The sequence below is a fragment of the Vibrio sp. YQ_11 genome, assembly GCF_043103065.1.
Taxonomy (GTDB): domain Bacteria; phylum Pseudomonadota; class Gammaproteobacteria; order Enterobacterales; family Vibrionaceae; genus Vibrio; species Vibrio parahaemolyticus.
Genome location: NZ_JBICJM010000026.1, coordinates 1 through 51,429, shown reverse-complemented (window position 1 = coordinate 51,429; position 51,429 = coordinate 1). Strand labels below are relative to the sequence as shown.

At 45.7% G+C, this 51,429-nt stretch carries 47 protein-coding genes and 1 pseudogene; 11 read left to right on the top strand and 37 right to left on the bottom strand.

Annotated features, from left to right (window positions below):
• Positions 1–456: 456 nt before the first annotated feature.
• From ACF8EG_RS11625 to dusA, 7 genes are all read right to left on the bottom strand, one after another.
• Positions 457–1,236 carry a phosphoadenylyl-sulfate reductase gene (locus ACF8EG_RS11625; protein WP_053805508.1) on the bottom strand — a complete coding sequence of 260 codons (780 nt, stop codon included), beginning with the start codon at positions 1,234–1,236 and terminating at the stop codon, positions 457–459.
• Positions 1,229–2,965, bottom strand: a complete 1,737-nt coding sequence (cysI, locus tag ACF8EG_RS11620; protein WP_069507334.1) for an assimilatory sulfite reductase (NADPH) hemoprotein subunit — start codon at positions 2,963–2,965, stop codon at positions 1,229–1,231. The genes ACF8EG_RS11625 and cysI overlap by 8 nt, the downstream gene beginning before the upstream one ends.
• The gene (locus ACF8EG_RS11615; protein WP_069507333.1) at positions 2,965–4,836 is read right to left on the bottom strand and encodes an assimilatory sulfite reductase (NADPH) flavoprotein subunit; all 1,872 of its coding nucleotides are present in this window, start codon (positions 4,834–4,836) and stop codon (positions 2,965–2,967) included. Before ACF8EG_RS11615 ends, cysI begins: the two co-directional genes overlap by 1 nt.
• Positions 4,837–4,953: 117 nt before the next feature.
• Positions 4,954–5,184: a hypothetical protein gene (locus ACF8EG_RS11610; RefSeq protein WP_005455817.1), complete on the bottom strand. Its 231-nt coding sequence runs from the start codon at positions 5,182–5,184 to the stop codon at positions 4,954–4,956.
• Between the two features lie 151 nt (positions 5,185–5,335).
• Entirely contained in the window at positions 5,336–5,995 is a 660-nt protein-coding gene (locus ACF8EG_RS11605) for a TIGR04219 family outer membrane beta-barrel protein (RefSeq protein ID WP_005455819.1), read from the bottom strand.
• A 101-nt stretch (positions 5,996–6,096) separates the two neighbouring features.
• Positions 6,097–6,312 (bottom strand): envelope stress response protein PspG, encoded by a 216-nt coding sequence (pspG, locus tag ACF8EG_RS11600; protein WP_005496590.1) that lies wholly within the window; start codon positions 6,310–6,312, stop codon positions 6,097–6,099.
• A gap of 163 nt (positions 6,313–6,475) precedes the next feature.
• Positions 6,476–7,456, bottom strand: a complete 981-nt coding sequence (gene dusA / locus ACF8EG_RS11595) for a tRNA dihydrouridine(20/20a) synthase DusA (protein ID WP_017449471.1) — start codon at positions 7,454–7,456, stop codon at positions 6,476–6,478.
• A 293-nt stretch (positions 7,457–7,749) separates the two neighbouring features.
• Between dusA and zur the strand changes: the two genes are divergently transcribed.
• Positions 7,750–8,214 carry a zinc uptake transcriptional repressor Zur gene (zur, locus tag ACF8EG_RS11590; RefSeq protein WP_005381268.1) on the top strand — a complete coding sequence of 155 codons (465 nt, stop codon included), beginning with the start codon at positions 7,750–7,752 and terminating at the stop codon, positions 8,212–8,214.
• Between the two features lie 9 nt (positions 8,215–8,223).
• A complete protein-coding gene (locus tag ACF8EG_RS11585) occupies positions 8,224–8,685 on the top strand; it encodes a chemotaxis protein CheX (RefSeq protein WP_005381269.1) in 462 nt (153 codons plus the stop codon).
• Positions 8,686–8,788: 103 nt separating this feature from the next.
• Here the strand turns inward: ACF8EG_RS11585 and pgi are convergent, their stop codons facing one another.
• On the bottom strand, positions 8,789–10,441 hold the full coding sequence (gene pgi / locus ACF8EG_RS11580; RefSeq protein ID WP_069507332.1) for a glucose-6-phosphate isomerase: 1,653 nt from the start codon (positions 10,439–10,441) through the stop codon (positions 8,789–8,791).
• Positions 10,442–10,747: 306 nt separating this feature from the next.
• On the opposite strand from pgi, the gene ACF8EG_RS11575 reads away from it, so the two are divergent.
• Positions 10,748–11,167 carry a secondary thiamine-phosphate synthase enzyme YjbQ gene (locus ACF8EG_RS11575; RefSeq protein ID WP_005496585.1) on the top strand — a complete coding sequence of 140 codons (420 nt, stop codon included), beginning with the start codon at positions 10,748–10,750 and terminating at the stop codon, positions 11,165–11,167.
• Between the two features lie 53 nt (positions 11,168–11,220).
• On the opposite strand, the gene ACF8EG_RS11570 is transcribed toward ACF8EG_RS11575, so the two are convergent.
• From ACF8EG_RS11570 to ACF8EG_RS11560, 3 genes are read right to left on the bottom strand one after another with little or no spacing between them, the layout of a single operon-like run.
• Positions 11,221–12,417: a BamA/TamA family outer membrane protein gene (locus tag ACF8EG_RS11570; RefSeq protein ID WP_069507331.1), complete on the bottom strand. Its 1,197-nt coding sequence runs from the start codon at positions 12,415–12,417 to the stop codon at positions 11,221–11,223.
• Between the two features lie 3 nt (positions 12,418–12,420).
• Positions 12,421–13,497, bottom strand: a complete 1,077-nt coding sequence (gene alr / locus ACF8EG_RS11565; RefSeq protein ID WP_005496583.1) for an alanine racemase — start codon at positions 13,495–13,497, stop codon at positions 12,421–12,423.
• A 13-nt stretch (positions 13,498–13,510) separates the two neighbouring features.
• Positions 13,511–14,911 (bottom strand): replicative DNA helicase, encoded by a 1,401-nt coding sequence (locus tag ACF8EG_RS11560; protein ID WP_005455859.1) that lies wholly within the window; start codon positions 14,909–14,911, stop codon positions 13,511–13,513.
• A gap of 311 nt (positions 14,912–15,222) precedes the next feature.
• On the opposite strand from ACF8EG_RS11560, the gene ACF8EG_RS11555 reads away from it, so the two are divergent.
• On the top strand, positions 15,223–15,987 hold the full coding sequence (locus ACF8EG_RS11555; RefSeq protein ID WP_005455861.1) for a DUF481 domain-containing protein: 765 nt from the start codon (positions 15,223–15,225) through the stop codon (positions 15,985–15,987).
• Between the two features lie 83 nt (positions 15,988–16,070).
• Here the strand turns inward: ACF8EG_RS11555 and rplI are convergent, their stop codons facing one another.
• The 14 genes from rplI to pilM all read right to left on the bottom strand — a co-directional run bounded on the left by rplI (position 16,071) and on the right by pilM (position 27,285).
• The gene (gene rplI, locus ACF8EG_RS11550) at positions 16,071–16,523 is read right to left on the bottom strand and encodes a 50S ribosomal protein L9 (RefSeq protein ID WP_005480442.1); all 453 of its coding nucleotides are present in this window, start codon (positions 16,521–16,523) and stop codon (positions 16,071–16,073) included.
• Positions 16,524–16,556: 33 nt separating this feature from the next.
• Positions 16,557–16,784, bottom strand: coding sequence for a 30S ribosomal protein S18 (gene rpsR / locus ACF8EG_RS11545; protein ID WP_000090472.1), 228 nt, complete (start codon positions 16,782–16,784; stop codon positions 16,557–16,559).
• Positions 16,785–16,800: 16 nt separating this feature from the next.
• Positions 16,801–17,103 carry a primosomal replication protein N gene (priB, locus tag ACF8EG_RS11540; RefSeq protein WP_005467185.1) on the bottom strand — a complete coding sequence of 101 codons (303 nt, stop codon included), beginning with the start codon at positions 17,101–17,103 and terminating at the stop codon, positions 16,801–16,803.
• A gap of 8 nt (positions 17,104–17,111) precedes the next feature.
• Positions 17,112–17,501 (bottom strand): 30S ribosomal protein S6, encoded by a 390-nt coding sequence (gene rpsF / locus ACF8EG_RS11535; protein ID WP_005381299.1) that lies wholly within the window; start codon positions 17,499–17,501, stop codon positions 17,112–17,114.
• A gap of 243 nt (positions 17,502–17,744) precedes the next feature.
• Complete coding sequence (gene rpe, locus ACF8EG_RS11530; RefSeq protein ID WP_005496581.1) at positions 17,745–18,416, bottom strand: ribulose-phosphate 3-epimerase; 672 nt, start codon at positions 18,414–18,416, stop codon at positions 17,745–17,747.
• A 101-nt stretch (positions 18,417–18,517) separates the two neighbouring features.
• Positions 18,518–19,357 (bottom strand): Dam family site-specific DNA-(adenine-N6)-methyltransferase, encoded by an 840-nt coding sequence (locus ACF8EG_RS11525; RefSeq protein ID WP_005486862.1) that lies wholly within the window; start codon positions 19,355–19,357, stop codon positions 18,518–18,520.
• A 69-nt stretch (positions 19,358–19,426) separates the two neighbouring features.
• Positions 19,427–20,944: an SPOR domain-containing protein gene (locus tag ACF8EG_RS11520; RefSeq protein WP_069507330.1), complete on the bottom strand. Its 1,518-nt coding sequence runs from the start codon at positions 20,942–20,944 to the stop codon at positions 19,427–19,429.
• Positions 20,945–20,996: 52 nt separating this feature from the next.
• The gene (gene aroB / locus ACF8EG_RS11515; protein WP_069507329.1) at positions 20,997–22,097 is read right to left on the bottom strand and encodes a 3-dehydroquinate synthase; all 1,101 of its coding nucleotides are present in this window, start codon (positions 22,095–22,097) and stop codon (positions 20,997–20,999) included.
• A gap of 31 nt (positions 22,098–22,128) precedes the next feature.
• A complete protein-coding gene (aroK, locus tag ACF8EG_RS11510; RefSeq protein WP_005381319.1) occupies positions 22,129–22,647 on the bottom strand; it encodes a shikimate kinase AroK in 519 nt (172 codons plus the stop codon).
• Positions 22,648–22,835: 188 nt separating this feature from the next.
• Positions 22,836–24,584, bottom strand: a complete 1,749-nt coding sequence (locus ACF8EG_RS11505) for a type IV pilus secretin PilQ (RefSeq protein ID WP_005488227.1) — start codon at positions 24,582–24,584, stop codon at positions 22,836–22,838.
• 31 nt (positions 24,585–24,615) lie between these two features.
• Positions 24,616–25,131, bottom strand: a complete 516-nt coding sequence (locus ACF8EG_RS11500; protein ID WP_029864056.1) for a pilus assembly protein PilP — start codon at positions 25,129–25,131, stop codon at positions 24,616–24,618.
• Complete coding sequence (locus ACF8EG_RS11495) at positions 25,121–25,714, bottom strand: type 4a pilus biogenesis protein PilO (RefSeq protein ID WP_045607680.1); 594 nt, start codon at positions 25,712–25,714, stop codon at positions 25,121–25,123. Before ACF8EG_RS11495 ends, ACF8EG_RS11500 begins: the two co-directional genes overlap by 11 nt.
• The gene (locus ACF8EG_RS11490) at positions 25,707–26,285 is read right to left on the bottom strand and encodes a PilN domain-containing protein (protein ID WP_015297396.1); all 579 of its coding nucleotides are present in this window, start codon (positions 26,283–26,285) and stop codon (positions 25,707–25,709) included. Before ACF8EG_RS11490 ends, ACF8EG_RS11495 begins: the two co-directional genes overlap by 8 nt.
• Complete coding sequence (gene pilM, locus ACF8EG_RS11485; RefSeq protein WP_021449761.1) at positions 26,269–27,285, bottom strand: type IV pilus biogenesis protein PilM; 1,017 nt, start codon at positions 27,283–27,285, stop codon at positions 26,269–26,271. Before pilM ends, ACF8EG_RS11490 begins: the two co-directional genes overlap by 17 nt.
• Before the next feature lie 141 nt (positions 27,286–27,426).
• On the opposite strand from pilM, the gene ACF8EG_RS11480 reads away from it, so the two are divergent.
• On the top strand, positions 27,427–29,997 hold the full coding sequence (locus ACF8EG_RS11480; RefSeq protein WP_069507328.1) for a penicillin-binding protein 1A: 2,571 nt from the start codon (positions 27,427–27,429) through the stop codon (positions 29,995–29,997).
• A 55-nt stretch (positions 29,998–30,052) separates the two neighbouring features.
• Here ACF8EG_RS11480 and oxyR read toward each other — a convergent pair whose 3' ends face one another.
• Positions 30,053–30,961: a DNA-binding transcriptional regulator OxyR gene (gene oxyR / locus ACF8EG_RS11475; protein WP_005465160.1), complete on the bottom strand. Its 909-nt coding sequence runs from the start codon at positions 30,959–30,961 to the stop codon at positions 30,053–30,055.
• Between the two features lie 170 nt (positions 30,962–31,131).
• Between oxyR and ACF8EG_RS11470 the strand changes: the two genes are divergently transcribed.
• Entirely contained in the window at positions 31,132–31,860 is a 729-nt protein-coding gene (locus tag ACF8EG_RS11470; RefSeq protein ID WP_015297397.1) for a redoxin family protein, read from the top strand.
• Between the two features lie 494 nt (positions 31,861–32,354).
• Complete coding sequence (locus ACF8EG_RS11465; RefSeq protein WP_031778296.1) at positions 32,355–32,627, top strand: DUF3624 domain-containing protein; 273 nt, start codon at positions 32,355–32,357, stop codon at positions 32,625–32,627.
• Between the two features lie 192 nt (positions 32,628–32,819).
• Here the strand turns inward: ACF8EG_RS11465 and argH are convergent, their stop codons facing one another.
• The 4 genes from argH to argC all read right to left on the bottom strand — a co-directional run bounded on the left by argH (position 32,820) and on the right by argC (position 38,055).
• Complete coding sequence (argH, locus tag ACF8EG_RS11460) at positions 32,820–34,694, bottom strand: argininosuccinate lyase (RefSeq protein WP_005465154.1); 1,875 nt, start codon at positions 34,692–34,694, stop codon at positions 32,820–32,822.
• A gap of 239 nt (positions 34,695–34,933) precedes the next feature.
• Entirely contained in the window at positions 34,934–36,148 is a 1,215-nt protein-coding gene (locus ACF8EG_RS11455) for an argininosuccinate synthase (RefSeq protein ID WP_005465152.1), read from the bottom strand.
• Between the two features lie 89 nt (positions 36,149–36,237).
• Positions 36,238–37,029: an acetylglutamate kinase gene (gene argB / locus ACF8EG_RS11450; protein ID WP_005496562.1), complete on the bottom strand. Its 792-nt coding sequence runs from the start codon at positions 37,027–37,029 to the stop codon at positions 36,238–36,240.
• 21 nt (positions 37,030–37,050) lie between these two features.
• Complete coding sequence (argC, locus tag ACF8EG_RS11445; protein ID WP_025787234.1) at positions 37,051–38,055, bottom strand: N-acetyl-gamma-glutamyl-phosphate reductase; 1,005 nt, start codon at positions 38,053–38,055, stop codon at positions 37,051–37,053.
• Between the two features lie 144 nt (positions 38,056–38,199).
• Between argC and argE the strand changes: the two genes are divergently transcribed.
• The 3 genes from argE (at position 38,200) to ACF8EG_RS11430 (ending at position 43,224) form a co-directional block, all read left to right on the top strand.
• Positions 38,200–39,336, top strand: a complete 1,137-nt coding sequence (gene argE / locus ACF8EG_RS11440; protein ID WP_069507326.1) for an acetylornithine deacetylase — start codon at positions 38,200–38,202, stop codon at positions 39,334–39,336.
• A gap of 277 nt (positions 39,337–39,613) precedes the next feature.
• On the top strand, positions 39,614–42,247 hold the full coding sequence (ppc, locus tag ACF8EG_RS11435; RefSeq protein WP_005465143.1) for a phosphoenolpyruvate carboxylase: 2,634 nt from the start codon (positions 39,614–39,616) through the stop codon (positions 42,245–42,247).
• 437 nt (positions 42,248–42,684) lie between these two features.
• Entirely contained in the window at positions 42,685–43,224 is a 540-nt protein-coding gene (locus ACF8EG_RS11430; protein WP_005395734.1) for a PadR family transcriptional regulator, read from the top strand.
• A gap of 68 nt (positions 43,225–43,292) precedes the next feature.
• Here ACF8EG_RS11430 and metF read toward each other — a convergent pair whose 3' ends face one another.
• The 3 genes from metF to ACF8EG_RS11415 all read right to left on the bottom strand — a co-directional run bounded on the left by metF (position 43,293) and on the right by ACF8EG_RS11415 (position 48,054).
• On the bottom strand, positions 43,293–44,195 hold the full coding sequence (gene metF / locus ACF8EG_RS11425) for a methylenetetrahydrofolate reductase (protein ID WP_005465139.1): 903 nt from the start codon (positions 44,193–44,195) through the stop codon (positions 43,293–43,295).
• A gap of 275 nt (positions 44,196–44,470) precedes the next feature.
• Complete coding sequence (locus tag ACF8EG_RS11420) at positions 44,471–46,879, bottom strand: bifunctional aspartate kinase/homoserine dehydrogenase II (RefSeq protein WP_069507324.1); 2,409 nt, start codon at positions 46,877–46,879, stop codon at positions 44,471–44,473.
• A gap of 14 nt (positions 46,880–46,893) precedes the next feature.
• On the bottom strand, positions 46,894–48,054 hold the full coding sequence (locus ACF8EG_RS11415; protein WP_020839768.1) for an O-succinylhomoserine (thiol)-lyase: 1,161 nt from the start codon (positions 48,052–48,054) through the stop codon (positions 46,894–46,896).
• Positions 48,055–48,331: 277 nt separating this feature from the next.
• Between ACF8EG_RS11415 and metJ the strand changes: the two genes are divergently transcribed.
• The gene (gene metJ, locus ACF8EG_RS11410; RefSeq protein WP_005432736.1) at positions 48,332–48,652 is read left to right on the top strand and encodes a met regulon transcriptional regulator MetJ; all 321 of its coding nucleotides are present in this window, start codon (positions 48,332–48,334) and stop codon (positions 48,650–48,652) included.
• Between the two features lie 109 nt (positions 48,653–48,761).
• Here the strand turns inward: metJ and ACF8EG_RS11405 are convergent, their stop codons facing one another.
• From ACF8EG_RS11405 to ACF8EG_RS11390, 4 genes and pseudogenes are all read right to left on the bottom strand, one after another.
• On the bottom strand, positions 48,762–50,039 hold the full coding sequence (locus tag ACF8EG_RS11405) for a malic enzyme-like NAD(P)-binding protein (protein ID WP_005465132.1): 1,278 nt from the start codon (positions 50,037–50,039) through the stop codon (positions 48,762–48,764).
• A 208-nt stretch (positions 50,040–50,247) separates the two neighbouring features.
• Entirely contained in the window at positions 50,248–50,724 is a 477-nt protein-coding gene (gene bfr / locus ACF8EG_RS11400; RefSeq protein WP_005395745.1) for a bacterioferritin, read from the bottom strand.
• 92 nt (positions 50,725–50,816) lie between these two features.
• Positions 50,817–51,005 carry a (2Fe-2S)-binding protein gene (locus ACF8EG_RS11395; RefSeq protein ID WP_005496545.1) on the bottom strand — a complete coding sequence of 63 codons (189 nt, stop codon included), beginning with the start codon at positions 51,003–51,005 and terminating at the stop codon, positions 50,817–50,819.
• Between the two features lie 331 nt (positions 51,006–51,336).
• A pseudogene (locus ACF8EG_RS11390) lies at positions 51,337–51,429 on the bottom strand (elongation factor Tu); the annotation flags it as partial.

Here is a 51,429-nt window from a genome sequence, read left to right as displayed (position 1 = left end):
GTATCGAATTGGATTATCATCAACGAGTGCCCACACAGATTGATAGGTCTATATTGTTAAAGAGCAACTCTTCTTTGTGATTGACATCACTTCGGAAGAGGCGGCCATTCTAGCGAGATAATTTATTGTGTCAAACACTTTCTTCAAATTATTTCGTTTTTCTTTTCAGCCTTATCAACTTCGCTTAAACCCTTGTGAGGCCTTGCCCTGTCGACGAGGAGGCATTATAGAGATCGCGCTCACATTGGCAAGTGTTATTTTTCAAAAGTTGCAAAAATAATGGTTAAACGATGAGTTTTCGATCAAACCTTTATTTATTCAACTTTACCCAAAACTATCAAACAACTTATCCACAGAGTTATCCTAAAATGTGTATTTTTAATACCATTACGCATGCCTATAAATAAAGAAAGCTGCGTGATCGCAGCTTTCTTCTATAGATAGATATATCTGTACCTAGATACCTGAACCATCTTGTTCATTACCATCATCTTCATGAAGTCCACATTCACGCTTTAAACCAAAGAAGCGAGTTTCTTCCTCTGACATTCCTGGCTCCCATTTACGTGTCGTATGTGTATCCCCAACAGACAAGTAACCTTCTTCCCAAAGTGGGTGATAGGTAAGACCATGTTGCTCGAGGTAGTAGTGAACATCTTTATTAGTCCAATCGATTACGGGCAGAAACTTAAACACGCCATTTTGAATCGACAGTATCGGTAAACCCGCTCGTGATTTACTTTGCTCTCTACGTAAACCTGAAAACCATGTTCCAACATTAAGTTCTTTCAATGCCCGACGCATTGGTTCGACTTTATTTATTTTGTTGTACTTCTCGATCCCCTCAACGCCCTGCTCCCATAATTTGCCATAACGTGCTTCTTGCCATTGAGCACTTTGCTCCGCTCGATAAACTTTTAGATTAAGGTTGAGTTTTTCTGTCAACTCATCAATAAAGCGATACGTTTCCGCAAACAGATATCCGGTATCCGTAAGAATAATTGGGATGTCAGGTTTTTCTTGAGTCACAAGATGAAGCATGACAGCGGCTTGGATACCAAAGCTTGAGGATACCGCAAACTCTCCATCCAGATTTTCCAAAGCCCACGTTACTCGCTCTTGTGCCGACAGCTGTTCAAGTTCGACATTGATTTGTGCAAGACGGAGTATTTGCTCCGTCTTTGTTAATGTCAGTAACTCCGCCAGCTCCGGTTTGGAAGCCACAGAATCAAGCATAGAAGTCCCTCTTTGATACGAACACTTCTTGAATGATGCCTGCACGAATGGTGAAATCGCCAAAGGCTTCGCCTTCCTCACGCTCTTTCGACCATCGAGCCACCAGCAGATCAATCTCTTCTAGGATTTGTTTATCCGTGATGTTCTCTTTATACATTTTAGGTACACGTGTACCAGCACGATTCCCCCCCAAATGTAAGTTGTAACGACCCGGCGCTTTACCTACCAGACCAATTTCAGCCAACATCGCACGGCCACAACCATTTGGGCACCCCGTCACGCGTAGAATGATATTGTCATTTTCTGGCAATCCGTGTTTTTCCAGAATGCCTTCAACATCCGTGACAAACTGAGGGAGGAAGCGTTCAGCTTCTGCCATCGCTAGAGGACAAGTTGGGAATGCCACGCACGCCATTGAGTTTTTACGTTGATCGCTGACGTTGTCATCCATTAAGCCATGTTCACGAGCGATCTTTTCAATCTTCGCTTTTTCGCTTTTAGGTACACCCGCAACAATTAGGTTTTGGTTGGCGGTCATACGGAAGTCGCCTTTGTGGATCTTCGCGATTTCAGCGACGCCCGTTTTCAGCGGCTTCCCCGGATAATCCAGCAATCGACCATTCTCGATAAATAACGCCAAGTGGAATTTACCATCGATACCTTCTACCCAACCAATACGGTCACCACGTTCAGTGAACTCATACGGGCGGCTAGCTTCAAACTGAATGCCCGCACGTTTTTCTACTTCTGCTTTAAAGACATCTGTACCGACGCGGTCGAGTGTGTATTTGGTTTTGGCGTTTTTACGGTTTGAACGGTTACCCCAGTCACGCTGAGTTGTCACAACTGCAGCCGCGACATCTAAGGTTTTTTCTAGAGGAATGAAACCAAAGTCATCAGCTCGACGTGGGTAAGTCGACGTATCGCCATGTGTCATCGCCAAACCACCACCCACTAGCACATTAAAGCCAACCAATTTGCCGTTATCGGCAATCGCAACGAAGTTCAAATCGTTCGCGTGGACATCCACATCATTTTGTGGAGGAATGACTACGGTTGTTTTGAACTTACGTGGTAAGTAAGTTTTGCCCAGAATCGGCTCATCTTCTTCGGTCGATTCGACTTTTTCTCCGTCTAACCAAATTTCAGCATACGCGCGAGTTTTAGGTAGAAGGTGTTCACTGATCTTCTTCGCCCACTCGTAAGCTTCTTGATGCAATTCAGACTCTACCGGGTTAGTGGTACACAGTACGTTACGGTTAACGTCTCCTGCTGTCGCGATTGAATCAATACCGATGCTGTTTAGCGTTTGGTGCATCAACTTGATATTTGGTTTTAGTACGCCGTGGAACTGAAACGTTTGACGCGTCGTCAGGCGAATACTTCCATATAACGAGTGTTCTGTAGCAAACTTGTCGATCGCCAGCCATTGTGTTGGCGTAATAATACCGCCAGGCATACGAGCACGAAGCATCACGTTATGAAGAGGCTCAAGCTTTTGCTTGGTGCGCTCGTTACGGATATCGCGATCGTCTTGCTGATACATACCGTGGAAACGAATAAGCTGGAAGTTATCCGCTGTAAAGCCGCCTGTGATTCGGTCTTGCAAGTCTTCGGCGATGGTTCCACGTAATAGATTGCTTTGTTTTTTTAGGCGTTCGTTATCAGATAGTGGCCCTAGCTCTTCGCCTAATACAATCTGCTTGTTATTTTCAGTAGAAAAAGTCATTAGTACACATCCCTCTGATAACGTTTCGCTTTACGTAAATCATTAATAAATTGTTCTGCATCGTCACGCGGCATCTTGCCTTCTTGCTCCGCAACAATGACCAATGCGTCATGTACGTCTTTCGCCATACGAGTCGCATCACCACATACATAGATGTAAGCGCCATCTTGAATCCACTGCCATACTTGCGCGGCGTTTTCTAAAATGCGGTGCTGTACATAAACCTTTTCTACTTGGTCACGACTGAAAGCAACATCTAAGCGGCTTAACACTCCCGACTTAAGGTATTTTTGCCATTCAACTTGGTACAAGAAATCTTGTGTGAACGTGCGATCACCAAAGAACAACCAGTTTTTACCTTCAGCATCGCGGTTTTCACGCTCTTGAATAAAGCTGCGGAATGGCGCAATACCAGTGCCCGGCCCAACCATGATGATCGGTGTAGTATCATCTTCTGGCAGTTTGAAGTTATTGTTGTTCTCAACAAATACTTTTACGTCACCGCCTTCTTCTAGACGTTGAGCCAAGAAGCTCGATGCGCCACCGTAACGTTTTTCATCATTGTGGTCATATTCAACCAATCCGACGGTAAGGTGCACTTCTTCATCCACTTCGGCTTGGCTAGAAGCAATAGAGTAAAGACGAGGCGTCAAACGGCGCAATAAACCAACCAACTCATCCGCGGTCAGTTTGGTTTTCTTCTCTGCGAATACATCAACAATTTGAGTGTTGGCTGAGTACTCACGAAGCTTGTCTTTATCTTCCACCAGTTTTTGTAGTTTCTTGCTACCAGATAACTCGGCAAACTTAGCCACTAGCTGTGGGTTAGATGTCGTGATCTCGAACTTACTCACCAAAGCACTATGAATCGATAAGCTTTCGCCATCAACATCAACTGTTTCAACACCAGACAAACCAACTTTACCTAGAATTTCATTAGCAAGCTCAGAGCTGTTTTCGTACCACACACCCAAAGCATCACCAGGTTGGTATGTCAGACCCGAACCATCTAGATCGATTTCGATATGGCGGACATCTTTACCCGAGTCTCGACCCGTGATCTTTTGGCTGGTGAGTAACGTCGCTGTGTATGGATTTTGTTTATTGTACTGAGAATGTGAAGCTGCCGCTTGTCCTACAGGAAGTTGAACAATTTCCGCTTCATTGCCAGAAGATAGTGCCTCTTTAACTTTACCTATCGCATTCTTGCGCCATTCTTCCGCTGCCGCTTCGTAATCAACATCGCAGTCAATACGGTCAATAAAAGACGTCGCGCCCAGTTTTGCTAAGTACGTGTCAAAGTCTTTACCTGTTTGGCAGAAGAACTCATAACTAGAATCACCCAATGCAATCACACCATATTGAAGGTTTGATAGCTTAGGTGCTTTCTTAGATTGTAAGAACTCGTGCAGCTCAATGGCATTGTCTGGCGCTTCACCTTCACCGTTGGTAGAAGCAACAATGATGACGTGCGTTTCTTTGGCTAAGTTTTTGCCTTTGTAGTCGCTTGCGTCAAACAGCTCTACTGCAATTCCTTCTGCTTTTGCTTCTTGTTCCAACGCTTCGGCAACACCTTTTGCGTTACCGGTTTGAGAAGCAAAAATGATGGTCAACTTACCGGCAGACTTTGCTGATACTGCGGCAGCAGCTTGGGCGATTGGTGTTGCCGCCGCACTTGGTTGATGTTGAGCTAAACCCCAAAAGTACCCACTGACCCAAGCAAGTTGCTGCGAAGACAACTCAGAGACAGTTTGTTGGAGTGAATTAAATTGTTGGTCATTCAGAGGGCTTGCGATCGGAGGATTTCCGCCTTGCCCATTATTATCTTCAGACACATTCTTGTGAGAATACTCATTCTTTTGAAAAGACATTATCACGACATCCCTATTCATTGCGTGACGATAGAGTACCCACTCTCCTTAATAACAAGAAAGAATAGAAGTGAATGTTTTATAACTTTTTGGAAGTAAGAACGGCTTACTTTTTGCTCAGCGATCTTCGATGCGGACTTGTTGAAAGCCCACCGCCATGGCTGATTTTGAGGCCGCATCTAAATCTTCATACAAACATTCTTCACCGTGACTGTCGGTCAGAAACACGAAACCACCTCGCGCGTGCCTAAACTCAACAACCCATCCACCTTCTTGGATTGCTGGCTCAATAATGGCTTCAACAAGCTGGTTTTCACGAAATAGATGTCTTAGTTCATTTATTGTCATCGCTATCCCTGCTCTAACTTTCCCATTGCTCCTAAATAAGCATGGTCTACCTGAACAAAATAGGGAGAGAAATTCGAATAGATATAATGAAGTGGTATAAAAAAACGCCACTTATATCGTGGCGTTTTTAAAACTGAAGAAAGGCGTCGAATTAAAATGAGTATTCCGCACTAACAAAGAAGCCATTTGCGAAGATAAACTCTTTACCTAAGCTTGAGAGAAACACTTCCGACTCTAAATCGATCACGCGGTATCCACCACGGAAAGCCAACTGAGCGTCTTGTAGTGGCACATGGTATTGAATGCCAGCCATTAAGTCCGTGCTCTTGATGCCTTTGTTGTCACCAAAGTTCATCTCACCAATCACATCAAAGTTCGTATTAGGCACTTGGATCTCTGCGTAGCCGTACCAAGCCCAGATAAGCTCATCAAACTCTTCAGTACGCTTATTTGTACCAGCATCAATGTATTTCGTATCGCTTAGATTGCTGAATGTAACACCCGCATCAAAATGCAATAGATCATGGTCTAGCACTTGGTAGTACATGGTTAAATCGAGTTTATCAAAGCCCATGTAATCAGCATCAACACTTGAGTAACGTAGACGTGCATTCGGTACGTATTTCACATCGTGCTCAATGGCAGCGTAAAAAGTACCCGTTGTACTGCTATCTCTTCTTACTTCATTAACTTTTGTATCTGCACCCCATACTTCTGCCCCCACTTTTGCGGAAAAAGAAGATTCTGCGAATGTAGGAAGAGATGCGGCTAATGATAATGCTGTTAAAGCGATGGTCGCTTTATTTGTCATGGAATGTGTACTCCGAGATAGCTGATATTCAACAATGAGGGCGTGAGGGGAAATATACCATACTCTCACGCCTCGCTATCAACTAAATCGTCTATACCCAACTATTTATAACGCGGTTGGGCAACGAAGTTTTTAAAGAACCAAATACCCAATGCGATGACTATCAGCCATGGTAATAGTTTGAGTACCGCGCCGATCATGCCAAGTAAAAACATCACAACCAACGCAATACCTGTTGCTGCGAACACTGTCATCATCGTGATGCCTGTTACTAATAAGGTCGCGGCAAATACTAAAATAAAGATCAGCTCCAACATAATCACTTCTCCATTTGTTTTAAACGACTAGAGCAGTTTCCATACCAACTTATCCAAAACAAATTAAGATTATGATTTTTAAATAAAAATAAAGCCAGAGACATTTCTGCGTTCTGGCTTCGCTGTCCGTAAGTTGGTATTTTTAGCCAACCACTGGTGAATTTTACACATTCAGCTCTTTTGGAATCTTCGCTAACGCATCCTGCAGCACTTCTAGGCCAGAACCTGGCTTGTGCGCATTTTCACTGATGTGACGACGCCATTGGCGAGCACCCGGCATATTTTGGAACAAACCCAACATATGACGCGTGATATGACCAAGATACGCACCTTTCGCAAGCTGCGCTTCAATGTATGGGTACATCTCTTCAACAATTTCACTGCGCTTCTTCACCGGAGCATTAGAACCAAACAGTTCTTGGTCTACCGAGGCAAGCAAGTAAGGGCTTTGGTAAGCTTCACGGCCAATCATCACACCATCTAGGTGCTGGAGGTGCACTTTTGCTTCTTCCAGAGATTTCACACCACCATTAATAGCAATAGTTAAGTGAGCAAAATCTTGCTTCAATTGGTAAGCACGTGGGTAGTCCAGCGGCGGAATCTCGCGGTTTTCTTTCGGGCTCAGACCACTTAGCCACGCTTTACGCGCGTGAATAGTGAACTGCTCACAGCCGCCTTTCTCAGAGACGATCGATACGAAGTCCGTTAGGAACTCATAAGAATCTTGATCGTCAATGCCAATACGTGTTTTAACCGTAACAGGAACATCAACCACCTCTTTCATTGCAGCGACACACTCCGCGACCAATTGCGGCTCCGCCATCAGGCAAGCACCAAAGCGACCGTTTTGCACACGATCAGATGGACAACCCACATTTAGGTTGATCTCATCATAGCCACGTTCTTGCGCCAACTTGGCACACTTGGCCAAATCTTCTGGGTTTGAACCACCCAACTGAAGGGCTAACGGATGTTCCTCTTCGTTGTAAGCGAGGAAATCTCCTTTTCCATGAATGATCGCACCTGTCGTCACCATTTCAGTGTACAGCAGGGTTTCTTTGGTCATTAAGCGATGGAAGTAGCGACAATGACGATCGGTCCAATCTAACATTGGTGCTACGGAGAGCCTGCAAGAATGAGTCATGATTTAAACACCCGTTTTTATGTTGCTAAGGTCGAGCGCAGCAGTACGCTCAAAAAATAAGTCGGGTATTGTATACCCAGTGTCCAGCGGATGCGAGCGTTGCCCATCAATCAAAGAAAAGTGAACAAGGGACGATTCCGGCACGGTTATCTCGTTCTGTGATGGCTATTCCGGCTTCAGACCCTGTGCGACTTGCTTTAATTCATGATTTTCGTTCTGATAGTGGGTAAAATGAAGCATTTCTAAACGAACTTCGTATAGAAATGATTTATCATAGAGCACGTCCGATAGTTATGGTGAAAGGTTTGAACCCAACAATCATTGAACAAATTGAAAGTATCTGCGCAGAGCGTGGAGTAAGATTGACTCCGCAACGCCGACGCGTGTTTGAACTCATTTGTTCTAATCGCCGCGCCTCAAGTGCGTATGAGCTATTGGAGCAACTAAAAGAGAGTGAGCCTCAGGCCAAGCCTCCAACTGTTTATCGAGCGTTAGATTTTCTCTTAGAGCAAGGTTTTATCCACCGAGTGGAATCGACAAATAGCTTTATTACTTGTTGTTCTTTCAATACTCAACAGCACTTTTTCCAATTACTAATTTGCGATAAATGTGGTGATGTCGTTGAACTCGAAGATGAGACACTGATATCCTTGTTAGCTGAAAACGCCGAGAAGCATGGATTCAAACTGACCAACCAAGTTATTGAAACTCATGGTGAATGCCAGGCCTGTTCCTCCGAGACGAAAGAAAAAGTATAGAAGAACGTTATGCGCGCTGAATTTGTAAACCCGTTTTTAGCTTCTTTAATGAACGTGCTAAAAACCATGGCTTCTCTTGAGCTGAAGCCACAAAAACCGCGAATCAAGAAGGATGAGATCGCACGAGGTGACGTTTCTGGTTTGATTGGCATGGTTGGCCCACAAACACGTGGTTCAATGTCAATTACCTTTGATGAAGCGTTAGCGCTAGAAATCATGCAGAACATGCTTGGTGAGCGTCCAAACGGACTCAACGAAGAAGTGACCGATATGGTGGGTGAGATCACCAACATGGTTACTGGTGGTGCGAAGCGCATTTTGGCTGAAAGCGGTTTTGATTTTGATATGGCGACACCCGTTGTGGTATCTGGCCGAGGCCATACGATTCGCCACAAGTGTGAAGGTTCAATCATCATCATGCCTTTCTCTTCCCAGTGGGGAAATGCCTTTATCGAAATCTGCTTCGAATAAAAGAGAAAAAATAGGTTGGCCAGTGCCAACCTATTTTGTTTCTGCCTCAGGCAATAAAAAGGTCAGCATTTGCTGACCTTTTCTTTTTCTATTCAAACATTCACTAAGCTTTGAACGCTTTAAATGCGTTGATTAGACCGTTTGTTGAGCTGTCGTGCGAGTTGATTTGAGACGCATCTGCAAGCTCAGGTAGGATTTGGTTAGCCAGTTGTTTACCTAGCTCTACGCCCCATTGGTCAAAGCTGAAGATGTTCCAGATAACACCTTGTACGAAGATTTTGTGTTCGTACATCGCAATCAAGTTACCTAGCGTACGAGGCGTGATTTGCTTCACTAGGATAGAGTTTGTTGGACGGTTACCTTCAAACACTTTGAATGGCGCAATCGCTGCCACTTCTTCAGCGTTCTTACCTGCTTTCACCAACTCTTCTTTCACGGTTTCTTCACTCTTACCAAACGCTAGTGCTTCAGTTTGCGCAAAGAAATTCGACATCAGTTTTTGGTGGTGGTCACCCGCAGGATTGTGGCTGATTGCAGGTGCAATGAAGTCACATGGGATCAGCTTCGTGCCTTGGTGAATGAGCTGATAGAAAGCGTGCTGACCGTTAGTACCTGGTTCACCCCAAATGATTGGGCCTGTTTGGTAAGTCACTGTATTGCCTTCACGGTCAACATATTTACCGTTTGACTCCATGTTACCTTGCTGGAAGTACGCCGCGAAACGGTGCATGTACTGATCGTAAGGTAGAATAGCTTCTGATTCCGCACCGTGGAAGTTGTTGTACCAAATACCGATAAGCGCAAGGATCACAGGGATGTTGCTTTCTAGATCTGTTGATACAAAGTGCTTGTCCATCTCGTGAGCGCCATCAAGCAGCTCAACGAAGTTGTCGTAGCCTACCGCTAATGCGATAGACAGACCGATCGCAGACCATAGTGAGTAACGACCACCAACCCAGTCCCAGAATTCGAACATGTTCGCTGTATCGATACCAAATTCAGACACGGCTGTCGCATTCGTTGAAAGCGCAGCAAAGTGCTTAGCCACGTGAGCTTGATCGCCTGCTGACTCTAAGAACCAATCACGTGCTGTGTGCGCGTTAGTCATGGTTTCTTGCGTTGTGAACGTCTTAGACGCGATCAAGAATAACGTCGTTTCTGGGTTAACTTTCTTCAACGTTTCAACGATGTGAGTACCATCAACGTTAGATACGAAGTGAAGATTTAGATGATTTTTGTACGGTGCTAGTGCTTCCGTCACCATGTAAGGGCCAAGGTCAGAACCACCGATACCGATGTTCACAATATCTGTAATTGCTTTACCAGTGTAACCTTTCCACTCACCGCCGATAACGCGGTCAGTGAATGATTTCATTTTTTCTAGAACCGCGTTCACTGCTGGCATTACGTCTTCGCCGTCTACCATTACTGGAGTGTTCATGCGGTTACGTAGTGCAGTGTGAAGAACAGCGCGACCTTCTGTTTGGTTGATCGCTTCGCCACTGAACATCGCTTCAATTGCAGATTTCAGCTCAGTCTCGTTCGCAAGAGCGAACAGGTGCTTCAGAGTTTCCTCATTGATGAGGTTCTTTGAGTAATCGACTAGGATGTCTGAGCCGAAACGTGCAGAGTATTTGTCGAAACGCGCTGCGTCTTGAGCAAATAACTCTTTAAGATCCATATCTTGTGCAGATTCGAAATGCGCCGTTAGCGCTTTCCAAGCTTGTGTTTGCGTTGGATTGATATTTTTCAACATGGTCTTTATCCCGATGTTACAGTAGGTTCCATTCCTTACAGTCTAGCGAAAACTGTGGAATCCCCGATTTAGCAAATAGAATATTAATTAGATGTTTGGGCGAATTGCCACAAAACAAGTCTTTGTAATTTTTTTTCAGGCGCCAATTATGACCGAGTGCTTTTACACTCACATTGAGTTAGGTCACGTTCCCTGCCCTGAATTTGAACAATTCATTTATGGTGGCAAGAATCATATCATTTACTTATGACAGGCTCTAATTGGAATAGGATAGACGCCAATTTATAAATTTCCAAAGGAACACGTATGTGGGCACAAAAAACACTGCAATTAAAAGCGAGAAGTCGCGGTTTTCATCTAATTACTGATGAAATTGAACAACAATTACCGCAAATACACGAGCTTTCAGTAGGTTTGTTACATCTATTTATTCAGCATACCTCCGCCAGTCTGACCTTAAATGAGAATGCAGACCCAACTGTGCGCATGGACATGGAAGCGCATTTCAACAAGTTCGTGCCGGAGAGAGCTCCTTATTATCAGCACACCTATGAAGGTGATGACGACATGCCAGCACACATTAAAGCATCGCTGCTTGGCAGTAGTGTGACGATACCAATCCAAAATGGTCGATTAGCATTAGGAACATGGCAAGGTATTTACTTGGGAGAGCACCGAGACTTTGGCGGAAGCCGACGCATCATTGCAACCATCAATGGCGAGTAAGAGAGGTAAAAAAAGGCTAACCGTAAGATTAGCCTTTGTTTTTGTCATCTTGCTTAGAAGGGTTGATTAATCATCACTCGGAACGTCCCTTCGTCTGCGCCCTTGGCAACTTCAGCGCGAACCACAACACCTTCAACTTGGAAACGAACCGCGCCACCGACGCTCCATTTCATGTCTTCATGGAGTGTTTTTAAATCGTATTCGTCAGCAACTCGCCCCACCTCAACAAACGCTACCCATTGCCACCAAGGCATATCGTAGTAATTGATAATGGGAATATCGTCCAGAGGCTGCCAGTCTGGTAATACCCGATATTCGGCAGAATAGTGAATTGCAGAGCGTCCATGGTAACGACCCGCGGTATAGCCTCTCAAACGGTACAACCCACCCAAGCGAACTTGTTCCTGTTCTGGCGGACGACTACAAACAACACCATCACATTGATTCCAAGTTGGTGTGTCGGCTGTATAAAAATCCAAGGCAAGTACTTGTTGATCAAACCAATCCCCAAGAGGCCCCAGCGAGTAATATTGGCTATTTTGGAATTCCCACTTGAGCCACAGATCCTCTGATTGCCAACTTTCTGCGCCCGTAGTCAAATTCAAAGAGGTATGCGAGCCTCGGGTCGTGTTACGTGCGCTATCGCGGTTGTCCCAATCAAAACCCAATGTAAAACCGTAAGCTTGCTCTTTCCTATCATTGTATACATCCAACGCTCGTGATGAATAAAAAGGCGTCAGCAGGATAGAGCTAACGCCCGACGCCAAAGGCGATGCATAGCGAACGTCGCGGCTGGGTAGAAACGCGCCTTTCAAACCATGATCTTTCACCGCACCCCACGGCAACAGGTATTTGAATTCGAACTTATACTTTTGCTCATCACTGTTTGTGATCGTCTGAGATTCAAACGACGAGTTGTTATCGCCTTGCTCACCTAAGTAATAGGGACTGTCATTAAAACGAGCTTGGTACATCTGAGTACTGAACAGCACATTGGGGGAGAGCGCATAATTAAATGCAGAGAGGAAACCAATATAGCTGTCTTTCTCTGAATACAGCCCCATACCAAATAGTGCTGCTTGAGGCTGACCAACCCCTTTAGCAACCCCTGCGACTCCAACGGTACTGCCCAACGTATCGGTACTGAAATAGAACGGGACGAAAGCTGAGTCTTTCTCTGAACTTAGCACCGGAGAAGACAAAAAAATGCTGGCAGAAAGTGCCAGCATTGAGGTGATTCGTTTATTCATGGATTACTTGGTATATTCCATTTCGACACGAGGCGTCAATTTGGTCACCAACTCATAAGCTATCGTACCAATGTGATTCGCAACCTCTTCGACAGGTAATTCTTTACCCCAAAGAATCGCTTCGTCACTGACCTTATCTGTGGCATCAGGACCTAAATCTACCGTCAGCATATCCATTGATACTCGACCCGCAATCGGTACTGTACGCCCATTCACCCACACCGGTGTACCATTGGGTGCACTTCTTGGGTAGCCGTCGCCATAGCCCACTGCAATAACGCCGACTTTTGTGTCGCGTTCACTTGTCCAGATACCACCGTACCCCACGCTTTCACCTTTCTTGACTTCACGAACCGCAATAAGATGAGACTTCAACGTCATCACTGGTTGGTAACCCAAATCTTGAGCCGTTTTGTCGCTAAATGGTGATACGCCGTACATAATAATGCCCGGACGAACCCACTCTAATTGGCTTTGAGGCCATGCTAATAAACCCGCAGATGCCGCTAGCGAGCGCTCGCCCTGACAGCCCGAGGTTAATGACATAAACAGCTCAATTTGTTGCGGCGTGATGCTGCTATCAAGCTCATCCGCACAACCAAAATGACTCATGTATCGCAATGGCTTCGCCACATTCGGGCACGTTTTTAAGCGAGAAATGAACTCATCATACTGCTCCGGGCGAACGCCCAAACGATGCATACCACTGTCGATCTTCAACCAAACGACCACTGGCGTTTCTAAATCCGCCTGTTCCAACGCGATAAGTTGCTCTTCACAGTGCACCACGGTTTGGATGTTGTTCGTCACTAACACAGGCAGATCGCCCGGCGAATAAAAACCTTCGAGTAAGAGAATTGGCTTTACCACGCCACAAGCGCGCAGTTGCAACGCTTCTTCAATGCGAGCCACACCAAAGGCATCGGCATGGTTAGCATGTTTCGCCACATGACGTAGACCATGGCCATAACCGTTGGCTTTCACTACCGCCATCACTTTACTTTCTGGTGCTTGCGCTTTCACACGCTGCAAGTTGTGCTGCAACGCAGACAAGTCAATGCATGCTTTTGCGGCTTTCATGTAGCTCATAGCATTACTCATCATCAATATCGAATGCTGGACCCGCGTAATTATCAAAGCGCGAGTGTTGTCCTTGGAATGTTAAACGCACCGAGCCAATAGGACCGTTACGTTGTTTACCGATAATTATTTCCGCCGTGCCTTTGTATGGGCTATCTGGGTGATAGACCTCATCACGGTAGATGAACATGATCAAGTCGGCATCCTGCTCGATGGAACCCGATTCACGCAAGTCCGAGTTAACAGGTCGTTTATCCGCTCGTTGCTCTAGGGAACGGTTTAGCTGCGATAGTGCAACGACAGGCACGTTCAACTCTTTCGCCAGTGCTTTAAGCGAGCGAGAAATCTCGGCAATCTCAAGAGTACGGTTATCGGTTAGCGAAGGTACGCGCATCAACTGAAGGTAGTCGACCATGATCATTGACAGACCTCCGTGCTCACGAGCAACACGACGGGCACGTGAACGCACTTCGGTTGGCGTTAAGCCTGAACTGTCATCGATGTACATATTTTTCTTCTGCATCAGGATACCCATGGTAGAAGAAATTCGTGCCCAGTCTTCATCATCCAACTGACCCGTACGGATCTTGGTTTGATCTACGCGAGACAAGGATGCCAACATACGCATCATCAACTGTTCCGCCGGCATCTCTAACGAGAAGATCAAAACGGGTTTGTCTTGCTGCATTGCCGCGTTTTCACACAAGTTCATCGCAAAGGTGGTTTTACCCATCGATGGACGCGCGGCCACGATAACTAAGTCAGAACCTTGGAGACCCGCGGTCTTTTTGTTGAGGTCAGTAAAACCAGTATCGACACCTGTCACGCCATCTTGCGGCGTTTTGTACAGCAGTTCGATACGTTCTAGCGTCTTTTCTAGGATGTTGTCGACGTTTTGCGGACCTTCATTTTCACTGGTGCGAGACTCGGCGATAGCAAAAACTTTACTCTCCGCCATGTCTATCAAATCTTCAGAACTGCGACCTTGAGGATCGTAACCCGCGTCCGCAATTTCGTTCGCAACACCAATCAAACCACGGACGATCGCACGTTCAGCCACGATATCTGCGTAGGCATTAATGTTGGCAGCACTGGGCGTGTTTTTCGCTAAGTCAGCAAGGTAAGCAAAACCACCCACATCTTCTAGTTGCTCGTGTCGCTCTAGGTGCTCAGACAGAGTGATAAGGTCAAGCGGTTTGCCCGACTCAAGAATGGTTTTCACACCTTCAAAAATAAGACGGTGCGGACGGCTATAGAAATCACTGGCGACAACTCGCTCAGCAACGGTATCCCAACGTTCATTGTCCAGTAAGAGACCACCAATCACTGATTGCTCTGCTTCTAGTGAGTGAGGTGGCACTTTGATTGCGTCGACCTGACTATCTGAAGGTTTGCGATTTCTGTTTTCCGCCATGACTTTGCTCGATAACTACTAATGACCCACGATTATAACCTTAAAGTTAACTAAGATGCTTCCCCGAAGCGACAATTACTTGTTAAGAAATCAACATGCCGATAGCTAGCCTAAACGTTTTAAATTCACCCCTCTCATCAAAACATATAACCCTTAGATAAAACGATTGAAGCGGAAGATTTGATGCAGGTGTCGCCTTAGCAATAAGTGGGAATTCCATTCAGCTCTAATAAAATTTAACCTACCATTGACCCAACAAAATATCTGTATCAGTATCATGCCCCTCCTTTTTAATTACGTTCGAGGTTGATGTGTCCCGATACTGGTTACTTGGCTTGAGCTTACTGTGCACGACTGCATCGTACGCTGAAGAATCAGTACAGCCAGAGCAAAATATTGATGTGCCCAACCCTCTACAAACTGAGGTCGAGTTTGGCTATCAAGCTCACACAGGTAACACGGACTCTCGTTCCCTGAATGCTCGTTTGAGTGCTGAATATACGTCTGGCAGGCACCGTTCAAACGGTGAATGGAAGTACTACAACCTGTACAAAGACGGCGAAGAAGACAAACGTTCATCGACATATTCTGTTCAAAGTGACTACAAGTTAGGACCAAAAACCTACTTGTATGGAAGCTTTAAAGGCGTTGATTCGCGCTATAGCGCCTATTTCAAAGATTACACCTTATCAGGCGGTCTGGGTTATCAGTTTTCCTACACCGAAAACTTTATCTTAGAAGCTGAGATTGGCCCTGGTTTTCGTTATCAGGAACCGAATTTGGATGAGATTGATGATGACGATATCGTCTTTCCTAACATCGTTCGTGAAGGCATTTTCCGTGGCAACCTCAATACCACGTGGCATGCTCTGGATAACTTGAGCTTTGCCGCTGATATCACGCTTGTTACGGGTAAAAGTAATACGCGAGTGGATAGCGAACTCAGTGTCACTAATGACATTACCGAAGACATTGCCCTGAAACTGGCTCACTCGCGTCAATACCACGATAAAGTGCCAGAGGGATTAAGCAAAGCCGACAGTGTGTTCTCCGTCAATCTGCTTTTCGCGTTTTAATCTCCAATTTTTATCACTCAATTTCAGACCAAAAAAAAGCACCTCCGAAGAGGTGCTTTTTAGTATTTCGTCTTGATACTGAATTACTCAGCAGCAACAACCTGTACTTTCGCAGTAGCGAAAACTTCAGAGTGAAGTTGAACGCTGATCTCGAACTCACCAGTTGTACGTAGAGCACCTTCAGGAAGGCGAACTTCGCTCTTAGCAACTTCAACGCCTGCAGCTGTGATAGCTTCAGCGATGTCACGAGTACCGATTGAACCGAATAGTTTGCCTTCGTCACCAGCTTTAGAAGCGATAACAACTGCTTCTAGAGCGTTAACTTTCTCAGCGCGAGCTTCTGCAGCAGCTAGTTGCTCAGCAACTTTAGCTTCTAGTTCAGCACGACGTGCTTCGAACATTTCAACGTTGCCTTTAGTAGCCATAACTGCTTTACCCTGAGGGATAAGGAAGTTACGAGCGTAGCCAGATTTAACGTTTACTGTATCGCCAAGACCACCTAGGTTACCGATTTTATCAAGTAGAATAACTTGCATTGCTTAATCCTCTTTCTTAATAAACGGAACCGATTACTGATGCTTGTCAGTGTACGGTAGTAGAGCTAGGTAGCGTGAACGCTTGATAGCACGTGCTAGTTGACGCTGGTACTTAGCGCTTGTACCAGTGATACGGCTAGGTACGATTTTACCAGCTTCAGTGATGTAGTTTTTAAGAGTTGCTACGTCTTTGTAATCAATCTCTTGTACGCCTTCTGCAGTGAAACGGCAGAATTTACGACGACGGAAGAAACGAGCCATGGGCTATCTCCTGATCTTAAATTTGAGTAATATTGTCAGCATGTAACACTAATTTCCCAACGCCATTTCGGCCGGTCTGATAAGCGACAAAACCACTTACCTTAATGTTACTGCCTTGTACTAAATTCTGAGTAATTGCTTGTGACCTAAGCCCGCTGACGACTACCGGCATACGACAATAAACTTGTCTCGGTAAATCAGCTTCGATAACAGTAGAGCGATGCTCTAACCAAAACCGACAGTGTTCAATGCCACCAGGGCTTTTACTACGAATGGGCGGTTTGGCAATGGTGCCGCTCAGCTCCATTCGGTTGGTCATAACAAAACTTACTCAGCAGCTTCTGATTTAGCTTCAGGCTTAGCTTCAGAACGCTCTTCACGACGTGGAGCACGCTCTTCTTTTTGCTTAAGCATGATAGATTGCTCAGTGATCGCTGCTTTAGTACGCATGATCATGTTACGTAGAACTGCATCGTTGAAACGGAAAGCAGTTTCTAGCTCATCGATTACAGCTTGGTCAGCTTCAACGTTCATTAGAACGTAGTGAGCTTTGTGAAGCTTGTTGATTGGGTAAGCCAGTTGACGGCGGCCCCAGTCTTCTAGACGGTGGATTTTACCGCCAGCTTCAGTGATAGAACCAGTGTAACGCTCGATCATGCCAGCAACTTGCTCGCTTTGATCTGGGTGCACCATGAATACGATTTCGTAATGACGCATGGGTTGCTCCTTACGGATTATTCAGCTTCCACAAATGGCTCAGTCGTCCAGAGGAAGCAAGGAACTAAAGAAAATTGACTGAGTTTAAGGAGCACGAATAGTACAGAAAGGCCGCAAAATAGGCAAGTGATTATTTGCGCAGCGCGCGGGATATTTTTGTTTGGCTCGTGCCAGAAACGACAAAGGCTGCCAGCAAAGTGGCAGCCTTTAAAATCAGAGCGTTATAACGCTTATTTTTAGCACTTATTCTACTTGAGCAAGCTCAGTGCGCATTTGGTCGATCACTTGTTTGTAATCTGGCTGACTAAAAATCGCAGAACCCGCCACAAACATGTCCGCACCTGCTTCAGCAATTTCACGAATGTTGTCGACTTTCACACCACCATCAATTTCCAGACGGATATCGCGACCAGACTCATCGATCATCTTACGAACAGCGCGAAGTTTATCTAGCGTGTGAGGAATGAATGACTGGCCACCAAAGCCTGGGTTTACCGACATCAGTAGAATCAGGTCAACTTTGTCCATGATGAACTCAAGATGCGCAAGCGGTGTTGCTGGGTTTAATACCACACCCGCTTTACAGCCGTGTTCTTTGATAAGCTGAAGAGTACGGTCTACGTGATCAGAGGCCTCAACGTGAAAAGTGATCATTGATGCGCCAGCTTTCGCAAAATCAGGGATGATGCGATCTACCGGTTTTACCATTAGATGAACGTCGATTGGCGCAGTGATACCGTAATCGCGTAGCGCTTTACACACAGGAGCACCAAAAGTCAGGTTTGGTACATAGTGGTTATCCATAACATCGAAATGCACCACATCCGCACCCGCTGCGAGTACTTTTTCTACGTCTTCACCTAGACGTGCAAAATCAGCCGATAAAATGGATGGAGCAATAAGAAAATCTTTCATACCTGACCTCAGTAGTGACGAGCAAAACAGCAAACCAATTTGCGCGCAATTCTACCGAAGCCAGTGGGGAGATCCACTATTTAGAGAAAATAGTGTCAGAACTATGAAGCAGCGCTATCTGATTCCGGCGCTTTGAACAAGGCGAGCAGTTCGTCAACTTTGTTACGACCACTACCGTTTCGGCTAATGGTGCGTTTCACTTTCACCACACTTAAATCCGCACCGTGGTAAAGGCGGCGCGTTAGTGTTGTGTCGTGATTTGAAATCAACACCGGAATCCCACGCTCAGTAGCCGTTCTTTCTGCCATGTCGGCTAGTGCCGCTTGGTCGTCCAACGTAAAACCATTACCTGCGTATGAAGTGAAGTTTGCCGTGTTTGAAAGTGGCGCATAAGGTGGATCGCAATACACAACGCTGCCCTTGCGCGCACGACGAAATGTTTCAGGATAACCTTCGCACACAAACGTGGCTTTTTTGGCTTTCTCAGCAAAAAACTCCAATTCCGCCTCTGGGAAATAAGGTTTTTTGTAAGAGCCAAACGGCACGTTGAAGCCACCTTTTTTGTTGTAGCGGCATAAACCATTAAAACCAAAGCGGTTCATGTAAAGGAATGCAAGTGAGCGATACATTACGTCATCGGTTTTATTAAACTCAGCACGAATGCTTAAGTACGCTTCTTTGCGATTGTTTTCGGCGACAAACCAGCGCTTCGCTTCTGAGATATACTCCTCAGGACGCTCTTTAAGCAGGTTGTAGAGATTAATCAGGTCGGGATTGATGTCCGCCAACAGATAGTGGTCATAGTCGGTATTAAGAAAAACCGAGCCAGCACCAACAAAAGGTTCAACTAGCTTTCGAGCCGGTGGCAAATGACGTTGGATGTCTTCAACCAGTCCGTATTTTCCTCCTGCCCATTTAAGAAAGGCTCGTTGCTTTTTCATCTACTGCTCTATCTATCGACCAAAAATTAAGGCTGCGGAATGTAACATATTTTTCAGCGAAGCTCAGGATTATTTCACGCGATCAATTTCTCGATGAACCTGGCCTAGCGATTTTGCCCACGGGCTCACCGACTTAAGTGAATCTGGCAGCTTCTCTACCGCGTCTCGAGCCATTTGAATTGTCGGATAATCTTGGTAAGTCACGATGTACCATTCCGTTCCACTACGAACCGTCGGATAAATGCGTACCTTGTTATTCAGCTGATGCTCATCAAGAAAAGCTTGTACGTCTTCCATTGATGTCATGGCTGCTAACTGCAAGGTGTACGCTCTTGGGGATAACGCTTTTAGCTCTTCACGTGCAAACGAGAATTTGACGATAGGTTTACTTGAGGTCGTCTCTGTTTTCGCAACCTCTTCTGATGCGGCATCGCTTGGCTTCACCACTTTAATCAAAGAAGAGTTTGTCTCTGACTGGGTTTTCGCTTGAGGTTCAGCCCCTTCTACTAACGCTTTAATATTGTCTGTATTCGCTTGCTCAGGCTTACCTTCTAACAGAGCATCAACCACGTCAGATTCAATCACAACACGCTGCTGGCTGTCATCATTCCCGACGCTTGCTACTTCTTCTGTCACCGTTGGTGGCAATGAGTTGGAATCGTCAGTCGCATCTGATAAATCGCCATCATTTGGCAAGTCGTCAGTCGCTGAGGTTAAATTAGATTCTGATGGCGAAAGAGTCGGCTCAGTGAGTGTCGGAATGGCAGTTTGCTCGATGCTTCCCGTGATCTGCTGCGCTTTGTCATCTGGGCTTGGCTGATTAAACATCCACCAATAGCCTCCAGCGGCCAGCAACAGTAGCACCAAAACCACTAATGCGATGTTGAGTGGCGATCCGACAATTGAACGGATAATGATCCTTTTTTCCACTTTCATCTCTCCTAATGCCATGATGTCACCCGGAATCGGGTCGACTTTCTTAAATGCATCTCGAACACGTTTCTCCGCATCGTCATCGACATACCTAACCACTAGTGATTCGAAGAAACGACGCGCTTCCACTTCGGATAGCATATCGATATCAAGTTCAACTGGCTTAAGTTCTTGCCCATAACTCAATCGAGACAAGACCGACTCCAAACGCCCAGACTGAGTAAAAAGCAACACGTTGATCGTCCAGTTCGGCTTTTCATGCGCCTCTAAGACTAACGTCCATAACTCCGAAACGAGCGTTTCACTAAGTAAATGAGCGTCATCAATAACAATCGCAATATCGCAAGGCTCACCTTCGAGAATACGCTCTAGACTGTTGAGTAAAGGCTCTTGTTGATTAAACAATGCATCGGAAACCAGCTGACTCAAGATGAGGACGCGACGCTGCACGTCATCTTGGGTCGCATGGCAAAGTAACAAACATTGATTTTTGTTACTTGCACCCAGTTCAAGGTATCGTTGCGCCAGCCAAGATTTTCCATACCCATCAGGGCCATTGATCGCAATAAGGTTGGATCCAAAGTTGGTCAACAACTCCAATCTATCCAATAACTCGGTTTGAGAATCTAATTCCAGAACGTGAGCAAAACTCATCTAATAACCTTCTTAAACAACAAGAATGACGCCAGATGGCGTCATTACAAGGTTAAATATTGCGACCGAAATCAATAGCCTGCTGAATCACTTCTTGTGAAGTATCGGCTATCACTTCCGCACAGCCAATTCCGGTTGGTAGAACTAAGCGCAATTGACCTGACAGCACTTTTTTATCACGCATCATATGCTTGATAAAGTCATCAAAACTCATGCTGTCGGGTGTGTGGACTGGCAATTTCGCTCTGCGCAACAATGCCACAATACGCTCAAACTGCTTTTCAGAAATCAGTCCACGCAGAAGTGACGTTTTGGCCGCCATCACCGTACCAGAAGACACCGCCTCACCATGTAACCAATTGCCGTAGCCTAATTCAGCTTCTATCGCATGACCGAAAGTGTGACCCAAATTGAGCAACGCTCGAATTCCAGACTCTTTTTCGTCTTGTGCAACCACTTCAGCTTTAATTTGGCAGCAACGTGCAATGGCATAGGTAAGCGCGTCTTCATCCAACGTGTATAAACGGTCTAAATTTTCTTCCAGCCAATCAAAGAATGCACCATCATAAATAATGCCGTATTTGATCACTTCAGCTATACCAGCAGCAAATTCACGCTCAGGTAGCGTCGATAAACAGTTGGTATCGATGATCACTGCTTTCGGTTGGTAAAATGCGCCAATCATGTTTTTACCTAGCGGATGATTGACTGCCGTTTTGCCGCCAACGGAAGAATCCACTTGGGACAACAACGTCGTTGGAATTTGGATAAAGTCCACACCTCGCTGATAGCAGGCTGAAGCAAAACCGACGAGATCTCCGATTACACCACCACCGAGGGCAATAATGACCACATCACGAGCATAACTTCCCTCTAGAAGGAAATTCATGACTTGGTTAAACACATCCAAGTTTTTGTACTGCTCGCCATCAGGTAACTCAAGTAACGAAGCATCACAACCAAGTTGTTTTAGTTGATGAAGGATTTTATCGGCATACAAAGGTGCCACTGTGACATTACTGATCACAACGACTTTTTGATTGGTATTTTTGTTTGAGAGAACTTGAGAAAGGTACGCCGGGTCCTCAAACAACCCGGCGCCTATAGAGATTGGGTAGCTACGCTCTGCTAGATTGACCGTAATCCGTTCCATCGGTGTGCTCCAATTAAAAGAAGATAAGTACTTATCTCTCTTCTAGCATTTTTACGATCTGGTTGGCTACCACTTTTGCACTTTGATCGTCAGTGCGAACAGTGTAATCCGCTACTTCTTCGTATAACGGGTTACGTTCTTCAGCTAATTGCTCCAATACTTCACGAGGGTTGTCCGTTTGAAGTAGAGGACGCTTCTTGTCACGGTTAGTACGTGCAAGTTGCTTTTCAATTGTCGTTTCTAGGTAAACAACTACACCGCGAGCAGAAAGACGGTTACGGTTCTCTTTGCTTTTCACAGAGCCGCCGCCAGTTGCCAGCACGATGCCTTGTTCTTGAGTCAGATCTTCAAGTACCGCTTCTTCACGCTTACGGAAGCCTTCTTCACCTTCTACATCAAAAACCCAAGAGATGTCTGCACCAGTGCGTTCTTCAATCACTGTATCGGAGTCAACAAACTCCATATGCAGTTGCTGTGCTAGATGTCTACCAATTGTACTTTTGCCGGCGCCCATTGGGCCAACAAGGAAAATATTACGTTTCTCAGCCATGTTTAGCAGTAATTTACAACATTGATTCAATAAGATCGCCACAAGAAAACACAGCTAAACCGCTGTTCTACAAGGCTTGTGGCACCAGTTCCTCACAGATAATTCGTGATAAGACCCGAAATTATCCAAGCATGGTGCCACTAATGCAACTTTATTTTTGATCTAATCGCCTATTTACTTGATAGCCACTACTGAATAACGACCTTAGGCGTAACGAAAATTAGCAACTCACTTTTACCAACGTTTTCGTAACTTCGGCGGAAAAGTGCGCCTAATAGCGGAAGATCGCCCAACAATGGCACTTTATCGACTGAGTTAGTAATGCTGTGCTGGAAAATACCACCGAGCACAACCGTCTCACCATTATTCACCAGAACTTGGGTGCCAATGCGCTGCGTATCAATTGCCATTGCCTCTCCTGTGCCCGTTTTCACTACCTTACCAGGTCGGTCTTGGGTCACACTCAGATCTAACACTAAACGATTGTCAGGTGTGATCTGCGGTGTCACCTTCAAGCTCAACACCGCTTTTTTAAAGGTCACTGACGTTGCACCACTCGATGAAGATTCTAGATAAGGAATTTCGGTACCTTGTTCAATGTACGCGGGCTTCTTATTGGTCGTGATCAATCGTGGACTCGAGATGATTTCTGCTTTTGATTCTTGCTGCAATGCAGACAGCTCTAAGTCCAATAATGTATCAGAACCTAACTTTGCCACTTGGAACGCAATACTCGCCGCATTCGGGTTGGTCGCTGCTAAATTCACATTAAGGAAATCATCGATACCAACACCATCACCACCCTCTTCACCTTCGCCATCACCACCACCTTCGTACAAACCAATTGTCGCTAGGTTGTTCTCAATAGAGCCACCAACGGTGTTGTTACCATTAATAGAAGTAAAGCCCCAACGAATACCTAACTCATCCATGTTACCTTCACTGATGGTCACAATTCGGGCTTCAATTTGTACTTGTTTTACTGGGATATCGAGCGATTCAATGATTTCGCGAATAACGGCGATGTTCTCTGGCAATTCTCTGATTAATAGCGAATTGGTTCGCTCATCAATGGTCATACTGCCACGCTCTGACAACATGCTAATGTTGCCTTCACCATTGATCATCTCTGCAATATCCGAAGCTTTAGCAAAATTGACTTTGATGATTTCTGATGAAAGTTCCCCCATTTCTTCCGTCAGTTTTTGTTTTTCTAACTGCTGCTTCTCGCGCAAATCCAGCTCATCGGTCGGGGCGACCAAAATCACGTTGCCATCAACACGCTTATCTAACCCTTTCACTTGCAAGATGATGTCGAGCACTTGCTGCCACGGCACACCATCAAGACGCAATGTAAGGTTGCCTTCGACAGAGTCCGAAACCACCAAGTTAAACTGGTTGTAATCTGCAATCAGCTGCAAAACGTTACGCACAGGAATGTCTTGGAAGTTAATCGAGATCAGCTTGCCTTCTTTTTCTAAGATGCTCTTGTCTGGCACTTTTTCATTTGGTTTAAGCTTGCTGACAGTGATTTCAAGATAACGCCCCGTCAAACGATAGTCATGCGTGTATTCTTCATCGATATACGCAACTAATCGTGTGGTGGAGGTATCGCGGAACACTTCCACACTTTCCACCACCGTCGCGAAATCTTTCACGTCGAGAAGGTAAAGCTGCTCGTCTTTTACCGACGTGTTCATTAAATCAATGCTTAATCCTTCTTGAACACGTTTAACATCAACAATAGCCGCCGGGGATGCAAGCTCCACCACAATCACGGCATCTTTGCTTTTGTTAGTGCGAAAGTCGATGCTCTTGAGCGCATTAGACTGTACATCTTCTGCTGCTGCTAAAGGGGCCAGAAGTAAAAACAACCATAAGGAGAAGAGCCCAGTAAGCATCCTTGGTGTACGTGTTAATCCTTGTCTCATTTTCATTACTCAATATCAAAAATAAATGCAGCTATATCTATCTCAAAGCCAACTTAACTTTACGTTTTTGCCAGCACCCCAAACCATCGGGCAAGGTTTCATTAATCAACAAATAGGAGTGGGTAACATGGGTGACCTTACCGTTATTACGCCCGAGGTATTGACCTGGTTTCACTTTGTAAACCGTGCCATTCGGGGCTTGAACTAAACCAGAAACGGTGTTCCCCATACCCATCACTCCTTTTAAACGAAGTTGGCTGAGTGGGAATTTTTCTAACTTGCCAGATCTCGCTCGGTTCGGCGGTTGCCAACAATCTTTTCTCGCCACAGGTTGAGTCGCGATGGTCGCCTCTTTGGGCAATTCGAAAGGAGCACGCATCACTTCTGGGGCATACGCCACTGCGATGTATTTGTCAGCAGGTTTGAGCTTCTCCACATCTCGCCGCGCCTGACTCTCAATACCACGAATAAAATCCGTTAATGATTCATCATTCGCCTGGCAGCCGACCAATAGAGCGCTTACCAATACCGTCAGCAAAGATTTATTTCTCATCTTTCTTTTCCTCAGGCTTGAACTGGTAAGTGTTTGCTCTCACTCGGAAGTGCAAAGTTTCACTCTCTTGGCTGACACGCTGCCAAGTCACGTCTTTAAAGGTGATGATGCGTGGCAGTGTGGCAATGGCCTGTGAAAAACGACCGATATCGTGGAAATCACCTGTTAGCTCGATATTTAGTGGCAATCGATACAGGAAGTTTTCTGATTGCTTTTCTCCCCAATCGATGCGAGTAAACGTTAACTTGTTGTCGATACCAAGTTCGTTTACCGACGCCAACATTGTGGCCAACTCTTTTTGTGCCGGTAGTTGTTGCAACAGCAACTCATAACGCGTAGTGAGCTCGTCCAGTTGAGATTGCAACTGAGGCAATGCAGCCACCTTATTGGCTTTTATGCGCAATGCCACTTTTAATGTTTGCTCCTCTTGAATCAAAGTGTTCAAACGAGCGTCTTCTGGCTTTAAGTAAAACCAATAACCAAACCCTTGGATAAGAAGAACAAGCAGGCAGATCACTACAAGCTGAGGCAGTAATGGCCATTCAGCAATCTCATCCATTTCTAGATCTTGCCAATTAACCATGTTGTTTTCCCTCTTTTTTCTCTTCTACCGTGTTGAACATGAAGGACACTTTAAAGGTCTGAAACTCTTTACCGAAACGGGCTTTTCCGTGCACGATAGAGTGCATTTCAACGTCCAGTAGCTTGGCAGAACGTTCCATGTTATCGAGCATGGTTGCTAGCCGAGGTGTACTGTCTGAAATACCTGAGATTTCAATTTCTAGATCGTTCATTTTGATCTTGTCGACATACACGCCTTCTGGAATAACAGCAGGCATGAGGTTCATAAAATCAGTGGTTTTATTCCGACCATTTTGCAACGCTTCCACAACTTTCAAGCGTTCCAAGATTTTGCTGTGTTCAAGCTCCGCGATCTTCATCGCTTCTATCCGCTTATCTAGATCAGAAATGTACGTTGTTAGATAGTCGAGTCGCTCTTGTTGAAGATCTTGTTGATACTCATAATATTTGCCAACGCCCCACTGAATCCCCAACGCCACCATGACGCCCAATACCACTAAACCGACAAATCGACGACGATGCTCTTCCCTTTGATTTTCGCGCCAAGGCAATAAGTTAATGCGATACAGCACGCACACCTCCTAACCAATGAATGCCACGGACCGCCAGCCCTGCAGCTGTCGAAAAATGTTGCCAATCAGCCGCTCGTCGCTTGCGTTTCGACACTTTCATTTCAAACAGTCCGAGTGGGTTTAGCAACTCGCACTCCAATGCCAACTGATGCGAGAGCTCTTCTGCCAACATTGGCGTCGATGCCCCCTCGCCCGATAACCAAATGCCTTTAATGTTTTGCGAACCGTTGATCGACGTATAGAGCTGCATTTGACGTTTTACGCGCTCAACCACTTGACGATTGAACTGTTCCGTTTTGGCTTGAGCATCATCAGAGAGTAAGTCTTCTTGTGACGTCCCCATTGAAATACGAGTACCGCACGCAAACTCCTTATGAAACAGTTCGCCTTGCTCGGTAAACATGGTGAATGAACTCGCTAACGAGCCGATGTCTAACAAACAGTATTTGTTTTTATCAGGAAAACGCTCTGCGGCAAGCTTCCAGATATGACCTAGACTTTGAGAGTGCACGTCAACCAACACAGGCTTTAAACCAGACTGTTGTAACGCCTCAACTCGGCTTTCAACCACATCTTTCCGCGTAGCGAATACTTGATAACTGTCCGTTCCACGCATCCCTTCTTCCGCACGAAGGCGTACGAAATCCAAACTCAGTTCTTCCACAGGAAAAGGAGATTGATGAGAAAAAGCTTGTACCACCGCAAACTCGATTTCGCTCTCATCAAGGCTTTGTTCGATTTGCAGTTTCTTGCTAATAACTGAGTTGTCTGGAACAGAAATTGCCACTCGCTTGGCCCCAAAAGGCAGCTCTTTTTTCATCTGCTTTAGGGTCTTTACAATTTCTTGATGATTTATAGTGTTATTTTCAGCGACAATACCTTCCTTAAGTAATATTTCTTTGTAACCCAATAAGGCGTATTGATCGCCAATGGGTTTAAGTACTACGGCTTTGAGGCTGTTATGGCCAATATCTATGCCGGTAACGATTAGCTTATCCATCTCTACTCTCGCTCCGAAATTTCTTCGCGCAAAGGTTGTTATTAGCACCCAAATAAGAGTTAATATCCTATGTGCTAAATTTTTGACCTAAGAGTACAAGGGTTTGCCGTTACACAGCCTCAACCAATCAGGGATTCTCCGGTGAAGTTCATAAAGCGTTTATTATTTTTAACATTGATTTGCATAATTCTTGGAGTCACCACAATTTTTGGCTTCTATCAGTACGTGAAGCCTGAATTGCCAGACGTTGCAACTCTAAAAGACGTTGAATTACAAACACCTATGCAGGTATTTAGTCAAGACGGGAAGCTGATCGCACAGTTTGGTGAAAAGCGTCGTATTCCTGTTACTTACGATGAAATTCCTCAAGATCTAATTCACGCACTGATCGCCACCGAAGACAGCCGTTTTTACGAGCACCCTGGTATCGATCCAATCGGTATTACTCGTGCAGCTGTCGTGGTCGCTCTTTCCGGCTCAGCAAAGCAAGGTGCGAGTACCATCACTCAGCAGCTAGCGCGTAACTTCTTCTTATCCAACGAGAAGAAACTAATGCGTAAGATCAAAGAGATCTTCATTGCCATTCACATTGAGCAACTGCTGAGCAAACAAGAGATCATGGAGCTTTACGTTAACAAGATCTTCCTTGGCTATCGCTCATACGGTTTTGGTGCAGCAGCTCAGGTGTATTTTGGTAAGAGCTTAAATGAGCTCTCGCTTAGTGAAATTGCGACACTGGCGGGGATGCCAAAAGCACCTTCAACCATGAACCCAATATACTCGCTAGAACGTGCAACAAAACGTCGTAACGTTGTGCTAATGCGTATGCTCGATGAAAAGTACATTACGCAAGAACAATTCGATGAAGCACGTAACGAACCAATCATTGCTCGTTACCACAGTGCAGAAATTGAAGTGTCTGCGCCTTACGTTGCCGAACTTGCACGTGCATGGGCAGTAAAAGAGTACGGTGAAGAGAAAGCCTATACGTCGGGTTTGAATATCTACATGACGGTTGACTCTAAACTGCAAGACGCTGCCAATAAGGCTGCGGTAAACAACCTAATGGCTTATGACGAGCGTCATGGCTACCGCGGCGCAGAAAAAGTGTTGTGGAAAGAAGGGGAAGCCGCTTGGGATGCAGAACAAATTGAGAAGCATCTAAAAGGCCAGCCAACTTACGGCGATCTTTACCCTGCTGTCGTGACAAAAGTGGAAGGCAAAACGGCGCAAGTTGTTGTGAAAAATAACGATGCACAAACCATCCCTTGGACTGGCATGAACTGGGCACGCAAATTCCTCACCGATAACCGTCAAGGTTCAACACCAAAATCTGCACAAGAGGTTTTAGCTGCAGGTGAACAAATTTGGGTTCGCGAGCTAACGACCACCGATGAAGATGGCAACACTCAAAGCAGCTGGAAGCTAAGCCAAGTGCCTAGCGCGAACACCGCATTTGTCGCGATGAATCCTGAAAATGGCGGCATTTTGTCACTAGTAGGTGGTTTTAACTTTGTTCACAGCAAGTTTAACCGCGCAACCATGTCCGTGCGTCAGGTTGGTTCTAGTATCAAACCATTTATTTACTCAGCCGCTATCGATAAAGGCCTAACGTTAGCAACTCTGATCAACGATGCGCCAATCAACAAATGGGACGCAGGTTCAGGCTCAGCATGGCGACCAAAGAACTCACCTCCAACTTACGGTGGTCCAACTCGCCTTCGCATTGGCTTAGCACAATCGAAAAACGTAATGGCGGTTCGTACCTTACGTGAAGTGGGTCTGGATGAAACTCGTCAGTACCTAACTCGCTTTGGATTCGATATCAACGAAGTGCCTCGCTCAGAAACTATCGCCTTGGGTGCGGGTAGCTTAACACCAATGAAAGTGGCGCAAGGTTACTCGGTTTTTGCAAACGGCGGTTACTATGTTGAGCCGTTTTACGTAGAACGCGTTGAAGATGCATTTGGCGAAGTTTTGTTTAAAGCCAACCCTAAGAGCGTTTGTCATCAAGATTGCCCACAAATGAGCCCACAACCAGAAATGGATCGCTTTGCCAGTGAGTTCGGTGAGCAAGACGTTGCCGTTGATGGCCAAGCTCCAGAGAACGCACTAGAAAATGATGAACCAAAATACGCACCACAAGTTATCTCTGAACAAAACGCATTCTTGATGCGTGAAATGATGTACAGCAACATCTGGGGTGGCGGCAACTGGCGTGAAGGAACTGGCTGGAACGGTACCGGCTGGCGTGCGCAAAAACTTGAGCGTCGTGATATTGGTGGTAAAACTGGTACGACTAACGATTCAAAAGACGCATGGTACAACGGTTATGGTCCGGGCGTGGTTGCTATTGCATGGGTGGGCTTCGATGATCACTCACGCGCGTTAGGCCGCACGACGGTGAACAGCAATTTGGGTCAAGGCCAAGTATCTGGTGCTGAATCAGGTGCGAAAACAGCAGAACCAGCATGGATTGACTTTATGCAAGTGGCATTGGAAGGCAAACCAGAACAAGGCAAGAATATTCCAGATGGCATCGTGCGCGTTCGCATCGATCGCAACAGCGGTCTGCTGACTCATAAAGTCGATAGCACGTCCATGTTTGAATACTTTGAGAAAGGCACGGAGCCAACCGAATACGTTGGTAACAGCCTCGAAGACAGCATTTATTCAAGCGGTTCTGGTGGCACAACGGAAGAGTTGTTCTAAACCAAACGAAAGAAAAGATAAGGGGAGAGCGTTGGCTCTCCCCTTTTTTATAACGTTAAGCGGCCATAGAAGATGGCTGCGACTCTAGAATTGCTTTGATTTTCGCTGCTAATGCTTCAAAACGAGCACGCAACGGAGAGCCAGGGCGGTACGCCAAAACAATGCTACGTGAAGGCGTAGGGTTGACGGCAGGAATGTAGCAAACGCCATCTTTTTGTTTTTCGGCTGGAATAGAAAGCTGAGGCAACAAAGTAATACCCGCTCCCGCAGCAACCATATTACGCAAAGTTTCTAAACTGGTGGCTTTAAAGCGCTCATCATCTTTTGCTCCTGCCGCAAAGCAGAAACCTAACGCTTGGTCGCGTAAGCAATGCCCATCACCTAAAGCCAACACGGTCTTCCCATTGAGCTCTAACATATCAACCTGGTCGAGCTGTGCCCATTCATGACCACATGGTACAGCAACACTAAGCGGTTCGTTGTACACTTCAATCTCTTTAAATGGGGCAGTTTCCGCCACAGAAGCCAATACCAAACAGTCCAGCTTCCCTTCCTCTAGCTGACGAACCAACTGATGAGTTTGAGCCTCATGCAGGAACAGCTCAAGCTCAGGGAACTCTTCTTTCAGCTGTGGAAGAATTTTAGGCAATAGGTACGGGCCAACCGTCGGAATAAAACCGATGTGCATTGGACCGGTCATCGCCCCACTCTGTCCGCTGGCCATATCTTTAAAGGTTTTCACCTCACTCAAAATGCGTTTAGCTTGATCCACCAGCTGTAAACCAGAGTCGGTGAACAACACTCGGCGGCTGCTTCTTTCTAACAATGCCGTGCCGAGTTCATCTTCCAGCTTACGTATTTGACCACTAAGCGTTGGCTGACTGACAAAACACGCCTCTGCCGCTTTGCGAAAATGCTTGTGCTCCGCCAGTGCGACTAAGTACTCAAAATCCCGAATATTCATAACACACGATTCGCTTCTATTTGATGATAGTCAATGTCTATCAAAACCATAGCATCAAACGATTAGAGCTATCAAAGGATTTTTACAATAATGGGCTCAACAAAACGAAACAGAGCCAAACGACAAGTCACGCTCTAAACGCTTCACTCGAATATTTTAAAGGAATCAATATGTTTGTATCTAAAGAAGGTCAAAACGTACCACAGGTTACTTTCCCGACTCGCCAAGGTGATACTTGGGTGAACGTTACCTCGGATGATCTATTCAAAGGCAAAACCGTGATCGTATTCAGTTTGCCTGGAGCGTTTACACCGACTTGTTCTTCTAGCCACTTACCTCGTTACAACGAGCTATTCCCTGTGTTCAAAGAACACGGTGTTGATGAAATTTTGTGTATTTCGGTAAACGACACATTCGTTATGAACGCTTGGAAACACGACCAAGAAGCCGAGCACATCACCTTTATTCCAGATGGTAATGGAGAGTTCACCGATGGCATGGGCATGCTCGTGGACAAAAATGACATCGGTTTTGGTAAACGTTCTTGGCGTTACAGCATGCTGGTAAAAGATGGTGTGATTGAGAAGATGTTCATCGAGCCAAATGAGCCAGGAGACCCGTTCAAAGTATCGGATGCCGACACTATGCTGAACTACATCGCACCAGAGTACAGAACTCAGGAATCGATCACTGTATTTACCAAGCCTGGTTGTCCTTTCTGTATGAAAGCCAAACAAAACTTGATTGATCACGGTCTTCAATATGAAGAAGTCATTTTGGGGAAAGATGCAACTTCCGTCAGTCTTCGTGCTATTACAGGCCGTACGACCGTCCCGCAAGTATTCATCGGCGGTAAACACATCGGTGGTAGCGAAGAGCTAGAAACTTATCTAGGCTAACCTGTCCATAGCCTACACCCCCGGTCTCCGGCGTCTTTGACTCGGAGGCCACCCTGCCTCTTCCCGCTCAAATCTAAGTCCTTAGTTCTTAAATCGTTCTACTACCTGAATCAACGATTTTAAATACAACACTTTTTGTTCATCATAACGTCTCGTTTCTATTCCCAAGCCAAATACAAAAAAACCTCGCAGATACGAGGCTTTTTTCTGGACTAGAGTTTAATGGATTACATCATCGCATAACGACTCACTAGCACAATCGCGGTGAACCCAATGGTGAAAAATCCCCCGGCAAGTCCTAGTGCTACTCTCAGTTCTGTCGACATTATCTTTTCCTATTTTCTGGCTGACGCGGCACCATACACCAGTAACGTGCTACAGAATTTCATCAAAGCTAATTTTCCATTTTTGGGTCCGTACCACCTAACAAGCGCACATGGTAAAGCCTATTCATCTTCTGCTAATCTTGGGCAAGTTGAATTGAGGTAAACATCATGGCTTGTCGTAGCTGCCAAGAACATTGGTTTTGGAAAAAGATCGGTCGTTGTCAACGATGCATGGATCAATTGACCGTACTTTCAGTTGTATGTTGGATCATTTGGTGGTTTGCTTTTCGCGAACACCCACAAAGCATTGAATCGATCGCCCTGATCTTTGCGGGCTTTGCATTTAACATTTTATTGTTTCTGCACTTATGGATGCGTTTTGTCATCTTGCCGTGGCAGCGTCGTCGTGGGAAACAGAATGGAGAGGATCACCACAAATGACAGATAGAAAAAAGCCCCAAAATCAATCTCGATTCTGGGGCTCTCTTAGATTCTTCTAAGAAAAAGCAGTGGTACTTTAATAGACCGAGCTTCCTCTCAAAGGTTCAAAGTTTTTTCGATTTTTTTAGCAAAAACTTATGTAAATGATCGTTCTCTAACGATACCTGTTTAAATGCTAATAAAATCAATACGCTATGCGACATGGCTGCGTTGGATGATCTGTTCAACTAAATTGATCTCTAACGCGACTTCATCACAGGCATGTTGACGCGGGCATTGGTCGCAATCTTTCAACACTTTTTCTGGCAACAGAGACTTAGATGTTGGCAAGAAACTCTGCTTCATAAAGAACTCTGGCGTACGTGTTAGTACGAAGACTTTCTTAATCGCCATTTGACGTGCTTTATCCACCAAATAGTTCACAATCGCGCTGCCTTGCCCTTGTCCTTGCCAACCCGCCTCAATACCGAGCGAGCGAATTTCCGCAAGTCCAGAGTCATACACATACAGAGATGCGCAACCAGTCACTTCACCATGATGTTCAGCAACGGCAAATGAGCCAATGTCGCGAACGAGTTCATTACGAGAACGAGGTAAGTTTTCGCCCATATTCGCCCAGTACGCAACCATGCCCTCAAGCGTTTCGATATCCGTTAAACGTGCAGGACGTACTTTAACGGCCGAACTATCACGCTGCGCCAAACGCTTGTCCGCTTGGTCAACGGCATAAGCGACTTGTTTTGGTGACACGCCACCAAGCGCGCTACGTTTTTCTAGACAAGACTCAATCGTTAGGATGTCGTACACATCGTTGTCGATGACGTCAGAGAACTCTTGTAACTCTTGCAGTGACAGCTCTTCCAGTGCACAACCTTTGGCAATCGCGCCAACGACAGCTACACCGACAATATGATGCGCTTCTCGGAAAGGAATGCCTTTCGCGACCAAGTAGTCCGCTAATTCTGTGGCATTGGCGTAGCCTTGTTTCGCAGCTTCTAACGTACGTTCGCCATTAACCTTGATACCATCGAAACACAACGCTGCCATTTCCATACAGTCGTTCCATGTATCAAGCGCATCGAACAAGCCTTCTTTGTCTTCTTGCATGTCTTTGTTGTACGCCAGTGGCAGGGCTTTGACTGTCATCATCATGCCAGCAAGTGCGCCGTACACGCGACCAGTCTTACCACGAATGAGCTCTAGCGCATCTGGGTTTTTCTTCTGTGGCATCAATGACGAGCCAGACGTCACTGTATCTGCCAACTCAATGAAGTTCGACTCACCTGAGTTGTAGAAAATCATATCTTCCGCGAGACGTGACAAGTGCAGCATAGAGATAGAAGCGACAGACATCAGTTCCATCACATGGTCACGATCCGATACCGAATCGAGTGAGTTACGCGTAGCACGATGAAAACCAAGATTATGCGCCAGTTGTTCACGATCAATTGGGTAAGCAGTACCAGCTAATGCGCCAGAGCCTAACGGACAGGTATCTAAACGTTGCAGCGCATCACTCAGACGTGAGTAATCACGCTCAAACATTTCAACATACGCCAAACACCAATGAGCAAACGTCACAGGCTGAGCACGTTGTAAGTGAGTATAACCAGGCAAAACCGTACCTTGATGTTGTTTCGCCACTTGCACCATTTGCGATTGTAGACGATCAAGTGCAATAAGAAGTTGCTGCCCTTGCTGACGACACCAAAGCTTTAAGTCGGTCGCCACTTGGTCGTTACGAGAACGACCAGTGTGCAGCTTTTTACCTAAGTCGCCGACTTTGCTGATCAACTGCTGTTCCACCCACGAGTGAATGTCTTCAGCATCAGAGCGTAAAATCTGATGCGGATCTTCCATCACTTCGAGTTTCAACTCATTTAAAGCGAGCTCGAGCTTTTGCTGCTCTTCTGCTGATAATACACCAACCGAAAGCAATGCTTTAGACCACGCAATTGAGCCTACGATATCTTGCTCAGCCAATCGGTAGTCGAAACGCAACGAATCGTTGAACTCTTTGAATCTGGTATCTGCCGCTTGGGTAAATCTTCCGCCCCATAATGCCATTGCGTCTCTCCTGATGACTATTGCTTACTCTAACGTGTCTAATGAGTGATGACGAAATCGGTGGTCATTTGCTCACTTTTTCTTATACGCCAACGTTACGGCAATTCAATATAAAAATAAAGTATAAATTCAATATTTTTACATATATATTCACCCAACTTAATTTGCGACTCTTTGGGTAATAAAAAAAGACCCGCCATATGTTGGCAGGCCTTTATTCAATCCGAGATGGGGAGTGATTATTTTTTCTGGCTATTCAATGCACGAATACGGCTTGATAGCGAGTAAAGACGGATGAAGCCACCAGCATGACTTTGATCGTAAACCTCATCTTCACCAAAAGTAGCGAACTCTTCTGAGTACAAGCTGTTGTCAGAACGTTTTTGCGTTACCGTTGCTTGACCTTTGTATAGCTTAACAACCACTTCGCCATTGACGTCTTGTGCTAGCTCTTCTGAGGCAGCAAGAATCGACTTACATAGCGGTGTAAACCAACGACCGTCGTACACAAGGTGAGAGGCTTTTAGACCAAGTTCTTCACGGAACTCGAATGACGATTTGTCTAGCACCAATTGTTCAACTGCGCGCAGAGCTTCCATCATGATGGTACCTCCCGGAGTTTCGTAACAGCCACGAGACTTCATTCCCACCAAACGGTTCTCTACGATATCAATACGACCCACACCGTGTTTTGCGCCTTTTTCGTTTAAGTAAACTAGCGCATTGTATGGTGTCATCGCTTCACCATCCACTGCCACAACTTCACCTTTTTCGACTTTCAACGTAACGTATTCAGCTTCATTTGGCGCTTGTTCAGGGTCAACGGTCCAGACCCAGCAATCTTCGTTTGGTGCATTCCATGTATTTTCTAGCACACCACCTTCAGTAGAAATGTGCCATGCGTTCGCATCACGCGAATAAATCTTCGTTAGAGACGCTGAACAAGGAATGTTACGCTCTGCAAGGTAATCCAGACATTGTTCGCGGCTCACTAAATCCCACTCACGCCATGGAGCGATAACGTGTAGATCTGGTGCTAACGCAGCAAACGCGCCCTCGAAACGCACTTGGTCGTTACCTTTACCAGTACAGCCGTGACACAATGCGTCCGCGCCCACTTTACGTGCCACTTCAACTTGCGCTTTAGCAATGATAGGACGCGCCATTGATGTACCCAACAGGTATTTACCTTCGTAGTAAGCACCGGTTTTTAGTGTTGGGTAGATGTAGTCTGCCACCATTTCTTCTTTTAGGTCAGCGATGTAGCACTCTGATGCGCCAGATGCTTTTGCTTTCGCTTCGATGCCTTCGAGTTCTTCAGCACCTTGACCTACATCGGCCACGAAAGCGACGACTTCACAGTCATAATTCTCTTTTAGCCACGGGATGATTACTGAAGTATCTAGACCGCCTGAGTATGCGACTACCACTTTATTTACGTTCACTTTGCTCATGTTTTTTCTCCAAACTTAACTGGCGCTGCGCTCGGCGGTCAGTGCCAACCACTTCCTAATGTTGAATTCTTTAACTGTTTTGCTTCCGCTTATTGAGGCAGAAACTGTGTTCCAATACTTTCACCAGCAAATAACTGCGTGAGTTTTTCTGGGTAGCGCCACGTCGCCACTTCTATCGGACGACCAAGATCGTTGGCGGCTTCGAGAGCAGCTTTCACTTTGACGATCATCCCATCAGTGATCACTTGGCCTTCGATCAGCGCATTAGCTTCTTTCTCAGATAAGCTTTTAAGCAGATGACCTTTGCCATCTAACACACCGCTTACATCTGACAACAGCACCAACTCCGCGTCCAAAGCACCCGCAACGGCAACCGCTGCTTGATCCGCATTCACGTTCATCATTTGACCTTCAGCCGTGAGACCAATAGAGCTGATGATAGGCAGTGCGCCCGTATTTAAAATCGCTTGAAGTAGGCTTGAGTCACCCGGTGTCGCTTTGCCCACCGCGCCTAATTCAGGATCTAACTCTTCGACATGACAAAGGCCACCATCCGCTAGGCTCAAGCCCACCGCATTCAAACCATCGGCAATCGCTTGACCTTGCAGTAACTTATTTGCCGTTCCTGCCAGCGCACCGGCAATGACTGGAATTTGATCGTATGGCGTCACACGTAGACCATGTTTCTTTACGGTCTTAAGTTGAAGTTTCGCCATCAACTCATCCACCAAGTAGCCACCGCCATGAACGATGGCGATTTGTCGCTGCGCCGACTTCTGGTATGCCGCGATGGCACCAAACAGTTGGCTTAAGGTTTGAGTGCAAGATAGAGCCGCACCGCCTAGCTTAATGACTAAAGGAGCTTGATTGGTTTGCGTCATTGCTTTTCCCTCTTTCAACGACTACAGCAACGCTGTCAGTTCTGGGTAACCGTAATGAATATTTAAACACTGCATCGCTTGACTCGATGCACCTTTAAGTAGGTTGTCGATGGCTGAAATCACAATGATGTGTTCGCCTTGCACCTTCCAGCCGATATCGCAGAAAGGGGTATTTTCAACATCCTGAATACGTGGAATGCCATCACCTTTGAGGCGTACGGCTGGCTTACCTTGATAAGCTTGTTCAAAAGCTTGAGCAACTTGTTGCTCCGTTACACCTTGCGCCAACTTCATCGTGACAGTAGCAAGAATGCCGCGTTTAAAGTTGCCAAGATGAGGAGTAAAAATCACATCACATCCTAAATGCTGGGCAATTTCTGGTTGGTGACGATGATTGAATACACCGTAAGGCTGAAGGCTAACCTCACAAAAACTGTTGGTCATTGAGGCTTTACGCCCTGCACCAGAGACACCGCTTGTCGCGTTAATGACTGGCCATTGCTGAGTATCCAGCAAGCCACTGACAAGTAGTGGTTTAATTGCCAATTGCGACGCCGTTGGGTAGCAGCCAGCTACCGCAACTAAAGGAGCGCTTTTAATCTCTTCTTGGTTCCACTCCGCTAAGCCATACGCCGCTTTATCTAGCCAGTTGTTGAATTGATGCTCAAAGCCGTAAAAGGTGTCGTAAAAGCCATCGCTTTTGACACGAAACGCGCCGGACAAATCAAAGACCTGACATCCAGCGTCGAGAAAGATAGGAGCAAGATCATGGCTGACCTCATGAGCCGTAGCTAAAAAAACCACATCAGAGTCTTGCGCGACTTGCTTTGGATCGGTCAACGCATTCACCACCATATCGACCACGTTCGCCAATTTACCGTGTAACTGTGCAATGGTTTTTCCTGCATCGACACTGTTGGCGGAAACGTATAAACCTGATAGCGTGAGTTGTGGGTGTTTATTAACCATGAACGCTAACTCTGCGCCGGTGTAACCGCTGGCTCCGATAATTGTGGTTTTTAGCATTGTGTGACATCCATATACTTAAAGCTCAAAATGATTATTCATATTTAAAATTAGCTTTATTTTGATTTTTTATTCATTAAATATGAGTTAATATGTGTTTTACATTTTTGTGTTCTGTCTGTCAATAGGAGAATTGAAGAATCCATGCAATTACCAACTTTTCTAGAGGTCTATGAAGGACTCATTAGTACCTCTTCGATCAGCTCGACTGATCCAAGCTGGGATCAAGGCAATGCCAAAGTGATCGAGAAACTCGCCACTTGGTTTAAAGATCTTGGCTTTCATGTTGAGGTTATCGAAGTCGAGCCAGGCAAACACAATATGATTGCACGCATGGGCGAAGGCGAAGGCGGTCTGCTGCTTGCTGGGCATAGCGATACCGTGCCATTTGATGAAGGACGCTGGAGCTTTGCTCCCCATAAGCTCACTGAGAAAGACAACCGCTTCTACGGTCTGGGTACTGCAGACATGAAAGGCTTCTTTGCTTTCATTTATGAAGCAGTAAAAAAAGTGGATTGGAGCAAGCAAAACAAGCCGCTTTACGTATTGGCCACCTGTGATGAAGAAACTACCATGCTCGGTGCAAGACACTTCACCACAAACGCGCCGTTCAAGCCGGATTACTGCATCATTGGAGAACCCACTAGCTTAGTTCCTATTCGTGGCCACAAAGGGCATGTCGCCAATGCGATTCGGGTTACCGGTAAATCCGGCCACTCCTCTGACCCAGCTTTGGGCGTCAACGCGATTGAAATCATGCATGAAGTGTTGTTTGCGATGATGCAACTGCGCGACAAACTCATTAAAGAGTATCACCACCCAGGATTTGCCATCCCTAGTCCAACGTTGAACTTAGGCCATATCCATGGCGGTGATAGTGCCAACCGTATTTGTGGTTGTTGCGAGTTGCACTATGACGTTCGCCCATTGCCGGGCATCAGTTTGGACGGTTTAGAAAACATGCTGCGCAGCGCACTACAAGAAGTAGAAGCTAAATGGCCGGGACGAATCGACATCGTACCGTTGCATGAGCCAATTCCAGGATATGAATGTCAGCACGATCATCCATTTATCGGTGGTGTTGAAGAGATCTGTCAAACCAGTTCGCAAACCGTCAACTACTGCACGGAAGCGCCTTTCTTGCAGCAACTGTGTCCGACTCTGGTACTTGGCCCTGGTTCTATCGAACAAGCGCACCAACCAGATGAGTTTCTCTCCTTTGATTTTATCGACCCAACCATTGATGTGCTCTCAAAGGCGATGGTTAAGTATTGTTGTTGATTGAGTTTAAAAAAAGCCTTTATGCAGCTCCGATGAGCTGCATATTTTGGCTCTCAAAGCACAAGGTTTTATGCACCGTTAACACGAATTTAACTTGTTATTTTGTAATTAATTTTCACTTTTAATTCTATGCCCGTCGAAACTTTGCTCTAAATCAGGAGAGACGCCGAATAATTGCAAACTTAGTCTGCTTTATTTGACTAGAACTGGTGCTTTTCGCTAGATTGGAGTCTTAACAAGGACAATGGATGTAGTTTTTTTACGAGGCAGGACGACAATGAACGAGAAATACGCCGCACTTAAAAGCAATGTGCGCATGTTAGGCCACTTACTGGGTAACACGATTCGCGATGCCCACGGCGAAGAAATCTTCGAGAAAGTGGAGACCATTCGTAAATTATCCAAATCGGCTCAAGCAGGTAATCAAGCAGACAGGGAAAGCTTGATAGAAGAAATCAAACACCTACCCGATGAGCAACTAACGCCAGTCACCCGTGCGTTTAACCAATTTCTAAACCTCACCAATATTGCCGAGCAATACCACACCATTTCACGTCACTGTGAAGAGCACATCTGTGAACCAGACGCGATCAACTCGCTGTTTTCAAAACTGGTACAAAACGATGTTAGCAAACTCGATACGGCTCAAGCGGTACGTGATTTGAATATTGAACTGGTATTAACCGCGCACCCAACGGAAATCACTCGCCGCACCATGATCAATAAACTGGTCAAGATCAACGAGTGTTTATCCAAACTAGAACTCAGCGACCTGTCTTCTAAAGAACGCAAAAAAACAGAGCGTCGCTTAGAGCAACTTATCGCACAAAGCTGGCATTCTGACGTGATTCGTCAACAACGCCCTACTCCATTGGATGAAGCGAAATGGGGCTTTGCCGTAGTAGAAAACTCACTGTGGGAAGCTGTGCCAGATTTCCTACGTGAAATGAATGATCGTCTGAAGTCTTACCTAGGTGAAGGTTTACCAATTGATGCTCGTCCAGTGCATTTCTCTTCTTGGATGGGGGGTGACCGTGATGGCAACCCGTTCGTTACTCATAGCGTAACGCGTGAAGTATTGCTTCTGTCTCGTTGGAAAGCCGCTGACCTTTATCTCAATGACATCAATGAATTGATCAGCGAGCTCTCGATGACCGTTTCTAACGATCAAGTTCGTGAACTTGCTGGTGAAGATCAACACGAACCATACCGCGCAATCCTGAAACAACTACGAGCTCTGCTCAATGAAACCAAAGATATTCTTGATGCGAAGATCCACGGTCAAAAACTGGCAGTCAAAGCACCGCTACAAAAAGTTGAACAGCTTTGGGATCCTCTGTACGCGTGTTACCAATCACTGCATGAGTGCGGCATGGGCGTCATCGCTGACGGCTCGTTGCTAGATACGCTGCGTCGTGTGAAAGCGTTTGGCGTTCACCTAGTTCGTCTTGATATCCGCCAGGAAAGTACGCGCCACGCAGATGTACTCTCTGAGCTGACTCGATACCTCGGCATTGGTGATTACGAACAGTGGAGCGAGCAAGATAAAATTGCTTTCCTCACCAATGAACTTGCGTCTAAACGTCCGCTACTGCCACGCGATTGGGAACCATCAGAGCCGGTCAAAGAGGTGTTAGACACCTGTAAGATCATCGCTCTGCAACCGCGCGAAGCGTTCGGTGCTTACGTCATCTCAATGGCTCGTACCGCCTCAGACGTACTCGCTGTGCACCTATTACTGCAAGAAGCGGGCTGCCCTTACCGTATGGATGTTTGTCCTCTGTTCGAAACTCTAGACGACTTGAACAATGCAGAGTCGGTCATTAAGCAGCTAATGAGCATCGACCTTTACCGTGGCTTTATTCAAAACCACCAAATGGTCATGATCGGCTACTCTGATTCAGCAAAAGATGCGGGTGTCATGTCGGCAGGCTGGGCTCAGTACCATGCTATGGAATCTCTAGTTAAAGTGGCAGAAGACGAAGGTGTTGAGCTGACTCTGTTCCATGGTCGTGGCGGCACCGTTGGTCGCGGCGGCGCACCTGCACACGCGGCTCTGCTGTCTCAACCACCAAAGAGCTTGAAAGGCGGGTTACGCGTAACAGAACAAGGCGAAATGATCCGCTTTAAACTGGGTCTACCAGATGTTGCGGTAAACAGCTTCAACTTGTATGCAAGCGCCATTTTGGAAGCAAATCTACTGCCACCACCAGAGCCAAAACAAGAATGGCGCGACTTGATGGAAGTGCTGTCGGAAGTGAGCTGTGAAGCTTACCGTGGCGTCGTCCGTGGCGAACCAGATTTTGTTCCATACTTCCGTCAAGCGACGCCTGAACTAGAGCTAGGCAAACTGCCGCTTGGTTCACGCCCTGCGAAACGTAATCCAAATGGCGGTGTAGAAAGCTTACGTGCAATTCCTTGGATCTTCTCGTGGAGCCAAAACCGTTTGGTGCTTCCGGCTTGGTTAGGCGCAGGTGAAGCTATTCAGTACTCAGTAGACAAAGGTCATCAGGCGCTACTGGAAGAAATGTGTCGCGAATGGCCGTTCTTCTCAACTCGCCTAGGTATGCTTGAGATGGTGTACACCAAGTGCAACATGGAAATCTCTCGCTACTATGACCAACGCCTAGTTGAACCTCAACTTCAACCATTGGGTGACCGACTGCGTGAACAGCTTCAACGTGATATTAAGTCCGTACTGAACGTAGAGAACAACGAAAACCTAATGCAAAGCGACCCATGGGGCCAAGAATCAATTCGCCTACGTAACATCTACGTAGAGCCATTGAACATGCTTCAAGCTGAATTGCTATACCGTACTCGTCAAACAGAAGAGGCGTCTGCAAACCTTGAAGAGGCTCTGATGGTGACCATCGCGGGTATTGCAGCAGGTATGCGTAATACGGGTTAAAAATAACCATTCGTAATACAAAAGGCTGAGTTCATACTCAGCCTTTCTTATATTCATAACTTCCAACCACATAATTGCGCAGCAAATAAGCAGACATTCACACTACAAAAAACCCATAAAATACCAACAAGTTAGAATTATTAACTACAAAATAACTCTATTGAGTATTATGTTAGTTTTTCAGGGTAATTTTGTCCTAGTATTCCACTTCATGCTTATTATTTATATACTACTTGCCTGCTGAGAGCTCATAAATCCAATCATACCTGCTCCAGCCCTGATGGGGATCCCCATCTCTAGGTGATAAACGGCTTTAAGGTGACAGGACCAACTTTGTTGGTGCTACTTATACATTAAAAAACTCAAGCGCCAGTAAGAGCGCAGCTGAAAGTATAAGTAGCTTGTTTACAAGTTTATTGACCATTTGGATTGAAGACATGTCATTACCACACGTAATCTTAACTGTTCTTAGCACTCGCGACGCAACCGGTTACGATATCACTAAAGAATTCTCTGCTAGCATCGGTTACTTCTGGAAAGCAAGCCACCAACAAGTTTACCGTGAGCTAAATAAAATGGCCGAGAAAGAGCTGGTTACTTGCGTACTAGAACCTCAAGAAGGCAAACCAGACCGTAAGGTTTACTCCATCACAGATGCAGGCCGTAGCGCTCTTGGAGAATGGTTTGATCAACCAACAGCACACCCAACCGTTCGTGATGAATTTTCAGCGAAACTTATGGCTTGTGCTGTTCAACCATCAACACCTTTCCGTGATCAACTAGCAGAACTTGTTGAAGAGTCTCGTAAACTGGTTTCTCACTACAAAGAAATTGAAGCGGCTTACTACGCAACGCCTTCAACTTTGGACAAACAAGCTCGTTTAGAGCGCCTAACGCTTCGTCGTAACCTACTGTTACGTGAAACGTGGATCACTTGGGCAGAAGAAGTCCTAACAGAACTTGAAGTGATTGGTTAATTTCCTTTTACTTAGAGACAATGAAAAAGGCTTGCCACTTGGCAAGCCTTTTGTCTTTTTGATCGGATTTACGCTTCTACGGCTACACGAGGACGAACACCTAAAGTATGGCATAACGCATAAGTCATCTCCGCACGATTCAGCGTATAGAAGTGGAAATCTTTCACACCTTCGCGACTTAGTACACGAACCATATCAATAGCTTGGCTTGCACCTACAAGTTGGCGAGTCACAGGATCATCATCCAAACCTTCAAACTGTTTGCTCATCCATCCTGGCACTTTAACGTTATTCTGCGCTGCAAAGCGTGAGGCTTGCTTAAAGTTCGAAACTGGCAAAATACCCGGTACGATTTCTACATCGATTCCCGCCGCAACACAGCGGTCACGAAAACGCAGATAAGATTCCACATCAAAGAAGAACTGAGTAATGGCACGGTTTGCACCAGCGTCCACTTTACGCTTTAGGTTTAGCAGATCCGATTGAGCACTTTTTGCCTCTGGATGCACTTCTGGAAAAGCCGCCACAGAAATATCAAAATCGTGACGAGATTTTAGTAGCTCAACCAAGTCCGAAGCATACATATCTGGAGCACCGCCACCAGGTGGGATGTCACCACGCAGCGCAACGATATTTTCGATGCCGTTATTCCAGTAATCATCAGCAATCTCAATCAACTCTGAACGTGTTGCATCGATACAAGTGAGGTGAGGCGCAGCAACTAAACCGGTCTCTGCTTTGATTTCCTTGATAATGGAGTGAGTTCTATCACGCTCACCAGAGTTTGCTCCGTATGTTACCGAAACAAATTTAGGCTTGAGCGTTTTGAGACGATGCACAGAGTTCCACAGCGTTTCTTCCATCTTTTCACTGCTTGGCGGAAAAAACTCAAACGAGACATTAATGTTATCTGACAACTCAGCGATATTCTGGTTTAAGGCGTCGATATGGCCTGCGTGCGTGTATCCCATCTTACTCTCCCTGTGGCACTCCGCCACGAAATCAAAATCCTTGAATCGACGTTTAGACGTCTATATGTCTACAGAATGTATTGAATGTGATTTAATGTCAACCTTGTGATTATGAATTTTTCTCACGTTAATAATGAGGATAGTTCAAGTTAATTCGCATCTGCTATTTACTCATAACAACGTTTGAAAATGGCGAATCTTATTTTAAGTATGGCACTGAGGAAGGAATAAAAAACCCCGGATGAATTCCAGGGTTTTTAGGTCTCTCGAAAAGTTTAGAATAATCCAGCTAAGCGGTTGAGATCCGATTGGATTGCACCAGCGGTCACCTCGCGTCCTGCACCTGGGCCACGAATCACCAAAGGGTTGTCCTTGTACCATCTACTTTCAATCGCAAAAATGTTGTCGCATGGCAGCAAGTTAGCCAGCGCATGTTCGCGCGGTAATGCTTCTACGCCCACCGTCGCTTTGCCATTTTTCTCTAAGCGCGCCACATATCGAAGCACCTGCTCATCTCTTTGTGCTTTGGTTAGACGCTCTTGAAGAATCTCACTGAGCAGTGCGCCATTATCAAAGAACTCATCCAAACTCAGAGAGCGCAGCTCTTCAGGTACGAGTGATTCCACTTTTACGCTGTCCGGTTCAATATCCAGACCAGACTCACGCGCTAAGATAACCAGTTTACGCATGACATCCGAACCATCTAAATCAGCACGCGGATCCGGTTCTGTTAATCCTTGTTGCCACGCTAAATCGACCAACTCATTAAACGGCACCGAGCCATCAAACTGCTGGAACAGCCAAGAAAGTGTTCCCGAGAAGATTCCGGATAGCGCCACAATCTCGTCACCACTTTCACGCAGATCTCGCACGGTATGGTTGATAGGTAACCCTGCCCCAACCGTCGCGTTGTAGAGCCAGTAACGACCGATTTTCGCGAATGCATCTTGCACTTGATGGTAATACTGACTGTCGGCAGAGCCTGCAACTTTGTTAGCAGAAATTAAATGAATGCCTTGCTGAGCGATATCAACATAACGTTGCGCCAACTCTTTGCTCGCGGTCACGTCCAATACCACGGCTTCATCATAACCTTGTAAATCGCCTAACCGACTCAGCCACGTCCCATCGTTCTCAATACTTTCATCATCAAACTTGTCGGCAACCGCCGCCGCATCGATACCCTTTTCATCAAACCAATATGTCTGGCTATCGACAACGGCGACTAAGTCAAAGCTCATACCGTGGCGTTTTTCGAGTTCTGTTTTCTGAATCGCAAATAGATTTAACCAGCTAGAACCGATATTGCCTTTGCCACATAACGCTACCGCTACGCGCTTTTGCGCTTGGAATAACTGGCTGTGAATCAACTGCACTAATGCTTCGGTATCGGTGCGACGTAGTACCGCAACTAGGCTTAAACCTGATTCAGTTTCAGAAACAAATTCAACTGGTGCGTGCTTCAATTTTTGGTAAAAACCAAAACAATGGTTGGCATTCTTCGTTACGCCCGCTCCGACAGCGGCCACAAGTGAATAGCCTTCTTTGAGTTTGATTTCAGCTTCAACCGCAAGATCTTGTAGATACTTCAGCGCACCTGTCGCAATCTCTGCGGTGTACGCTAAGCGTAATTTTTGCTGATCGGCTTGGGCTTCGTAAGAGAGTGGCTCGAGTTGCGCACGTTGAAGAGACTTTAAAACATCACTTTGGGTTTTGTTGAAGTCATGACCATGTCTAAAGGACAATTGAATCAACAATACCTCATCCAAAGAAGTGATGATTTTCGCTCCACGCCCAGAAGCAAGTACACGCTCAATACGCGTTGAACCCGATTCAGGTTGATAGCTGCACTTGAGGCTTAAGTCCATCGTGCTTTGCGCGACAGGTTGTAACGTACGGCTATGCAAGACCGGCGCTGCAAGGCGGGCCAGTTCACTCGCTTCGTCTAAGCGCAGTAAAGGCAACAGACATGCGTCCGACACCAAACGAGGATCCGCACTGTAAACACCAGCAACATCACTCCAAATGGTTACGGTTGTCACTTCCGCCAAAGCACCGATTACGGTTGCGGAATAATCCGAGCCATTCCGCCCCAACAGCACGGTTTCTCCTGCCTCATTTTGCGCCATAAATCCGGTAATGATGACGCATTTGTGGCTGTGTTGCGCCAACGCCTCCTTAATCAGGGGATAAGAACGCGCACGGTCAACTTCCGGTTGAGTACCTGCTTCTGCACGTAAAAATGCACGTGCATCTTGTGCGACCGCAGGAACATTTTGTTGTGAAAGCAAGGCAGCCAATAAACGTGAAGACCACACTTCACCGTGACCCAACACTGCCGCTTTTTGCGCATCCGTCAGTGGCGCAGTCAGCTCGGCTAAGGTACTGAACTCATCGTGCAAAGAAGCGAGCAATTGCGTCTGCACCTCGCCTTCTAATAGAGATTCAATTAGCTCCGACTGGAATTGTCTTAAGCCTTGTAGTGCTTCATGCGCAATACGGCCATCTTTGTCTAAACCTTCCAGAAACTCGATCAAGCGATTAGTGGTCTTCCCTGCGGCGGATACCACCACCAGATCATTCTCGACAGAGTATTCTTTGAGAATATCGGCCACACGTAAGTAACATTCAGGGTTTGCTAAGCTGCTGCCACCAAATTTATGTAACTGACGTTGTACACTCATTTTTAGTTCTCCTATTACTGAGCAGCTTTTACAAAGGCTTGAGCGAGATCGGCAATCAGGTCTTGTGCATCTTCTAAACCCACAGACAGACGAAGCAGCTGATGCGACACGCCCGCTTCCGCTAACGCCTCTTCCCCCATGGCTCGATGCGTCATAGATGCGGGGTGACAAATCAAACTCTCCACGCCACCAAGCGACTCTGCAAGAGAAAACAGTTCGAGCTCTTTAACAAACACTTTAAGTTGCTCAAATGAGCCTGCAAATTCAAAGCTCAACATAGACCCAAAACCCGACTGCTGCTTTTTCGCGATTTCGTGACCTGGGTGATCTGGCAAGCTCGGATGGTAAATCTTCGCGACCAAAGCCTGCTGTTGTAGGTAGTTGAGTACGTGTTGAGAGCTTTCTTCGTGCACTCGCATACGGGCGCCTAAAGTGCGGATCCCACGCAACGTCATGTAACTATCGAAAGGCGTACCCGTGGCGCCAATACAGTTTCCCCACCATGCAAGTTCTTCTGCGTGCGCTTCTGTTTTGGTGATCACCACACCACCAATCACGTCCGAGTGACCATTAATGTATTTTGTGGTTGAGTGGATAACAAAGTCAGCACCGAGATCCAAAGGCTTTTGGTACACCGGTGTCAAAAAGGTATTGTCTACCGCAACCAAAGCGCCTACTTGTTTGGCTTTTTCGCATACCGCAGCAATATCAACCACACGAACCAAAGGGTTCGATGGAGTTTCTAACAAAATAAGCTTTGGCTTTTTCGCTAGTGCAGCCTCTAGAGCTTGCTCATCCGATTGATCAACGAACTGCACTTTGAAGTCGCCTTTGTTAGCTCGTGTATTGAACAAACGGTATGTGCCACCATAGCAATCATGCGGTGCAACAATCAGATCATCTGGCCCAAGAAAAGCCGATACCCACAAGTTAAGTGCGGAAGTACCGCAGTTAGTCACCACTGCGCCTTTGCCAGACTCTAACTCTGATAACGCACTCTCTAGCAAACCACGGTTTGGGTTACCTGAACGCGTGTAATCGTATTTAGGGACTTCACCAAAAGCAGGGAAACCATAGTTGGTTGAAAGGTAGATTGGTGGAACAACAGCGTGGTATTGGCTGTCTGATTCGATACCAGTGCGTACAGCAATGGTCGCAGGCTTGCGGGTGCTCATGGGTGTATCCTTTCACGGGTGATGACTTCTAAATAGGAATGCGCTATATCTAATTTGTTAGATCTATCTGAACAACACTCTTCCTTAACTGTTCTGTTCTGTTCTGTTCTGTTCTGTTCTGTTCTGTTCTGTTCTGTTCTGTTCTGTTCACTTTACTTGTCAAAAAATGAGACGTCAACACTTCTAGACGTCTATATGTCTTTGCTTGTGGCAGTAAATGCAGCTAAAATCAGCACCTATATTAATTTTCAACTTATTACATAAATGAAGGTGTGCAATGGCTGACTGGAATGGCGAATACATTAGCCCATATGCTGAGCACGGTAAAAAAAGCGAACAAGTAAAAAAAATTACCGTTTCTATCCCGCTAAAAGTTTTAAAAGTGCTGACTGATGAGCGTACTCGTCGTCAGATCAATAACTTACGCCATGCAACCAACAGCGAACTACTATGTGAAGCATTCCTGCACGCATATACAGGTCAGCCATTACCAACGGATGAAGACCTTCGTAAAGACAGACCGGATGACATTCCAACTGAAGCAAAAGCGTTAATGACGGCGATGGGTATCGAATTCGAAGCATTTGACGAAGAATAATTGCTTACAAATTCATCCGCTTTAGGAGCTGCGCCGGGGGCAGTTTTTGGAGATATAAAAAATGGGACGTCAATGCGTCCCATTTTTGTGTTCAATGTGGCTGAGTAAATTACTCTGCCATGTAGTTTTCTGGCATCTCGATACGAGCAACACCGGAATCTACTGCCGCTTGAGCTACCGCTTTTGCTACACGAGGTAGCAGACGTGGATCCATTGGCTTAGGAATGATGTAGTCGCTACCAAATTCTAGCTTCTCAACACCTGCAGCTTTTAGTACCGATTCAGGCACAGGCTCTTTTGCCAATGCACGAATTGCGTCCACCGCCGCCAGCTTCATGTCGTCATTGATTTCACTCGCACGTACATCTAACGCACCACGGAAAATGAAAGGGAAACACAACACGTTGTTCACTTGGTTTGGATAATCACTGCGACCAGTACCCATAATTAAGTCATCACGCACTGCGTGTGCTAGCTCAGGTTTGATTTCAGGATCTGGGTTCGAACAAGCAAATACAACTGGCTTGTCAGCCATGAGTTTCAACGCTTCTGGTGGCAATAGATTTGGACCAGATACACCTAGGAATAGGTCTGCACCTTCGATCACATCTTCTAGTGTGCGCTTATCTGTATTGTTTGCGAACAGTTGCTTGTACTCATTCAGATCATCACGACGAGTATGGATCACCCCTTTGCGATCCAGCATGTAGATCTTCTCGCGCATTGCGCCACACTTGATAAGCAGCTCCATACACGCAACGGCTGCAGCACCAGCACCAAGACAAACAATCGTTGAATCTTCAAGCTTCTTACCCTGCAGCTCGATAGCATTGAGCATACCTGCAGCTGTCACGATAGCCGTACCATGTTGATCATCGTGGAATACTGGTACGTCACAACGCTCAATCAAACGCTTTTCAATTTCAAAACAGTCTGGTGCTTTGATGTCTTCAAGGTTGATACCACCGAAAGTGTCAGCAATGTTCGCAACCGTATCAACGAACTCGTCGATCGTGCGATGCTTCACTTCAATATCAATTGAATCAAGGCCAGCAAAACGCTTAAACAGTAACGCTTTACCTTCCATTACAGGCTTAGAGGCAAGTGGGCCAAGGTTACCTAGACCAAGAATAGCAGTACCGTTTGAAATAACCGCAACCATGTTGCCTTTCGCCGTGTACTTGTACACGTTGTCAGGGTTTTGTGCGATTTCACGTACAGGCTCAGCCACGCCAGGACTGTATGCAAGAGCAAGGTCACCAGCAGTTTCGGCTGGTTTAGTTAATTCGACAGCGATTTTACCCGGGGTTGGGTAAGCATGGTAATCCAGAGCTTTTTGGCGATGTTCTTCTTCTGGGGTGGCTGCTTGGCGATTGTCTTCAGACATGGATCGTTTCTCTTTGTTATTTTTAGGTAAGGGGGCATAAATTCTAAAGGATAGAAATCAATCTTCATAGGTAAGATTGCGAGCAATATCCTTAAAAAGCCGATAATAAAAGAGATTAGACCAGATAAGTGTGTTAAGCACCTGATTTTCTGGTCAGGTGCTCTTTTTATGATATGAATTCTTTTTGAACAATGCGTCAGTATGTTCGTTACTCTTCATCGACATACTGAGCTTGAAGGTAGTTTTCAATACCTGACATTTCAATCAAGCCAAGTTGGGTCTCAAGCCAGTCCACATGCTCTTCTTCATCTTCGAGAATATCTTGAAATAAATCACGCGAAACATAGTCGCGAATATCTTCGGCATAGGCAATCGCATCTTTTAGATCCGGAATGGCCGCCATCTCCAGTTTAAGGTCGCATTCGAGCATTTCCTTAGTATCTTCACCAATCATTAGCTTTCCAAGATCTTGAAGGTTCGGTAATCCCTCCAAGAACAAGATCCGCTCGATAAGGTGGTCAGCATGCTTCATTTCATCAATCGACTCGTGGTATTCCTTATCGGCAAGGTGCTTTAACCCCCAGTCTTTATACATACGAGCATGAAGAAAATATTGATTGATAGCGATGAGCTCGTTACCGAGCACTTTATTGAGATGTTGGATGATGATTGGATCGCCTTTCATGACAAAGCCCTCCTATTTGGCTTCTATTAACTTTAGAAGCAAATGAGAAGGTGTCAAAGAGACCAAGTAACCCTCAAAAAGCAATGAGGTAGTTAACTGGCTTGTCTTAATTCTGTGTAATGTGTTTCTGCTAGGATTTCTTTTGCCTGCTTAATGCACTTACCACACTGACTCCCCAAAGCAGTGCATCTCTTAATACCTCGAATATCAGTTACACCTTCATCTATCGCCAACTTCCTAATTTTTTTGTCGGAGACGCCATGGCAAAGACAAACGTACATATAAAAACCTTTCTAATAAAAACCGAAGACAAGAATATAAACGGGAATGGTTCTTGTTACCACTCGTATTGAGAGCGTGTTGAGAACATTTCGTTATATAGGTTTTTGTTGGGAAAGAGAGGATCAATCACTTATGAGGGAACTGCGAATCAGAAAAAACATACTTCAAGTAAGAGGTTGTTTTTTAAAAACAAGAAGGGAGCACCTTCAGTTTATGCTTATAACTAAATAAAAAAACAAATACGAAAAAGGGAAGCCGAAGCCTCCCTTTTCTTGATGCGCTTTCTTCAAAAAGAAGAAGAGTGCAAGATTTCGTTTAATTCGTTAAGAATTATTCGAAGATCTTAGCAACAACACCAGCACCTACTGTACGGCCACCTTCACGGATAGCGAAACGTAGACCTTCGTCCATTGCGATTGGTGC

Bases quoted from the DNA above. Each gene is read 5' to 3' on its own strand.
- metJ (WP_005432736.1), top strand. From the start codon at position 48,332: ATGGCTGACTGGAATGGCGAATACATTAGCCCATATGCTGAGCACGGT.
- aroK (WP_005381319.1), bottom strand. From the start codon at position 22,647: ATGGCTGAGAAACGTAATATTTTCCTTGTTGGCCCAATGGGCGCCGGC.
- ACF8EG_RS11505 (WP_005488227.1), bottom strand. From the start codon at position 24,584: ATGAAAATGAGACAAGGATTAACACGTACACCAAGGATGCTTACTGGG.
- alr (WP_005496583.1), bottom strand. From the start codon at position 13,497: ATGAAAGCCGCAAAAGCATGCATTGACTTGTCTGCGTTGCAGCACAAC.
- zur (WP_005381268.1), top strand. From the start codon at position 7,750: ATGGTGAAAGGTTTGAACCCAACAATCATTGAACAAATTGAAAGTATC.
- ACF8EG_RS11495 (WP_045607680.1), bottom strand. From the start codon at position 25,714: ATGGTTAATTGGCAAGATCTAGAAATGGATGAGATTGCTGAATGGCCA.
- rpsF (WP_005381299.1), bottom strand. From the start codon at position 17,501: ATGCGTCATTACGAAATCGTATTCATGGTGCACCCAGATCAAAGCGAG.
- bfr (WP_005395745.1), bottom strand. From the start codon at position 50,724: ATGAAAGGCGATCCAATCATCATCCAACATCTCAATAAAGTGCTCGGT.
- rpsR (WP_000090472.1), bottom strand. From the start codon at position 16,784: ATGGCTCGTTTCTTCCGTCGTCGTAAATTCTGCCGTTTCACTGCAGAA.
- ACF8EG_RS11500 (WP_029864056.1), bottom strand. From the start codon at position 25,131: ATGAGAAATAAATCTTTGCTGACGGTATTGGTAAGCGCTCTATTGGTC.
- argB (WP_005496562.1), bottom strand. From the start codon at position 37,029: ATGACGCAAACCAATCAAGCTCCTTTAGTCATTAAGCTAGGCGGTGCG.
- pspG (WP_005496590.1), bottom strand. From the start codon at position 6,312: ATGTTGGAGCTGATCTTTATTTTAGTATTTGCCGCGACCTTATTAGTA.
- ACF8EG_RS11560 (WP_005455859.1), bottom strand. From the start codon at position 14,911: ATGGCGGAAAACAGAAATCGCAAACCTTCAGATAGTCAGGTCGACGCA.
- ACF8EG_RS11395 (WP_005496545.1), bottom strand. From the start codon at position 51,005: ATGTACGTTTGTCTTTGCCATGGCGTCTCCGACAAAAAAATTAGGAAG.
- ACF8EG_RS11525 (WP_005486862.1), bottom strand. From the start codon at position 19,357: ATGAAAAAGCAACGAGCCTTTCTTAAATGGGCAGGAGGAAAATACGGA.
- ACF8EG_RS11570 (WP_069507331.1), bottom strand. From the start codon at position 12,417: ATGAATAAACGAATCACCTCAATGCTGGCACTTTCTGCCAGCATTTTT.
- ACF8EG_RS11415 (WP_020839768.1), bottom strand. From the start codon at position 48,054: ATGAGCACCCGCAAGCCTGCGACCATTGCTGTACGCACTGGTATCGAA.
- argC (WP_025787234.1), bottom strand. From the start codon at position 38,055: ATGCTAAAAACCACAATTATCGGAGCCAGCGGTTACACCGGCGCAGAG.
- ACF8EG_RS11575 (WP_005496585.1), top strand. From the start codon at position 10,748: ATGTGGGCACAAAAAACACTGCAATTAAAAGCGAGAAGTCGCGGTTTT.
- ACF8EG_RS11520 (WP_069507330.1), bottom strand. From the start codon at position 20,944: ATGAGTTTTGCTCACGTTCTGGAATTAGATTCTCAAACCGAGTTATTG.
- cysI (WP_069507334.1), bottom strand. From the start codon at position 2,965: ATGACTTTTTCTACTGAAAATAACAAGCAGATTGTATTAGGCGAAGAG.
- pilM (WP_021449761.1), bottom strand. From the start codon at position 27,285: ATGGATAAGCTAATCGTTACCGGCATAGATATTGGCCATAACAGCCTC.
- priB (WP_005467185.1), bottom strand. From the start codon at position 17,103: ATGACCAACCGAATGGAGCTGAGCGGCACCATTGCCAAACCGCCCATT.
- ACF8EG_RS11610 (WP_005455817.1), bottom strand. From the start codon at position 5,184: ATGACAATAAATGAACTAAGACATCTATTTCGTGAAAACCAGCTTGTT.
- ACF8EG_RS11625 (WP_053805508.1), bottom strand. From the start codon at position 1,236: ATGCTTGATTCTGTGGCTTCCAAACCGGAGCTGGCGGAGTTACTGACA.
- argH (WP_005465154.1), bottom strand. From the start codon at position 34,694: ATGGCATTATGGGGCGGAAGATTTACCCAAGCGGCAGATACCAGATTC.
- oxyR (WP_005465160.1), bottom strand. From the start codon at position 30,961: ATGAATATTCGGGATTTTGAGTACTTAGTCGCACTGGCGGAGCACAAG.
- ACF8EG_RS11405 (WP_005465132.1), bottom strand. From the start codon at position 50,039: ATGTCTGAAGACAATCGCCAAGCAGCCACCCCAGAAGAAGAACATCGC.
- ACF8EG_RS11605 (WP_005455819.1), bottom strand. From the start codon at position 5,995: ATGACAAATAAAGCGACCATCGCTTTAACAGCATTATCATTAGCCGCA.
- metF (WP_005465139.1), bottom strand. From the start codon at position 44,195: ATGGGATACACGCACGCAGGCCATATCGACGCCTTAAACCAGAATATC.
- rpe (WP_005496581.1), bottom strand. From the start codon at position 18,416: ATGAAAGATTTTCTTATTGCTCCATCCATTTTATCGGCTGATTTTGCA.
- pgi (WP_069507332.1), bottom strand. From the start codon at position 10,441: ATGTTGAAAAATATCAATCCAACGCAAACACAAGCTTGGAAAGCGCTA.
- rplI (WP_005480442.1), bottom strand. From the start codon at position 16,523: ATGCAAGTTATTCTACTTGATAAAATCGGTAACCTAGGTGGTCTTGGC.
- aroB (WP_069507329.1), bottom strand. From the start codon at position 22,097: ATGGAACGGATTACGGTCAATCTAGCAGAGCGTAGCTACCCAATCTCT.
- ppc (WP_005465143.1), top strand. From the start codon at position 39,614: ATGAACGAGAAATACGCCGCACTTAAAAGCAATGTGCGCATGTTAGGC.
- dusA (WP_017449471.1), bottom strand. From the start codon at position 7,456: ATGACTCATTCTTGCAGGCTCTCCGTAGCACCAATGTTAGATTGGACC.
- ACF8EG_RS11585 (WP_005381269.1), top strand. From the start codon at position 8,224: ATGCGCGCTGAATTTGTAAACCCGTTTTTAGCTTCTTTAATGAACGTG.
- ACF8EG_RS11470 (WP_015297397.1), top strand. From the start codon at position 31,132: ATGTTTGTATCTAAAGAAGGTCAAAACGTACCACAGGTTACTTTCCCG.
- ACF8EG_RS11420 (WP_069507324.1), bottom strand. From the start codon at position 46,879: ATGAGTGTACAACGTCAGTTACATAAATTTGGTGGCAGCAGCTTAGCA.
- ACF8EG_RS11615 (WP_069507333.1), bottom strand. From the start codon at position 4,836: ATGTCTTTTCAAAAGAATGAGTATTCTCACAAGAATGTGTCTGAAGAT.
- ACF8EG_RS11465 (WP_031778296.1), top strand. From the start codon at position 32,355: ATGGCTTGTCGTAGCTGCCAAGAACATTGGTTTTGGAAAAAGATCGGT.
- argE (WP_069507326.1), top strand. From the start codon at position 38,200: ATGCAATTACCAACTTTTCTAGAGGTCTATGAAGGACTCATTAGTACC.
- ACF8EG_RS11430 (WP_005395734.1), top strand. From the start codon at position 42,685: ATGTCATTACCACACGTAATCTTAACTGTTCTTAGCACTCGCGACGCA.
- ACF8EG_RS11455 (WP_005465152.1), bottom strand. From the start codon at position 36,148: ATGAGCAAAGTGAACGTAAATAAAGTGGTAGTCGCATACTCAGGCGGT.